A 57,671-nucleotide genomic window follows, 5' to 3' on the forward strand; every position below is an offset into this window, starting at 1 on the left:
CAGCACATTTTACATTCCTGCCGTAAACATCATGGGAGAAAAGGCGCTGAATGACGCGGTTGAACAAATCGAAAGCCTTGGTTTTAAACAGGCGCTGATCGTGACAGATCCTGGTATGACCAAGCTTGGCGTGACCGCAGAAGTCAAAGCGTTACTGCAAGAGCATGGCGTAGAAAGCTTGGTGTACGATGGCGTACAACCTAACCCAACGGTAGAAAACGTTAATGCGGGCTTAGCTGTGCTGCAAACTCACCAATGTGATTGTGTGGTTTCTCTCGGAGGTGGTTCGGCTCACGATTGCGCTAAAGGTATTGCGTTGGTTGCCACCAACGGCGGCCACATTAGCGACTATGAAGGGGTGGACGTTTCTAAAAAACCTCAACTGCCCCTGATCAGCATTAATACCACCGCAGGCACAGCGTCTGAGATGACGCGTTTCTGTATTATCACCGACCAAGAACGTCATATCAAAATGGCCATTGTTGACCGCAACGTGACACCTATTTTGTCTGTCAACGATCCACGATTAATGGCCGGTATGCCAGCGGCACTCACCGCTGCAACAGGCATGGACGCACTCACACACGCCATTGAAGCTTACGTATCGACAGCGGCCGACCCAATCACTGACGCTTGTGCGATTAAGGCGATCGAGCTTATCCGCGACAATCTATACGAAGCCGTTCACAACGGCAGTAATATGCAGGCTCGCACACAAATGGCTTACGCTCAATTTTTGGCTGGCATGGCATTTAATAACGCATCGTTGGGTTACGTACATGCTATGGCCCATCAATTAGGTGGCTTCTACGATTTGCCACACGGTGTTTGTAATGCGGTGTTATTGCCCCATGTACAACGCTATAACAGCCAAGTGGCCGCGCCGCGTCTAAAAGATGTCGGCAAAGCATTGGGCGTCGATGTACATGGCTTGAGTGATAAAGACGGTGCCGACGCCGCCATTGCCGCCATCGTTAAGCTATCTCAAAGCGTGAATATCCCGTCTGGCTTACAAGAACTGGGGGCAAAAGAAGCAGACTTCGCCACCTTAGCCAGCAACGCTATGAAAGACGCTTGTGGATTTACTAACCCAATCCAACCAAGCCACGATGACGTAATGGCTATTTTTAAAGCGGCTATGTGACATCTAGCACTGTTGTTAATGTATCCTACACATCAGTTACCGTAAAAAAGCCTTATCGATCGCACATCGATAAGGCTTTTTTACATAACGCATTTAGTCTATTAGAAGTTCTAGCTCAACCAGTGATAGATCACGAAATCACCACCCTAAAAACATAGAAAATTGCCGGTGTCAGAAGCTAAGCCAATGTAGTTTTGCACGATTTGATTTTACTCTACCTTACTTATCACCGATAATTCTGCAATAACATCTGGTCAGCCAGCTGCACACACATCTCCTATTCAACGGACACCCAATTCAATGGAAATCAAAGTTAATTTTCTCGACAATCTACGACTTGAAGCCAAGTTTGACGATTTTACAGTGATCACCGACCAGCCAATTCGCTACAAAGGTGATGGTTCTGCGCCCAGTCCATTTGATTATTTTTTAGCATCTTCCGCGTTGTGTGCAGCGTATTTTGTCAAGGTCTACTGCAAAGCACGTGACATCTCAACGGATAATATTCGTTTGTCACAAAATAACATTGTGGACCCAGAAGACCGCTACAACCAGATTTTCCAAATTCAAGTCGAATTACCAGACGACATTTCTGATAAAGATCGCGAAGGCATTTTGCGCTCTATTGATCGTTGTACCGTAAAAAAAGTGGTGCAGACTGGGCCACAGTTTAAAATTGAAACCGTAGACAACCTAGACGCAGACGCTAACGCTATGTTGATGGGCAACGTCGACGCTACGGCAAGCACGGTGATTCTTGGTAAAGACTTACCACTTGAACAAACCATTGCCAATATGACCGCCATGCTCGCCGACCTCGGCATGAAGATTGAAATCTCCTCATGGCGCAACATAGTGCCAAATGTTTGGTCTTTGCATATTCGTGACGCCGCATCGCCTATGTGCTTTACCAATGGCAAAGGCGCCTCCAAAGAAAGCGCCCTGTGTTCCGCTCTGGGTGAGTTCATCGAGCGTTTGAACAACAACTTTTTCTACAATGATCAGTTCTTTGGCACCGAGATAGCCAACAGCGAATTCGTGCATTACCCCAATGAAAAGTGGTTTGCCCTCACCAAAGACGATTCCTTGCCAGAAGGCATCTTGGATGACTATTGCTTAGACATATACAATCCAGACGACGAGTTACGTGGTTCCCACTTGATAGACACCAACTCAGGCAATAAAAAACGCGGTATTTGCGCCATTCCCTATACACGCAAGTCCGATGGCGAAACGGTGTACTTCCCGTCGAATCTTATCGAAAACCTGTTTCTAAGTAACGGCATGAGCGCGGGGAATAACCAACAAGAAGCGCAAGTTCAATGCTTGTCAGAAATTTTAGAACGCGCCGTTAAACGCCAAATCATTGAAGACGAAATTGTCTTGCCTGATGTGCCTATGGCTGTGTTAGAAAAATACCCGAGCATCCTTGCGGGCATCAAAGAATTGGAAGAACAAGGCTTTCCCATTGTGGTAAAAGACGCCTCGCTTGGTGGCCAATTCCCTGTGATGAATGTCACCCTGATGAATCCAAAAACGGGCGGCGTGTTTGCCTCATTTGGCGCCCATCCAAGCTTGGAAGTGGCCTTAGAACGCAGCCTCACGGAATTATTACAAGGACGCAGCTTTGAAGGCTTAAACGATATACCCAAGCCGACATTTAACAGCATGGCCGTGACCGAGCCAGAAAACTTTGTCGAGCATTTTATTGACTCAACAGGCGTCATTTCTTGGCGCTTCTTTAGCAGCAAACACGACTACGACTTCTATGAATGGGACTTTTCTGGCACCAGCCAAGAAGAGGCTGACGCCCTATTTGGCATCTTAGAAGACCTAGGCAAAGAAGTGTATGTGGCCGAACTTAGTGACTTAGGTGCCTCGGCATGTCGGATTCTGGTGCCCGATTATTCCGAAGTCTACCCAGTAGAAGACCTAGTGTGGGACAACACCAACAAAGCGCTGGATTATCGCGAAGACATTTTAAACCTGCATATACTCAGTGATAAACAGCTCGCTAAATTGGTGAATCGTCTTGAAGAAAGCCAACTGGACAACTACACAGACATTGCCACCTTGATTGGCATCGTATTCGATGACAATACCGTCTGGGGGCAGCTGACCATCATGGAGCTGAAAATCCTCATCTATTTGGCGCTTGGTGAACACGAAGAAGCACTCGAACTGGTTGGCGAATTTCTACAGTTTAACGACAACACCGCAAAACGCGGTCTCTTCTATCAAGCGATGAACTGCGTATTGGAAGTCACCCTAGATGAAGACCTAGAACTGGACGACTTTATCCATAACTTTACTCGTATGTTCGGCAAAGAGGTAATGGAAAACGTCGTGGGTTCCGTCACCGGCGAGGTACGTTTTTACGGTTTGAGCAAAACCAGCATGCAACTCGAAGGCATTGAACCGCATTTACGTCTCATCGAAAGCTATAAAAAACTGCATCAAGCCCGACAGGCCAACGCAGCCAAATAACACCACGAATAGAAAGGGCCTGTTGGAAGCCAACACCCTTTCGATTAAGCCAAGCCGTTAACTGGTATTTTTAGCCCCTCTGGTTTATGATTTTTATATCAAAAACTGAGGGGCTCGATATGGTCTATCGTCTTATAAATAGTTCGGCCATACTGCTATTTGTCATGCTATTCCTGTCTGGCTGCGCCATGTCAGGGCTAGATGCCCAAACTCGCCAATACGTCGCCATCTACCAACTGGGTGAGCCCTTTAAAGATGCCACAGACGCTCAAGCCGTAAAGATCATTAATACAACAAGCAACTCAGAGCAAATCACTTTAGGTGGTATCATTGGTCTCTGGGATCAACGACCCGCCTTACTGGACGCTGCGCTATCAAAAGGGTTTCAACCCAACCAACCGATACCTAATCGTCTGTTTATTAGCTACCCACAAAGCGACTTCACCAAACCGTCCCCCTTGTCTGCCGCCTACGCTTTAATGCCATTGCCACCGATAGGATCGACGATTGATAATCGTGCCCAAATCACCCCTGCCATGTTGGTACGCGACATGACATCGTTTGAACGCTTGGTAACCGCTGGCGCAGACTACAACCCAACAACACTGAACATCGCTTTAAAAATGGCCACCATCTACGGTGAAAGCCCTCAACTGGCAGAGCATTTATTGGCGATGGGTGGAAATTTGCAGGCCGACTTGAACACCGACATTCCTCCCCTCATTATTTCACTTGCCAGCCAAGGAAAGCCACAAATGATGCAATGGCTATTGGCACAAGGGACCGATCCTAACAGCCGTTTTAGCACACCGGCGCATCGTCGCTATTACAATCTAGCCGGAGGACCACCATTTTACAGCTATTTATTGGACGCCACGCCTCTCTATTTTTTACCAACCTACACACCAGATGACAGCAGCCGACAACGTGCCATAGAAATGGCGAAAGTACTCATCGATGCTGGTGCGAATGTTAATACCACAGCCACCTTCAGCTATAGTATACAGAATGATCAGCCCATCGCTGGCTGGACGCCCTTACACACCTATCACATGCACTTAAACCAAACCTATGGCAACCCTGAGCTAGTCAACTTTCTGATTGCTAAGGGCGCCAACCCACAAGCACTAACCAGCACAGCGCAAACGCCAGCACAAGTGACTGGGTTAATGGAACGAACCCAACAGCAAATTGTTGCTTTAGACGATCAACGTCGCCGTCAACAAGAACAACAAACCGCCCAAGCAAAACAGCAAGAACAAAACGATTCAGGCAATGTCTTTGGTAAAGTGATTGCCATCACCGGACTGACCGCAGTGGGTGCAGCCGCCAGCAATACTGGCGTCGACTCAAGTTCCGTGGTAGACATTGTCGGCGGTGGCATTGCCGATATAATGACTGATGGACGTGCTGGCGGTATTCAGCAAGCGCAGCAACGCCAGCAGACGCAAGCAAATACCGCCACACAAAATAACACCGCACCTTCACTCAAACCAGTAGCCAACTTCCAAACAGAAACCTATCGAGTCAGCTGCCCCTCAGGCGTAAGCAACGACATCCCCTTACGCTACAAAACCCAACAGTGCCGCACCGCGATGATAGACTTTGCCACCGCGTATTCTTGCAATGACTACCAACGATTCGAACAAGTGCATGCCGCCTGTGACCAAGCATGCGGATCAGTGAACTGCCTACAGGAGTAGATAGAAAAAGGAAAGATTGCATTCAAGGGGTCCATTCAAGGGGTCAGTGTCGTTGATTTCTGTACTCTTTTGATTTCCTATCTCCTCCATGCTTTGCTGTTTTACCAGCAACACCGACTCGATGTTCAAACTGTTCAATAAACTTCTTACTTCCTAATACCCAAGATTTATTGGCTGCTAGACGAATAGCTTCTATATCCATATCGGGAATATCTGTTTGAAACAGCTTTCGATACGCACTTTCTCGCATCTCAGTAGTTTTGCCAAGTGCGACATAACAGTCGTGCGGCGTCAGCATTTGAATCTCTACTCCCGCCGCATTATGAGGATAGCTCGACCATGGATAATCCGCCGCGTGTTCTACCATTCCTGCCCTCACGGGGTTCAGCTCAATATAGCGATAAACTGTTAACAAATATCGATCTGTATCGACAAGCGTCGACTTGTAACGCCCTTCCCAAAGAGTGCCTGTGCGCGAATAAGTATAGTTAAAATACTGAACATAACGACGGCCAATCGATTGCATCATGCGACTAACAGACTTTTCTGTTGAGGGAGTCGCCAGAATATGGACATGATTTGTCATAAGAACAAAAGCATGAATCGACACACCATATTGTGCAGCCGCTTCACGCATGAAATACAGGTATGCCTTATAGTCAGAATCATCACGAAAACACGCATCGCGATTATTTCCGCGTTGAATAATATGTAATGGGCAATCGGGCAAATATAGTCGCGGTCGTCGAGCCATCGTTTCCTCCTTGAAACACGCGAAACCTATATCTTAATAAAATTTATTAACGATGCGCAAATATCAGAAACGGTTATTTTTTTAAGAATCAACGACCCTGCCCCCTTGACTCCTAATCGCTTCTTGTGCATAGGAACGAATACCTTTGGATGGTGATTTATAGGAGGTTATTATAAACAAGCGGGGGTTTTAAGAAGGATTGTTGTCGTGTTTTTTGTCTGGTTTTTCAGGTATTTTTTAGCGTGCTTTCTAAGATGCTTCAAAGCGTTATGCCATCTTGATACACGGATTGGGCAAGATAGATTGTATGGTAAAAAAGCAGCGCAGGCGCACCATCCTCATGGTTATAAAAACCGTTTAAAACCAGATTGGGTAAAACAAGAAATTATACGAGCTAAGGCGATGAATCCTAGTCTGAGTTGCCGTTTACTCGCCGAGGTGTTTAATAACCGTTATGCCCATGCGGCAGAGTCGGTGAGTAAAAGTTATGTGGCTAACATCTTGAAACTTAATCACTATGAGATGCTGATATTAAGAAAAACGATGAAGTCTCGTCCGGTGCACACCATTGCATTTAATAAAGCCTGGGGAATGGATTTACCCTTTGTGAACCAGCAACCAGTATTGGGACTGATTGAACACCACAGCCGAAGAGTTATGATGTTGAAAACCCTCACAAATAAAAGCAGCCTGTCGATATTACGGGCGTTATTAGAGGTTTTAGATCATCACCCCAAACCTAGGTTTTTGAGAACCGATAACGAAATCTGTTTCAACTCAAAATTAATTCGCTTTGGATTGTGGTTTTTGGGCATCAAAAAACAAACCACAGAAAAGCACTGCCCGTGGCAAAACGGAAGAATCGAGCGATTCTTTGGCACATTGAAACACCACCTACGACAATTACCCAGTTCATTTAAAAGCGAGGAAGAACTGCCTTATCTGCTGCAAAATTTCCAGTGGTGGTACAACAACATTCGGCTGCATCAGAACCTGAATTATCAAACACCAGAATCGACTTATCAGAACGCCTTATCATCCATCAACCTGAAGCCGGACAAGGAAAAAAGAAAAAATAGCGGCTAGCTAGAAACCTATTTACCCTAAAATAACTGTCCACACGTTTGGAGAAGCAGCCACATAATTTGAGCGGAAAACAGATTAATTATTAATCAACATTTATTTTCGAGCTGATTTTTTTTGAAAATAATCGTAAGAAATGAATAAACAAACAGCCGATTTCAGGGAGGTTTTTCTGAAAACGGCTGGATTTAAAACAGAAAATGTCTATGGACAGTGTGGACAGGACACCATTGGCATTGACGTAGTGACCATCGGTGTCTTGTGTGACAGCTTGTAGCGTGCCTGTGGCCGCGCCCATGGACAAGGTGTTGTTCGCTGTGAGAGTGGCGCCTTGTAATGCGATGTTGCTGCCAGAGGTTAGGCTGATGTTAGCGCCGGCAAGCTCACTGGTCACGGCGGTTTGTTTGATCGAGCCTTGGTCTTTGGCTTCATTCAAGGGGTCAGCATTCAAGGGGTCAGTGAGCATTCAAGGGGTCAGTGTCGTTGATTTCTGTACTCTTTTGATTTCCTATCTCCTCCATGCTTTGCTGTTTTACCAGCAACACCGACTCGATGTTCAAACTGTTCAATAAACTTCCTACAACCCAAGATTTATTGGCTGCTAGACGATCAATGACTCTGCTCCCTTGAACCCTCTCGCCACTGCGCAGGTCGCTTTGGCGTTTTTGATTTTATTTAAGATAAGCTCTGGCTCTGTACCCGTTGCCATTTGAGCCGCTAACAGCGCGGCAGATTCGGCGACGCCGTAGACGCCGACGGTGTTGAAGATGTAGTCAGATTTGGTGCTGAGCAGTGGTTCAATGGGGGCTAGTTGTTGGGCGCTGTAGGTGTTGAAGTCCCAGTGATATTTGGCTGCGAGGGCGATGAGGTTGGTCTCGTCGGCTTTGATGTCGATGCTGTTTAAAGAGTGGATTTGGTTTGGCGTTAAGCCTTTTTGCGCTAGAGCGTCGAGCATGAGGCTTTCGAGAAATTCCAGAGGGCAATGGCGTTCGCAGCCCATTCCCAAGGTATAAATAGGGTTCAGGTAAGGTTTCGCTGTGGTCATCACCAGCTGTGCGCCAAGGGAGTTTGCCACTTGTGCGCCCCACTCGTTTGCACCACCTTCGTGACCCGATAACAACGGAATGACAAACTTACCTTCCTCGTCCAATACCAACACTGGCGGGTCTTGATACTTGTCTTGCAGCACGGGCGCGAGGGTGCGCATGACAATGCCTGTGGCGCAAATAAATACCAGCCAGTCACCGTTTTTAAAGGCTGTTTGAACAAATTCGGCAAAGGGTTTTGGCTTGTAGTTGACGACCGCATCGGACCAATGATTGTGCTGACTATTAGACAAAAGCGCGTTCGCCAGACGTTCGCCTGCGGGCGTTAATGCAATAAAGCGTATCACCTTGTGCCTCGCTCGCTTTTGGTCACCACGAACAAGGAAAAATACGGCCCCGCTTTGTCTTCCAAGGTGGATACATCGCGCACAATACGTTCGTTTTCACGGCCAATATATTCTAGGTATTTCGCGTCTTGCATGCGGTTGGTTTTACGCAACGCCATGAGAATACGCGGACGCGCACGCCCAGCTTTCATGATCACCACACTGTCGTGCTGTGCTAAGGCCGTATCAATTTGCTCAGCGGTATGGCGCCCACTGACGACGGCAAAAGATTCTTTTAGCACGGTTAACGGATGATTCAAGGCGGACGATGCGGCGTTGATAGATGACACACCGGGCACGACTTGGCATTGGAAATGGCCTTCTAGGCGCTCTAGTAAATACGCAAAAGAACCAAAAAACAACGGGTCGCCTTCACACAAGAAGACCACATCCTTGCCCTGTAATAACTCATTGGCAATGGCTTTTGCGCCATTGTCGTAGGCTTCGTTCGCCAATGATCGATCCGTCGACATGGGCATCACAATGGCTATTTCATTTTGTGCATGGGTCACGCCAGCAAAGGCTTCGCTGGCGATGGTTTTGGCCTGAGAGCCGCCTTCGTCGTTAGCAAGATAACTCACCACACTGGCGCGCTGAATCAGGCGCAAGGCTTTTAAGGTGATCAATTCTGGATCACCGGGGCCGACGCCCACACCAATGAATCGGCCTGTTTTTTGCGATACTTCCAAGGCACTCATTGTGTGTTTTCCTTATGATTGCTATTGACGGCCGATGTGGTGGACGTCATTTTTCTAAAATAATAAAGCATGACTGGTAAACTGGGGCGAAATAATCGCTGTCCTGCCAATCGTTCGCCTTTGGCAATGGACACTTGCAAGCTTTGTTCGTCTGCATCTTGCGCGTCGTCACGCTGTTTGGCGAATTGCATAATTTGGTATTTTGTTTCTTCGGTGACGGCGCTGACCATCAAACTGCCGCCAACAGGCAACACATCCCACACTTGAGCCATCAGAGCTCTCAACTCGCCATCGCTGCCGCCAATAAATACTTTATTGGGTTTGCCGTGTTGTGCGTTGTTACCAGCAAGCAAATTGCCAGCGAGTAAATCCACCAGCGCATCCGGTGCTCGCCCTGCGATAATAGACAAGTTCTGCACCACACCAAAACGCGCTTGGTTGGCTGTTAAACAAGCCAAACGATCTGGGTGATGTTCAATGGCAATGATCTGACTGCGCGGATGCCAATAGGCCATTTCCACACTCACGCCACCGCAACCCGCACCAATGTCCCACACCGTATCGCCTTGCTCGATATTCATGTAAGACAAAATCGCCAAGCGCACTTCCCGCTTGGTAATCATGCCTTTGCCATCGCCCTTATCTGTCACAAAAGACGTATCTGGAATACCAACCGCGCTAGGATAAAGTGAGGCTTGCCGGCTGGTTTTTAGCACGATGACATTAAGCGGATCACATTCTATTTCGGTATCTAATAAAAACTTAGCAACAAAAGTACGGACTTGTTCTTGCGCATAACCCAAGGCTTCACACACGGTAATCTCGCTTTGATCCAGCCCTGCTTTCATGCACTCTTCGGCGATATGTTTCGGCTGGCTTTGTTGATCGGTCAGCAATACTAAGGTTTTATTCGACTGCAAATGACGACGCAAAGACACCAACGGACGACCGTGTAAGCTCACCACTTGCACGTCTTGCAAGGACAAACCAAGACGATGACACGCCATTTGAATACTCGATACATTCGGGTAAAAGCGCAAAGACTCAAGAGAAAAAGTGCGCATTAACCAAGCGCCAATGCCGTAATATAAAGGATCGCCAGAGGCCAAGACGACCACTTGTTCTGCGCCGTCAGATTGCCAAGCGGCAAACGCGTCTTTCAACATGCTGAGTTTGGGCAGATCTTCACGACGAGCCAGATGAGAATAGTGTGTAATGGTTTCGTGCTGACGTGGGGCACCTAAAACAACATCATTCACCGACAAGCTCGCCAAGACAGCTTGCGCCGCATCATCCAAATGCGCCACTTGATTAACGCCCAAACCGATAACATGGATTGGCATTTGTGTGTGTTTCATAAACCGACTTCCATTCAATGCTCCCCGCACCAAGGGACGAGGTATCTGTGCTTCATTAGAATATCGCAGCCTGCTGCTCCCCCTGCTAAGGGGGAGGCTGGGAGGGGGTCAAAAAACTAACAACCCCACCCTAGCTCATGGAATGCATTAATAATACTCGCCAATATTACAGCGCAGCAACGCATTACAGCTGGCCGAGGTGACCGCACTGCCGCCCATGCGCCCAAGCAAGGTGATGCATTCAATACCGAGCTTTTCGTGTGCCTGCCAAAGCGCTTCTTTCGATTCCGCCGCACCGACAAACCCCACCGGCATGCCAATAATCAAAGCCGGTTTTGGCGCACCCTGTTCGATCATTTCCAATAAGCGAAACAAGGCGGTTGGCGCGTTACCGATCAATACCACGCTGCCAGCAAGGTCATTTTGCCACAAACTCAACGCGGCCATAGAACGGGTTTCACCTTTGCTTTTCGCTAGTTCTGCTGTGCGTGCATCGTTCAAAAAGCACAATGGCTCTCGGGTTATCATGCGTTTGGTGACACCTTGTTTGACCATTTCCACGTCGCACAAAATCGCACCATGATTGGCTAACGCTTCACGTCCGGCTTGAGTGGCATTGGCGCTGAATCGCACTTGCTCAGCCACGTCTGGCAAACCCAAACTGTGCACCACGCGCATCACTACTTGCTGCTGATCTTGGCTCAGGCCAGACAAATCCGTTAACTCACGGATCTGACGAAAGCTGTCGTTCTCAATGGCTTGAGGGTTATTTTCGTATTGATAGTTGTATTGATAGTCGTCTGAAGGCGTCACTGTTGGCTGCTTTTGTGTTGATGCTTAAAATGGGTAGAAGCCTTGCCCCAAGCCGCTAGACAAGCTTGCAGACATTCTTCTGTGTCATTGAATTCACGCTCGGCTTCTGGCAAGGGGGGTCGAGCATGCAATAAAACGGGAATGGATAATTCGCGCGCGGCTTCCAGCTTTGAATAGGTCGCCGCACCGCCGCTGTTTTTACTGACGATGACGTCGATGCCATGATCCACTAATAATTGCCGCTCGTCTTCTAAGGCAAACGGCCCGATGGCTTTTATCCAGTCTATGTTATCGGGTAAAGAAAACTTGGGTTCAACCGCTGTTCGCCAAACAATGCGTTCGACACTGGGCCATTGCATAATGCGTTCAAGCAAGGATTCACTCATTTGCCCAGCGCTTAACAATGGCCGACTACAGCCCGCTAACTGAGCCAATAAATCGACTTCGTCCTGATAATCTTGCCAGTTATCGCCCTCTTCTTGTTGCCAAGCGGGACGATGAAAACGCCAGCAAGGAATGCCGACTTCTTTGGCTGCTATTACGGCTTTACTGCTCATGGTTTGCGCGTAAGGATGGGTCACATCTAATATCGCGCCAATGTTATGGTCTGTTAAATACTGAGCCAAACCACCAAATTGGGTAAATCCGCCGACCACCAATTGGCAGTCCACCTTGGGCACGCGAACCAACCCCGCCAAGCTGTAAATGACGCTTAAACCTTCTTTGTGTAATGCGTCAGCCAAGTGGCGTGCATCGGCAGTACCGCCTAATAATAAAATCTTCATGGCTCGTGCCTCTTTTTCCTAGTGGAATCCAACGCTTTGCCAACAAATTGGCCTTTGCGGTCAATCGCCCAGACTTCCAGTTCTATATGGACAGGAATGTATTTTCTGGCAAAGTCTAAGGCTTGCTGGCAAATAGCATCAGCCAGTGGCAAACCTTCTGACATGGCAAATGACAAGGCCTCTACACTGGTATTGGCGTTTGCCATGCGTTCTTGTAAGGTGTCATCGGCGCCCAAACTGGCGGCCAATTGTGCCAAGGCACCAAGGTCGATGCTGGATGCTCGACTGTTTAAATCCATATGATGCTGAGCCAACTTACTGATTTTACCAAAGCCCCCACAAATACTTAACTTAGTCAGTTGAGCGGGTGCGGTGGCTTCGACTTTTTTAATGTGCTTTAACACAGCGCCGACGAAGTCACCCATTTCGATCAAAGCCATGTCATCCAGCTGATAATGGCTTTTTATCGCGTCCTCACTGGCGTTACCGGTCGTGGCCGCAATGTGTGTCAATTGATTCGCTCGCGCTACATCGATGCCTTGATGAATGGAAGCAATGTAAGCCGCACAGGAAAAAGGCCGTACTATGCCTGTGGTGCCTAAAATCGATAAGCCGCCTACAATCCCTAAACGTGGATTCATGGTTTTTTGGGCGATTTGTTCCCCATTGACCACACCAACGGACACATCGAAGCCGCCAACATATTGGTAGGTTTGCGCAAAGCCTTCTAAGTGTTCGGTCATCATCTTACGCGGCACGGGATTGATCGCGGGCTCGCCCACATCAAGCAGCAGTCCGGTTCGGGTCACTGTGCCAACGCCTTGCGCCGCATGAAAACGCACACCTTGCTCTGACGATAATCTCAGTTCGACAAACAAGGTCGCGCCATGAGTCGCGTCTGGGTCGTCTCCGGCGTCTTTGATGGTGGCGGTTTTGATGCCACCGTCTATTTTTTGGTATTCAATAATAGGCAAATCAACCACTTTGCCTTTGGGTAGAGTGACACTCACGCTGGCCTCTTGTTGTTGCGCAAAAAGTGCTTGTGCGGCGGCAACACAACAGGCTGTCGCGCACGTTCCAGTGGTTAAACCCGTACGCAGCGGCGCGGGGGATTCTGCACTTTCTGGCCACATGACTCGCTAGTCCTGCGGATTCGCTAAAAAGAGCTTAGCGGTCGCATCAAGGTTAGACGGGAAAAACAGATGCAAGTAACTGGCGGTTAAACCTTTCTGCTGATAAATCGCTTCCCCTGGGGCTGGGTGTCTTTGCCGACGACCATAGCCGACCGGTTCAGGCGTATTGGCGCTGCGAGATCTATGGTGAGCGTGCCCGCGAATGTCCCCTTGCGGCGTCACGGCCGTTTGCATACCTTGGCAACCACGTTTCCCCCGCATCGCACCTTGGCCTGCTAAAATTCCCAACATAGGGTATTCGTTTTCCTCTAAATCTGTGAGCGTCTCTAAGCTATAAAGCATGCCACCACATTCCGCCAAGATACCTTTGCCTGCCTGATAAAAATCTTGAATAGCTTGACGCATGACGGTGTTTTCAGACAGGGTTTTGCTGTGCAACTCAGGATAACCACCCGGCAACCAAAGGGCATCAGCCTTAGGCAAAGCTTGATCATGCAAGGGCGAGAAAAACACCAGTTCCGCGCCTAAACTTTTTAGTGCAATTAGGTTAGCATCATAGATAAAGCTGAAGGCCGCGTCTTTTGCCACCGCGATGGTTTTGCCTAGCAAGTGTTGCTCGATGGTTTGTTCAGCGTCTACTTGGTTTGCAGGGTAAAAAGGCACCGCATTTGGCAAACTTAACAAACCGCTATCTTGCGTTTCTTGTAACCATTCCACAGCGGCTTCAAAGCGAATTTCTAGTTCATCTTTCACTTCGTCCGCTTGCACCAAACCCAAGTGGCGTTCAGGTAGGGTAATCTCGTCATCACGCTTTAACGTCGCAAGCAAAGGCAGGCTTGCAGGCAGTGCATCGCGAATCAGTTCTGCGTGACGTTCGCTGCCGCATCGGTTAGCAATCAAGCCGGCCACTTGCACGTCATCACGAAAATTTGCCAAGCCTGTCGCAACGGCGGCGGCGGTTTGCGCCATGCCTTTAACGTCCATGACAATCGCCATGGGAATACCAAAACGCGCTGCCAAATCGGCACTAGAGGGTTCGCCATCAAACATGCCCATGGCGCCTTCGACCAAGATCAAATCCGCTATTTGTGCCGCTTGGTACAGTTTGTCTTGGCAGTAGTATTCCCCTGCCATCCAGATATCAAGCTGTTCAACTGGCTGTTTAGACGCCTGCGCTAAAATTTGTGGATCAAGGTAATCTGGGCCCGTTTTGAAGACGCGAACCACTTTGCCCTGATTGGTAAAATAACGTGCCAAGGCCGCGGTAATGGTGGTTTTCCCTTGATTCGATGAGGGCGCTGTCAAAAATAACGCCGAACAATGAACGACAGAAGTGGTCATAAAACAGTCTCTAAAAGTGTCTAACAGTTCTCTAATAAAGAACTCAATAATACGTATTGCGCACCCAAATGCTGGGCAATATCCTGACCTCGACCACGCTTAACTGGCGCATTTTCAGTATCGATCAATACCGTATTGCCCTGTAAAACAAGATCTGACACATCCGCTTGAGTGCGGCCATCGGTCAATATATAAGTTTGGCTTTTTAAACCCGTCGTTGCCTTGTGTTGTTTGGCCAAATACTGACTGGCATTTTCTATGGCAACGCGAAACGGAGTACCGCCACCCGCACCCAAATCCTCTAATAAATCGGCAATCTCTTTGGGAGCACGAACTTTGGGCAAAATCGACGCCACACCGTCTTGCCCAAAACCTAAAATAGCCATTTGCTCTCGAGCCAAGTAGGCATGATGGGCAATGTCTAAAATCACCCCCTTGGCGTGAGCAAACACGCCTTGGCTCAAGGTTGACGCCGACGTATCTAACAACACCAAGTGCAAAACGGCCTGCCCTGTTTTAGCCGGTTTATGAATCAGCTCTTTCGGCGGCCAAGCTTGTGGCTGACTGATAATACTACGAAACCAGTCAATGCCATCGGCTGACGAACGCTCAACAGGGTGCGCAACATCAGGACGATAACCACTCAGCTGCTTGCCTTTGCGCTTTCCCGGCGTCATCTCATCAATACAAGCAAGCGTTGAGCTTTGTCCGTTTGACTCGATTTGCACCCCCACGTTTATCGGCGCACTACTCGCAAGCGCGTGCGGCTCCATACTTCCCCATTCACCAGAATCATTGTGCTCATTTGTCTGATTACCTTGAGCGCTTTCTTGATCTTGTGGTTGATTGCCTTTGTTTTGTGAAGGCGAACGTGAATGATCAGGACGGCGAGATGGCGGAGGACTTGGCGGCGGTGACTGATTCTGTGTTTTAACTTGGCGTCTATGTCTCAATACCAACTCTTCCACGGCTTGAATATCGTCCAAGACGACGACTTTTGCACCACGCCACGCCGCGTGTGTCATCGCTGCTCGAATCCAAACAATGTCGCCACGCACGCCATCAATATTGGCTAAATGACAACGCCTTGCTACTTCCAAACGCAACTCGTCAGAGCAACGCACCTGCTCTAAGGCGTGTCTTGCTAGGCGAATGCTGTTTTTTAAATTACGCTGCTTATACTTAAAAGCGTCACAAAATGCCTGAGGGTCTTGGTCATACTCATCGCGCAAACGTACGATCTGTACACGCTCTTCAAGACTGTATTGATTGCTCAAGGCCACCATTAAGCCAAAGCGGTCTTTTAGCTGTGGACGCAATTCACCTTCGTCAGGGTTCATGGTACCCACTAATAAAAAACGCGCTGCGTGTTCATGACTAATACCATCACGTTCAATACGATTCACACCACTGGCCGATACATCCAAAAGTTGATCGACCAAATGATCCGCCAGCAGATTCACTTCGTCCACATACAACACGCCGCCATGGGCTTTGCTCAACAATCCGGGCTTAAAAGCGACCTGTTTGTCTTGCAAAACTTGCTCTAAATCCAGCGCGCCAAGCAAACGATCTTCACTGGTCCCCAGTGGTAAAGTCGCAAAAGGGGCTAAATGTTCGCTGTCTAGCGATGGCATGACCCCAGACAAACCGCGAGCCAAGGTAGACTTTGCCGATCCTCGTGGACCGCTAATCAAAACACCACCAATGTGTGGGTTAATCGCACACAAAATCAACGCCAGTTTAAGCGGCTCTTGCCCTGCTACTGCGGTAAAAGGAAAGTCACTGGAGGCTAAACGGGTCATGGAACTACCTGTTGCGGTTCGTTAAGGTCAAAAAGAAAAATTACCCTCTATTGTAGGCGTTTTCCCTATGATTTGTCTTGTCTGACCTTATCCATGTATTGGCTTGACGTCAAACCGAAAGGTTTCAATATGACTTGAACGAAACGCATGAGTGATGACGACACTATAATGGAGACTATTTGTCTGAATGGACGATTGATGGATCTGAGTATTGCGTAACCAAGGTCTCCACTCGCCCCAAATCAAATTGTTCAATGGCCGAGCGAATTACCTTTTGGTGCGTCATGGGCAATAAAGCACATAAGGCATCAAAAGCGTCTTCCGTTGCTTGCATATTCCCGCTTTGCGCCGCAAGCAATAATGGCTGCCAGTCCTCTGCCGTTATTAGCCGCAATGACAAAGGAGCAACCTCACTTGCGTTTTCTTGATTCGATTCGTCTAAACCTCCGCCATTCAACATCGCTTTGGAATCCAAAAAGGGTACAAAGCGCACGTCTAGGTGCGTCACTAATGCCTTGTAAATGAATTCTATTTGATACGGTTTCGCAATCACTTGCCAGAAACCTTCATCCAGCAACGCCTGCTGCTCATGCACCAAGGTCGATGCTGTTATAGCAATAACAGGTATCTTTCGCTGCTGATCTTCTTGCTGAATCACTTTTAATAGATCAATACCGGTTTTATTTGGCATCCGGATGTCTGTCATGACCAAGTCTGGCGGATTCGCTCTAAACGCTTTGATTGCCTGCTCGCCGTCCGCCGCTTCCACAATCTGGCACCCTGCTTTCTCCAATAAAGACACCAAAATATCCCGCGACCAATCATCGTCTTCAGCCACCAAAACTCGAATCGGCTCATTCAATCGCATGTTTAAAAACGCGCTTTGTTCGTCGACACCCTCTAGGTCATTTTTACTGACTTTTGCCAAAGGCAAATCCACCATGATCTGAGTACCGACACCTTCACTGCTTTTTACGGATAATGAACCTTGCATCAGTTTCACCAAGGTTGTCGATAACGCCAATCCAAGCCCCGTTCCACCGGAGGCCTCACCCGCTTTCCCTTGAACAAAAGGCGTAAACAAATGCTCCATTAATTCATTTTCGATGCCAGGACCGGTGTCTTCGATAATGATATGAATGCGTTCTTCTTGTATTCGTGCGATGATTTTAATATAACCTTGCGAGGTAAATTTAACGGCATTGCCCAATAAATTGGTGATAATTTGCTGAAATTTGATCGGATCCATCCACACAAGCTGCTGGTCATCAACGTCACATTGCACAATAAGATCCAGCCCCTTGGCTTGAGCCTGCCCCTGAAACAATCTGCCAATTTGGCTAATTTCACGACACAGGTTGATTTTCTGCTCATGCAAAACAAGCCGACCGGACTCAATGCGAGCAATGTCTAGAATGTCATTTATCAGCGCGAGTAAACGCTCACCTGCGCTCGCAATCGATAAAAATCGTGTGCGTGACACACCGGTTAATTGATTGTCTTCGCTAATCAGTTGGGCATAGCCAATAATGGCGTTTAAAGGCGTGCGAATTTCGTGACTCATGTTTGCCAAAAAATGGCTCTTGGCTTGGTTGGCTTGCTCCGCGGCTTCTTTTGCTTGCTCCAACTGCAAAGAGACCTGTTTCTGCTCGGTGATGTCACTCATGATGTCGCCAAACGAAATCGGCTTACCGTCTTCATCACGCAATAAGAAATACGTTTCGTAAGTCGAAAAAATGCGACCTTCTAGACTTTTGGCCTGCAACTCTCCTTGCCAGACACCATGCTCTTTTACATAAGGAATCACCGTTTCTTTGAGAAACTTTTGACTCACCTCTGGGTAGAATTCAAGATAATTCAAGGATTGTAGAAACGCATCATTCGCTTCTTCTTTCACCCCCAAAAGAGTACGTATCTTTTCATTAAAATAGGAAATTTTTCCATCTAACGTCGCCATAGCAAAACCTTGTGCGGAATTGTCGGCAAAGCTTTTGAATAATTTCAGTTGATTGATCAGCAGGTGGCGCTCGGTAATGTCTGTGGCAATACCTAAAGTCCCACGGAAGTGAATTGACGGCTCGATAACCGGTACTCGATAGACTTCAAATAAACGAGGTGCGCTGCCGTCGCTGGGATATCCCCACGTTTGCTCATGTAAGGTAAAACCGGTTTTTAACGCTTCATCATCTCGACGTTGATAATACGGCCCCTTACCATCAAAATTTAAGTCTAAATCGGTTTTTCCCTTAATGTCATCCACGGACAGCCGATTAAAATCAAGAAAGGCTTGGTTACAATCCAAATAACGCCCCTTCTCATCTTTAGACCAAACAATGTCAGGAATATTATTGAGCAAAGACGATAATGTTAATTCTCGACGTCTCGCTTCTTCCCGCGCCAGAATTAATGCATTTTCCGTTTCAACAAGATGACCAATTTCCTCAAAAATCCCCGCCACACTTAGCGCTCTATTGTGACTGTCTCTACGCGTTACGCTGCCGCGCATTTTTATCCAAAAACATTCATCTTGGTGGTTTCGAATTTGCAACCGCGTGGATTTAGGGACAAGATGAGCTTCTTTCTCTAATAATGCGTCTTTCCATAAATGGAACGTGCTTTGGTTTTCTGGCGACAAAAAGGCCAACCAGTCGTCAAGATGTTTCGGGGTTCGGCTTTCTTCAAACCCCAACTGCATAAAAAATTCGGAGGAAGCATACAAGCGGCCAGTTTCGGGAAACCATTCCCACACGCCGGCGTTAGTGGCTAAAATAGCTCGAGAATATCGACGTTGCAGCAATTTAAAGCGCAGTAGAAAAGCCAGTTGTAACGCCACCAGCACCAGCACAGTCGCGAAAAACACAACAATTAAAGCTTTGAAAATCATAGGCAACTCGATATCCATGTACAGAATCCCCTAACCTTTCATCGTGATTTATAGGCTGACTTTTTGCCCTAAAGCTTTTCCGGTTTATGAAAAAAGTAGCCTTGCCCCCATTCAACACCCAACAATTGCAATGCATCGACTATTTTTTGGTTTTCGACAAACTCAGCCACCACAGGCTTATTCAGCATTTTAGCTAATTTAACAATCGAATCGACCATCCCGTGGTGGATTTTATTAATGTGCATATCTTTAATAAACATGCCGTCTATTTTGATCAAATCAAAAGGCAAATCCATCAAATAAGCAAACGACGAAAACCCTGTACCAAAGTCGTCTAAGGCAATACTGCAGCCATGCTCATGCAATACAGACATAAAGCGTCTCGCATCCGCAAAGTTATTGAGCGCCTCCGTTTCGGTAATTTCAAAACAAAACTTATGGCCATCTAATTGATAGCGCTTTAATTCTTGTACGATGAATTCTGCAAAGTCGACTTGGCGTACCGACAAAGCAGAGACGTTCAAAGCAACCTGATCAATCGACTCCCACAAACTAGGTTGTTCATATAACTGGCGCATGGTGTGGCTAATCACCCAACGGTCTATCTTTGACACTATGCCAAAACGCTCAGCGGCTCGAATGAAGTCATTTGGGTAAATTAGCCCGCCGTTTTCTTCATCTTTAAGTCTAACCAATATCTCAATTTTCTTTTTGGGCTCATCTTGTATTAAAGAACACACCTGCTGAAAATGCACTTCAAATAGGTCTTTTTCAAGACCATCAATAATGCGCAGCCCCCAGTTTAAATTACCGCGATGTTCTTCATAAGCAAGGTCTTGGGCATTTTTCACAATGCGGGAACGAACACCCGATTTTTTGCTGGAATAACACACTTCATCGGCTAACATCACCACCTGTTCAAACGACACCATATCCAAAGTAATCGGGATCGCTACTTGAGTCGCACTCATTCGAAAGTGACGCTCATCCCAGGCAAAGGAGAAGTCCTTGATGCCTTGCTGCAATAAGCGAAAAAAAGACTCCACCGCTTGACTGCCCCCCTTGCTCATTACTATCGCAAACTTATCACCACTTAAGCGTGCGCAAAAATCACGCTGAGGATCGGTAAGTTCACTTATCAAAGAGGCCAATTGATGTAATAACTCATCACCAGCAATGCAACCGCAAGAGTCGTTAATCAGGCGAAACTCATTAATATCAATAAGAATAAAATACGGCGTATATTGAGAGGTCTTGGCTTGAATGCCGGATATAAAATAGGAAACACGTTCATCTAAGGCGTCACGGTTATAAAGCTGCGTAACAAAGTCGTGTTGCGCTAGGTATTTTAGTCGATCTTGCATGTATCGTCTTTCGTTGACTTCTTTACGCAAGTTTCGATTGACTAGGTTTAAATCTGCCGTACGTTCTCGTACCTTTTCTTCCAGTGACGACGTTAATTCTTTTAGTTCATTGACCAATTGAAACTTTTCCAATTGATGCAAAACTCTGGAGCGCACTTCTTCGATACGAATCGGCTTACTAATGTAATCGTTACCGCCCGCCTCAAAGCCTCGGCTGATATCATCAGCTAAGGCTGTTACAAAAATAACAGGCACATCTTTATGCAAAGGGTGAACTCGAATTCGACGGCACGTTTCAAACCCATCGATTCCCCCCATCATAACATCCAATAAAATAAGGCATGGTTGTGTTCTTTCTAACAGCTCTAATGCTCGCTCACCCGAATTCGCGACGACAATCTGGCAATCCAGTGCATCCATCACGTCCTTTAGAACGCGTAAATTTTCTGGTACATCATCGACAATTAACACTGTTGGGGGGTGCTTCATACCTATCCATGCCTTTTTCTTTAATTTGACAATGACCTAATGAGCGCTCTGCCTCAATCGTCAACCAGAGAAAAGACCTCTTAATTAACGTCATTAGAATGCCATAATTAACCAATTAAACAACGCCCCAAATATTAACCCTGTTTCTTACAAAATATCCATCTCGTTAGCAATATAAAAAACACCCAACAGACTACATCGGCTTTTTTTGACAAAATGCTTCCCTTTAAAAGGCCCATTTGGCGCAAAAACAAAGCCGCTTGCACCACAACAAGACCTTTTTAAAAAAATGAGGACCAACGAGATTTTTTAAGGCTTACTTTCTACCACGACTATTTGCGCCCATTTAGGTGGGCGATGATAACGCCCTACAACCGAGCTTAGTAATAGAAATGCCAGCAAAGAGTAGATCAAATGACCGATATCAAGAAACGCAATAGCAGCAACCAAAACAAGGATGTCGGCAACGAGGGTCGTTCTACTGGCGTGAATCGCAAAGCGTCGCTCCAAGTAAACGGATAAAATATTCAGCCCACCTAAAGACGCATTGTGGCGAAACAAAATAATCAATCCAAATCCAACCAACAGGCCGCCTAACGCACCGGATAACGCCGGATGAATGGACAAATACACATACTCCTTCATCAACTCAGTCAATATTGACAACAGGCTAACGCTCACGAACGTTCGCATCGTAAAAGCTCGACCGAGTGTGTACCAAGCCAATATATAAAAGGGAAGATTGAGTAAAAAAAACAACTGACCAAAAGACAAATCCGTCAATCTTAACAAGATCATACCAACACCAGCCGTGCCACTTATCAGCAAACCAGACGAGTTGAGTATATGCAAACCTAGGGCAACCAAAAGACAGCCCTCTAAAATAGAAAGCCAACGGTGGGTAGTTTTCATAAAAAGTCCTTAACAAGAGCGATATTAACTTTTGGTTAATAAAAAAGGGTTGTAAAGTTACTTCTTGTGGAAGCAAATAACACAGACCAAATACAGACTGAGTTTCTCACTCAAAATCGAAGCATATTTCATACCATAAAAGTAAAATAAACAATCAATTGTCTGGATTTTTTTCATCGCTTCTCCTATTTACAACGTACATAGCGAATAGCACTACTCATCAAAATAGAAACAGAGCTACAATTACCTAATGAGAATAACACTTAGACAATTACAAATATTTGAAGCCGTTGTACATACGGGCTCCGTTACGGCGGCGGCTGAATTGGTTTCTATTAGCCAGCCCGCGGCGAGCCAAGCTCTCAGAGAACTTGAAGCGTTGTTGGGACGGCCACTTTTTCGTCGCCACGGTAAACGCCTACAAATCACCCCTCAAGCGAGACACCTGCTGCCGCAAGCGCGCGCCGTGCTCAGCCAGATAGAACAAATCGAAAGCATGGGCAACGAAGATGAATTAAGTGGCTCACTGCATCTGGCCGCCAGCGTCAGTGTTGGCAATTATTTGCTGCCCAAACAAATGTCCCTTTTCAAGCGACAACACCCTAATATTCGTTTTAATCTGGACATAGGCAATACCCAAAGTGTGATTCAGCAATTGCTCACTGGCAAAGCTGAAGTAGGCTTTATTGAAGGCTACTGCCAACATGCCGAGCTGATGACACAAGTATGGCTGAAAGATGAACTGGTGGTGTTTGGCTCTACAGAAGAAGATCGTCCTGAACATCTTTCTTGGGAGGACTTAAAACAAGCCAGCTGGGTGATGCGCGAGTCAGGCTCCGGCACGCGTAATATTTTGGAGCAAGCCACCGCCGCTGAAATCCCTCAACTGAATGTAGTATTATCTTTGGCGCACATGGAAGCCGTAAAACAAGCCGTTATTCATCAAATGGGCTTAGGGTGCTTATCTCGAATGGCAATTTCACAGGAACTCAACGCTGGACTTATTCGCCTTTATCAAACCCCACTGGAGCTCAACCGGAACTTATTGATTGTGACGCCAAAAAATACCGCCTTAACACAAAATGCGCAGCGCTTTATTGATCTATGCTGTGCCGCCCCAATTTTGTCGACACTCTGAGAATGATAAGCAGGCCGTTTTTATATCAGTATGATGCTTGCTTATCTCTCTTTATTTATCTCTATAAACAAACATTACGAGTGACATAACAAGTATGAACATTAATAAAATCGACCTTAATCTTCTTATTTATCTCGATGTCTTGCTCAGAGAATGCAATGTCACACGCTCTGCAAATAAGCTAAACATTACCCAACCTGCGATGAGCAATGGATTAAAACGTTTACGCGATTTATTAAATGACCCGTTGCTCGTTCGTACCAGTGAGGGTATGAAGCCCACCGAAAAAGCATTACGCTTACAACCGATTGTACGCAAAGTCTTGCTTGAGCTAGAAGAAGCTTTGCAACCTGAAGCTGATTTTAACGAGAGCACCAGTACACGGGTGTTCAGAATTATGGCCAGTGATTACGCAGCCTCAACGGTCATTCCACGACTGTTAAACCGCCTACGGGAATACGCACCGGGCATTACCCTAGACATTATGACGCCAAGCGATGTGACCTTTCACGATGTGGAAGCGGGTAAAATTGATATGGCGATCAACCGTTTTGAAGAACTTCCCCAATCGTTCCATCAAAAAAGTGTCTGGTTCGACACCTTTGTCTGCATGATGAGTTCAAAAAATCCCGTCAAAGATCATTTCGACATTGACGCTTACCTACAGGCACAGCATATCTGGGTGAGCAAAACAGGCTTTGGTGTTGGTGTCGGCATGGATCCCACCGATGTCCAAAAGCTGGGGTGGGTTGATGAGGCTCTACAAGCACTGAATCATAAACGCAGCATTCGTGTATTTACCCGAAGCTACCATACCGCCATGCATTTGGCGCTGGAACAAGATCTGATTGCCACACTGCCCAGAAAAGTCGCCATGGTAAACCGAAAAAATCCAGACCTCGTGATATTGGAGCCACCTTTCAAAATCCCTAAAATTGAATTAAAAATGATCTGGAGCCCATTGCTGCATCACGATGCCAGCCATATTTGGTTCAGACGACAGGTCATTGATGTCGCCAATGAGCTAAAAGAACAAAGTAAACAATAACGTATCGACGAAGGTTAGCATTATGTTTCAGGTGTCTCATATTCATCATATCGCCATTATTTGCTCTAACTATGAGGTTTCAAAGCATTTCTATACGCAAATTCTTGGCTTTCCCATTATTAATGAAACCTACCGAGAAGCTCGCCAGTCCTATAAATTAGATTTGGTCATTACAGACAACCAACAAATTGAACTTTTTTCCTTTCCTTCACCACCAGCGCGCCCCTCTCGACCAGAAGCACAAGGCTTAAGACACCTTGCCTTTGCCGTAAAAGATCTGGAAGCCTGCATTCACCACTTAAACAGCCAAGACGTGCCCACAGAAGATATTCGCCTGGATGAACTAACAGGCAAGCGATTTACGTTTTTCGCCGATCCTGATGGTTTGCCGCTCGAACTTTACGAAGAATAAAATCCGCTCATAAAAAAAACGCACGCTACAGAAAGTAGCGTGCGTTTTTAAAATGCAAGACGTGTCTTTTACAAAGACTTAGCACTTTCTGCAAGGTAAGCAGCAACACCTTCAGGGGAAGTTGTCATGCCTTTGTCGCCTTTGTTCCAGCCAGCTGGGCAAACTTGACCGTGCTCTTCGAAGAACTGAAGTGCATCCACAACACGAACCAATTCATCCATGTTACGGCCAATTGGCTCATCGTTTACCACTTGTGAACGAACGATACCTTTCTGGTCAATCACAAAAGAGGCACGCATCGCAACGCCAGCTGGGTAGTAAGAATCGCCACCTTCAGACTCGATACCGTAAGCTTTGGCAATCGCATGATCCATATCAGCCGCTAGCGTGTATTCAACAGCACCGATACCACCTTGCTCAACCGGCGTATTACGCCAAGCATTGTGAGTAAAGTGAGAGTCGATAGACACACCAATAACTTCTACGCCCATTTCACGGAATTTATCCATACGATGAGACATGGCAATGATTTCTGAAGGACATACGAACGTGAAGTCTAACGGATAGAAAAACACAATCGCATATTTGCCCTTGATCGTTTCAGCTAAGTTGAAAGAATCAACGATTTGACCATCTGCCAATACGGCTGGAACAGTGAAATCTGGGGCTTTTTTACCAACTAAAATAGACATCTTTATACGTCTCCTTTTTATTGCTTAATTTATAAGGCTAGTGTTTAACGCGATACTGTCACTTAGATCCCTAAGTGACCCAAAAACTTATTCTTCGGAAGACCCAACAGCCTCTTTGATTAAAGCCTGCAGTTCGCCATTAGCGGCCATCTCAACGATGATATCACAACCACCAATCAACTCACCTTTAACCCAAAGCTGAGGGAATGTCGGCCAATTCGCAAACTTTGGTAGTTCTGCACGAATGTCTGGGTTTTCCAAGATATTCACAAACGCAAAACGCTCGCCACAAGACATTAATGCCTGTACCGCCTGTGATGAAAAACCACATTGAGGGGCACGAGGATTGCCTTTCATGTATAGCAAAATATCGTTCGTGCTAATTTGCTCTTTAATTGTTTCGATTGTATTACTCATGCTAAAAACCTCACTGCGCTGCGGTCAATTGATCAGGAAAAGGCTCTGCTTGTTCCCTCACTTAATCAAAGACGATTAAAATCATTAAACTTGGCTCAGTTTATGGGGGCTAGTGGTATATTTACAACCCCAAGAAGACGCTTTCCTTTGTACTTTCTCTTGTTAATTACCCTTTACTCGCCTACCTGAGTGTATTAAATTGGTCGATTCCCTTTTTCAAAAGACTATCAAGGAGTCCTAGCGTGTCGCCCAGACATTTTCTTACTCTGAAGGATCTATCTTCCGACGAGTTAAAACAGTTACTATTGAGAGCTTCTGAGCTTAAGAAAATCCATCATGAAGGCACTCTATTTCAACCGCTAAAAAATCGAGTTTTGGCGATGATATTTGAAAAATCCTCGACGCGAACTCGAGTGTCTTTTGAAGCTGGCATGGCTCAATTTGGTGGTCACGCGTTGTTTCTTTCTTCTCGTGACACCCAACTTGGTCGCGGTGAACCCGTTGAAGATAGCGCACGCGTCATTTCAAGCATGGTCGACGCCGTGATGATACGAACCTTTGACCATAAAACCGTTGAAACTTTTGCGAAATATTCCTCTGTGCCAGTTATCAATGCACTGACGGATGATTATCACCCATGCCAGCTACTCGCAGACATGCAAACTTACCAAGAGCATCGCGGTTCAATTGAAGGCAAAAAAGTCGTCTGGGTCGGTGATGGCAATAATATGTGCAACTCCTACATTAATGCGGCGGTTTTGCTGGATTTCCAGTTAGTGGTGGCCTGCCCTGTGGGTTATGAACCGAATGCGGATTTGGTGGCACAACACAGCGACCGGGTAAAAGTTCTGCATGATGCCCACGAAGCCGCAACAGGTGCGGATTTAATTGTCACCGATGTTTTCGCATCGATGGGACAAGAAGATGAACAAGAACAGCGCTTAAAGGATTTTGCAGGCTTCCAAGTCAATTCTGCACTGATGGCCAAAGCAAATAAGGGCGCACTCTTTATGCATTGCCTTCCTGCTCACCGCGGCGAAGAAGTATCAGCAGATGTGATTGATCACCCAGATAGTGTGGTCTGGGATGAAGCTGAAAATCGTCTCCATGCACAAAAAGCACTACTTGAATTTTTGTTGTGCCAATAACAAAATAGGCTCGCTCGCCCTCCCGTTGGCGAGCTTTTTTTGAACTCAAAGATTGAAAAAAACTCATCAACAGCGAATCACTATGAGCATTATTGAAGTTAGGCATTTAAAAACACTGACCGCACTCAGAGAAACAGGCAGCTTAGTGGAAGCCGCTGAACGCGTTCACTTAACACAGTCCGCGCTTTCCCATCAACTCAAAGATCTTGAAGAAAAATTAGGCTGTCCGCTGTTTATTCGCAAAACCAAGCCCGTTCGCTTTACCAGTGCGGGACTGCGTTTACTGCAACTGGCCGACGATGTGTTGCTTTCTTTCCGCTCAGCACAGCGTGATATTCAGCGTTTTGCAGAGGGCGAAAGTGGCCGCCTACACATTGCTATCGAATGCCATAGCTGTTACGAATGGTTAATGCCTACTATTGACCATTTCCGTGAACATTGGCCAGATGTGGAACTCGATCTTTCCACTGCCTTTGGTTTTATGCCCTTGCCTGCCCTTGCCCGCGGCGATTTAGATTTAGTGGTCACCTCTGACCCCCAAGATATTCCTAATATTGAATACATTCCGTTATTTCAATATGAATCTCAGGTTGCCCTATCTCGACACCATCCACTGGCAAAAAAAGACTTTTTAAAACCAGAAGACTTTGAAAAAGAAACCTTGATTACCTATCCGGTAGAAACCGAACGACTGGACATCTTCAAACACTTCTTAAACCCAGCAGACGTATCACCAGCCAAAATCCGTCACAGTGAACTAACCTTAATGATGATGCAGTTAGTCGCCAGTGGACGCGGTGTATGTTGTTTGCCAAACTGGGCCTTAACAGAGTACACCAATCGACAATACGTGATTACAAAGTCATTAGGAGAAGAAGGGATTTGGTGCAAACTCTACTTGGCAATAAGAAAAGATCAGCGCGAGAATGCTTACATGGAAGATCTCATCTCCACGGCATCAAAGACTTGCTTTAAAAACTTAAAAGGAATTCTAGCGCCCGAACTGTAGGCCAGGATGAATCAGCATCAGGACAAGGTCTTCTGATGCTGATTACGCGACCAAATCAAACTAAACTTAGCCCCACCAGACTCACTCGCGTCGATCAGTACCGCACCGCCATGCCAGAAGGCAATACGCTGAACGATTGCCAGACCTAACCCATACCCACCAGACGCTCGTGTACGGCTGTTATCTAAACGCTGAAAAGGAATAAAGACTTTATCTCTGTCTTCAAACGCAATACCAGGACCATCGTCTTCAATGTCTAACTGCCAACGCTCTTCATCTTGCGAGAAAGTGATCACAATCTTACTGTTAGCGTACTTTGAAGCATTTAAAATGAGGTTCTGTAGGGCTCGGCTTAAATGATGCTCATCGGCCAAAACGAGATCATTTTCATCAATATGCACTTCAACATTTAAATGCTGAAGTAACAAATGATTATGCTGCAAAATATTGTCAACGAGTTGAGCAATACAAAGCTCTTTAAAGTTCAGCGCTAATGATCCGCCTTCTAATTTTCCGTACGTTAAGACTTCATCCACTAATGTATTTAGCTCTTCAACGTCTCCTTCCAAGGCCTCAATGGTTTTAGCGACATCGTCGTCCACTTCATCCTTCATGACCTCTAAACCAAAGCGTAAACGTGCAATAGGCGTTCTCAGCTCATGAGAAATGGCATTGATCATTTCTCGCTGCACTTTCAGCAATCGCTGTATATGAGAGGACATAGAATCAAAAGAATACGCCAACTCTTTCAAGGTACCGCTGCTATCAGGAATGCCTTTTGGTAAGCCGCTTCGACCGCGAGCAATTTGGCGAGTAATGCTTTCAAAGGTTTTGCGCTTAAAATCCAACGAAACCAGTTCACGCCAAATCAACAGCAGCATGATGGTGATACCAACCCCCACAACAAGAACCACAACCAATGTCAGCGAAAGGCTATCGCTATAAGCAACAGACAAATACACTGGTTCATCGGCGAATTTATCTTGCCACACAAAGCCGTACTCACTGTATGCCCCATGAACTAACGCCACACCAGTCACAGAATCCGACGCACCAGTAGAGATTTTTTTCATCACAAGACAAGGCATACCTTCTATCAGATCTATTTTATCTTGATAGCTGATCTGATCGGTCTGCAAAAAAAACTTCACCAGAGACTCCAGCTGAAACAGCTGGTTACCTTGTGCCGCACGCCCAATCAACATCGGAGCATCCGGTTCACCAAAGGTGAGCTGATAACTGCTATCTGGAAATTTGAGCCATGTTTTGTCAGTAATTAAGGAAGGAATGCTAGAAATTGGGGGCAATTCTTTGGACGTTAGCGTCCAATTGAACTGCGAATCTGGAAGTTTCTGGCTCACGCCTGACAGCAGCAGAGCCGAACTGAATTCCGCATCAACACACAGTAATTGCTCCGCTTTTGATGCACCAAAACGGATTTGCGTAAACTCCATGACTACATAGCAGCAAACAACAATAACGACACCACCAAAAACAAGGTGTCGGTACAAACGCCACATTTCAGCTTGCATGGTGCTTTATACTTCTTTTACGAATAAATAACCTTTGCTACGAATGGTTTTAATACGACGAGGATGTATAGGATCATCCCCTATTTTTGAACGTATGCGAGAAATCCTCACATCCACGGAACGATCTTGACCATCGTACTCAATGCCACGCAACTCACCAAAAATTTCTTCCCGACTCAGAATACGACCGGCATTACTGGATAATAACCACAATAAGTCAAATTCAGCACTGGTCAACTCCACTTCTTCTTCAAGCAACCACGCCTCACGACGCGAATTGTCAATCGTCAAAGGGCCAAAAGTAAGATTTTGCTCGGTTTTACTAAGATCAAGTGATAAATCGACATCTTGAGTACTGCGACGCAACAAAGATTGAACTCGAGCCAAAAGAACACGAGGTTTCGCAGGTTTTGAGACATAATCATCCGCACCAATCTCTAACCCTAAGATTTGATCGACATCATCACTGCGCGCCGTTAACATCAGAATCGGTCCCTTGTAGTCATTACGCACGCTTCTGCATACCGTAAAACCATCCGCGCCAGGCAACATCAAGTCAAGAATAACCAATGAAGGCTGCTCTGCGATAATGCGAGCAATCGCTTTGCGTCCATCTGGCTCAACGTCAACTTTAAAACCATTTTTCTGCAGATACTCCTGGGTTAGTAATGCTAACCGCTCGTCATCCTCAACAATCAAAATATTTTTGTTGTCGTCTACACTCATGGGCAATCCTCGTCCAATTATTATCACTTTGGGGTTAATGACTTTAAAATCAATTTACTAGAAGATCTGTAATTTGTCTAACTCTCTCGCGGTTGACACCGAAATCAGAATAGCCAACTCGGGAAGCAGAGCGAATATGCACAACACTGTCGCCCTCAGGAAAATACAATTCGACGTCATCAATGTACCCCACAAAAGGGCTTCTCACTTCAAAATGGACATACCCCAAAGTGCTACTGACAATACGAACCCTTCCTTTGCTCAACATAGAGGACTCAATCTTTAACTGAGTCGCCTTACGATCACTTGTGTAAATAATAGGCTCCACATAGTGGACCATATCGTCTGGTGACGCTTGGGTCGACACACAGTTAGGCGAAGTAGGGCAAGATTTCAAAAGACCGTCGGTTACACCAAGGTCTTCTGGCATTTTATTTCCTAGTTTAACGTAAATAAAAAAACCAACGATCACAATGACAATCAATGCAAATAACCAGCGAACCATGCCTCTACCACTCCTAACTGCTTTTTATATTAACGAAATGATCTCTTGCCTGGTTTTTTCGGCTTAAACTCAGGCTTATCACTGCTCTGCCAATCAAATCCTTTCGCCGCACGACGAGCGCCGCCTGCTGTCGCTTTATTCTTGTGGCGTTTTACTTCAAGCTGCTGCTGTTGAGTTTTAGGTTTTAACTCAGACAATTTCAGATCCACCATGGCACACAATGAGTTAACATCAGGTGCTTCCATTTCTACCCAACGGCCTACTTTTGCCTTAGATGGCAAGAAAACAGGACCAAAGCGTACACGTTTCAAACGGTTCACTTTCACACCTTGAGATTCCCATAGACGACGCACCTCACGGTTACGACCTTCCATCAGGCAGACATAGAACCAACGGTTAATGCCTTCACCGCCACCATCAACGATATCGGTAAACTTCGCAATACCATCGTCTAAGATCACACCTTTTTTAAGTGTGGCAAGATTCTCTTCTGTGACTTCTCCCATAACACGAACCAAATATTCACGGTCAATCTCAGTGGAAGGATGCATCAATCTGTTTGCCAATTCACCGTCTGTCGTGAACAACAGCAAGCCGGAGGTATTAATATCCAAACGACCTACAGCAATCCAACGTTCGCCTCGTAGCTTTGGCAGTTTATCAAATACCGTTGGGCGACCTTCAGGGTCTTTACGGGTACAGACTTCACCTTCAGGTTTGTTGTAAATAATAACACGGCGATTTTCACCCGCTTCTGTTGGTACAATCGCATAACCATCTATGGTAATAGTGTCTTTGGTACTCACGCGATCGCCTAATGTCGCCACCTCGCCATTCACCAATACACGTCCTTCACGAATGCGATTTTCCATCTCACGGCGTGAACCTTGACCCGCTCTTGCTAATACTTTTTGTAACTTTTCGTCCATTACGAACCTCTTAGAGGGAATGCTTCTCAGCAACCCAGTTTTGATAATTTAATTAACCATTTTTTGCATTATAATCCACACACCGTCAGCCTTGACAGCTGAATATTCAACAATTTATTGAAATGGCGCAGGATTACCAGCACCGACACGAATTACTTCGATATTATCCGCGTCCATCTTCACCACGGTCGTTGGTTCTAGCCCACAAAAACCGCCGTCAATCACTAAATCTAGCGCATGTTCGAGCGTATCGCGAATATCGTAAGGGTCGGTCATTGTATCGCTCTCCCCTGGCAAAATAAGAGACACACTCATAATTGGCTCACCCAGTTCTTCTAATAATGCCGCGACAATATTATTTTTAGGAATTCGAATACCAATGGTTTTTCTTTTCGGGTGTAAAAGTCGTCTTGGTACTTCCGAAGTCGCATTAAAAATAAAAGTGTAAGGCCCTGGGGTATTGTTTTTTAATAACCGATACAAGCGATTATCAAATCGAGCATAAGTTGAAATTTCAGAGAGATCACGACACACCAAGGTAAAGTTGTGCTTGTCGTCTAAACGGCGAATGGCACGAATCCGATCCTGCGCCGCTTTATCGCCTAAATGACAGCCAAGTGAGTAACCACAATCCGTTGGATAAGCAATAACGCCGCCGTTGCGAATAACCTCGGCGGCCTGTTTAATTAGGCGCGCTTGGGGGTTTTCTGGATGTATTTGAAAAAATTGACTCAACCTGTTCTCCACTAAAAAATTATCAAACTACTCGTCATAACGCCACCACGATCACTGACGCATACTATCATTATGTAACCACTCTAGAAGCGACTATACCAACATTAAACAACTCATTGCCCTATATCGATGACCAGGTTTGCCACACTAGATCCACTTCACCTTCATGTATTTGAGTGAATTTCCCCACCTGCATCCACGGTCCAAATGGTCCATGATAATCACTGCCGACGGAGGCTTTTAAGTCAAACTCTCTCGTCAAACGTTCAAGTAAACGGACACTGTCAGGACGCTCATTACCAGAGACAATCTCAATCCCTGTTCCGCCCCACTTTTTGAAGTCACTTAATAAACGCTTCAATTTCGTCACCGTCAATGGATAACGCTTGGGGTGGGCAAGTACCAGTGCCATATCTTCATCTGCCAATGCGCTTAACACTTGCTCCAGTTCTGGCCAAACATCGCGCAACTGCCCTAATTTTTTATTCCCCAAATAACGATCAAATGCTTTGTTAGCGTCTTTTACAAAGCATTTTTCCACCAGTAAAGAGGCAAAATGCGGCCGACCTAATTGGCTGTTCCCAGCCAGCGCGACCGCCTCGTCGAATAAATCCGGCAAACCTTGTTTCACCAATAAATCCGCAATCCGCCGAGCACGATCAAGACGTATTGCTTGGTTACCTTCGACAATAGACAACAATGCCGGATTATCAGCAGAAAAATTTAATGCCACCATATGCAAAGGAATGCCATTCCACTGGGTAGACAGCTCAACGCCATTAATAAAACTTAATCCATGCTCGGCAGCGCGAAGCCTTGCCTCGGGAAGACCATCTAGTGTGTCATGATCGGTTAAAGCGAACAGCGACACACTCTGCTCAACAGCTAAATCCACCAATTCGGCAGGAGAAAAGTGTCCATCCGAACAGGTGGAATGTGTATGTAAATCGACTTTTCGATATCTTGCTGCTTCAGGCATAGATTGACTGTTCTTTAATAGGAATGGTGTTTAGTATTGGAACAGCATACATACATTTTAGTATACATTCACCGGGTTTTTATATGAAAATACTATTTGACTTTCTTCCTATTATTATTTTCTTCATTACCTATAAAATGACAGGCAATATTATTATTGCCACTGCCATTTTAATTCCGGCTACCCTCATTCAAGTGGCTTTTACATGGTTCAAAAACCGTACCATAGAAAAAATGCACCTCGTGTCTTTGATATTGGTGGTTTTGCTAGGAGGAGCGACCGTTTTATTAGGAGATGGGGATTTTATTAAGTGGAAACCGACCATTGTAAACGGCCTTTTTGCTATTGCATTTTTAGGTAGCCAATTTATCGGAGAGAAAAATATTATCCAACGCATGATGGGCGATACATTAGAGCTTCCCTTTAAAGTATGGCGCACGCTAAACCTTGCCTGGGTCGGTTTTTTTATGATTTCTGGTGGCGCAAATTTATACGTTGCCTTTTCTTACAGCGAAGAGATTTGGGTCGACTTTAAACTCTTCGGTTTATTAGGAATGACTCTTGTGTTTATCATACTACAAGGTCTTTACTTATCATCACACTTACAAAATAAGGAATAACAATGCTTTACTCTATTATCGGTGACGATGTGGCCAATAGCCTTAACGCTCGCAAGCAAGCACGTCCAGCGCATTTGGCTCGTTTAGAAACACTGCAACACGAAGGACGCCTAGTGTTGGCCGGCCCCAATCCTGCTATTGACTCAGACAACCCTGGCGATGCAGGCTTTAGTGGCAGCGTTGTTGTTGCTGAATTTGCCAGCCTTGAAGAAGCAAAAGCGTGGGCGGACGCCGACCCTTACGTGGCGGCGGGCGTTTATGAAAAAGTGACAGTGAAGCCTTTTAAGCAAGTTTTTCCAAACGCCTAAAACCCCATCCTAACCCTCCCCTTCAAAGACACAGGGGAGGGAACAAAATCGTTCTTAGGCCTTTCCTCTGCTAAGCGCTGTGTGGGCTGGATTATTTTTTAACGTCGGAATGGCCAAGATCTCGCTCTGGATCTATCACATCTCGCATTCTTTGTTTTAATACTTTTGCCTCAGGAAAACCGTCTTCTTTTTTTCGACACCAAATCTCTTCACCGTTTACTCTGACTTTAAAAATCCCACCTTGAGTTGGTATCAAGGTGACACTTTTAATATCATCATCAAATGTCGTTAGCAGTTCTTGAGACAACCAAGCGGCGCGCAACATCCAACGACATAATGTACAATACTCAATCTCAACGGTTGCAGTTCGCATTTGCTTTCTCTCCGGTAAATTAACAAGGCGTCTTAACACGCCATAACACAACTCATACTATTGCTGACTCATTTAATAAGGAAGTAGCACCATGCGTAAATCTCTTATCACCAGTTTGGCTTTACTTGCACTTTGCTCACAGGTCAACGCCACTGAAGTCGATATCATTACTAATCAAGGTACCATTCGAGTCGATCTAGAAGACACCGCCGCTCCCAAAACCGTCGCGAATTTTCTACGCTACGTTGACGAAGGCTTTTATAATGGTACCATTTTTCATCGCGTGATTCGTGGCTTTATGATTCAAGGCGGCGGGTTCACCAGCGATTTAGAACGTAAAACGACGCATAAAGCCGTGGCTTATGAAGGCGATAATCAACTGGCCAACAATCGAGGCACATTAGCCATGGCGCGCACTCAAGATCCAAATAGCGCCACATCTCAGTTTTTTATTAATCAAGTTGATAATGCTTTTTTAAACCATGGTACTCGTGGTGCAGCCGGCTACACAGTATTTGGTAAAGTGATCTCAGGCATGGAAATAGTGGACGCTATTTCAGCCGTTCCAACATCCACCGTCGGACCTTACCAAGATGTCCCAACCTCCCCCGTGATTATCGAGAGCGTGACGCGTGTTAACTAGTTACCAACTCTCCCCTCCTGACATCCGTTGGGGAGACGATGGCGCGCCTCACTCAAGCCAGTTCGATGATGTGTACTTTGATAAAGAGTCTGGCCTCGAAGAAACGCGCCATGTATTTATAAACAATAATCACCTGAGTGATCGCTGGTCGTCCATGCAAAACAACACCTTTGTCATTGCTGAGACGGGCTTTGGCACAGGGCTGAATTTTTTATGTGCTTGGCAAGCATTTTTAAACAGCGCAACCGACGATAAACAGCTGCATTTTATTTCGGTGGAAAAGTTTCCAATGACAAAGGCCATGTTGGCCGATGCATTAAAAATGTGGCCTTCCATAGCGCATTTCAGTCAGCCATTAATTAACGCCTATCCTGACGTTTGTCATGGTTTTCATCGCATAGAGCTTGAGCAAGGTCGAGTCCAATTAACACTTTGGTTTGGTGAAGCTGAAGACGGTTTTGCAGCGCTAAATGCCGATGTAGATGCTTGGTTTCTAGATGGCTTCGCCCCCAGCAAAAATCCTGAAATGTGGTCTGACAACCTGTTTAAACATATCCATCGTCTTAGCCACCAAGGCACTACGTTCTCAACGTTCACCGCCGCTGGCATTGTGCGCAGAGGATTAAAAAATGTTGGCTTTGATGTCCGCAAAGTAAAGGGCTTTGGACAAAAAAGAGAAATGTCTGTCGGTGAACTCAATACCGCCACGGCACCATTGTCTGAACGCATGGCACAGGGTAAATCATGGTTCAATCTTCGCAGTGATAAGCGGTCAGAGGTCACTAAAGTATTAGTGGTTGGCAGTGGATTGGCTGGCGCCAATACCGCTTATGCACTGGCAAAACAAGGCATCAAAGTAGAAGTATGGGAACAAGATAACGTCATTGCGGACGGCGCCTCGGGCAACCCACAAGGCATGCTATACCCCAAACTAACAACACAAGACACCTATCTGAACCGCTTTTATCTCGCGGCTTATCTCTATGCGACCCGACTCTACAACAAACTGGATACGGTGGGCACTTTTTGGAATCAATGCGGCCTTATTCAAATTCCCAAAAATGACAAAGAAGCCGAGCGTTTTCAAAAATTGCTAGACCAGCAACTCTATCCACAAAGCATTTTACACGCCGCAACAAACAGAAAAGACAGCTTGTTATTACCCCTATCAGGCTGGGTAGCACCGAAAAAACTTTGTGAGACACTGTTATCTCACCCAAACATTCAGCTGCGGCTCAATACCAAACTGACACAATTGCAATACCTCGGTGAACAACAAGAAAATGGCACGGCAACGGGCTGGCAAGCCGCTTCAACCAGCCACTCCGATGTTTTCTCTCACGTTGTGTTATGCACAGCAAATGATAGCAAAGCCTTCAGCGAGCTTTCCCATTTGCCTATTTATGCGATCCGAGGGCAAGTGTCACAAATGAACGTCAAGGACGCTGTCAATGCGTGCCGACAAAAAGGCGAATCCGCCGAAAAAATCAACATTGACAAAGTGTTATGTGAATTTGGCTATGTTTCACCACCGCTCGAGGGCCTGATCCATTTTGGCTCGACTTATGACTTGAAAGATCAAGATACCGCTGTGCGAGAAGAGGGACACAATAGGAACCTTACTATTCTCGAAAATCTACTCGGATTAGAAAGCGATACATTTACAAGCAAAGATTGCGAAGGCAGAGTGTCGTTTCGTTGCGCCGTGCCTGATTACACTCCGATTGTCGGCCCGATACAATCGGCAGAGAGTTATCAGCAGCACTATTCTAGATTGAGCAAAAATGCCAAATGGAAATCTAACAAAGTCGCTGAGCCAAATAAGCAGCTATATGTCAATATTGGTCATGGTTCAAGGGGACTAATTTCTACCCCGCTGAGTGCTTGCTTTATTGCCAGCTTAATCACGAACACGCCCTCACCTTTAGAGCAAAACGTTAGCCATAAACTGCACCCAAGTCGTTTTATCATTCGCGACCTGAAACGCAGCCAAAATACATAGCGCTACCACTGCACGCCATTTCTATGCAAATTGAATTGGATGCAGTGGTCTCTTATGCGACCAGTCGGTTACGACTCAAAGAGCTCGCAGGCGCTTGGAATAAGTTCCACAAATCGGCTAGAGGTTTGTGGACGAAACACGTACTTGTTAAGCTCTGGCAACAATGTGCGCAACTTATCACTCAACTGCAGTAAGCTTGGGTTAATTGGCTCATAAGGATAAACATGATCCTGTAAGCTTAGCTTATGCAATTCATCAAGCTCGTCTTGCAGTATGCTTTTCATCGCAAAAAAGCGATCTTTTTGATTAATATCGTTGGTTTCCCAATAAGCATCAGAAAACGCAGCATTTAATTCATAAAAGATATGCAATGCATCAGCAACATTTTTTTTAGACATATTATCTCCATCTTTTTGAGCAATCTTCACATTGCCCCTTGTATTGTTTAACCCTAACCTTATAACCTACATTCTAAACGTGAATTGATATAGGTGAATACCCCTTGAGTACAACAATCCATCATGCCGTGACTTCTGACAATTTATGGCAATCTTTGCAAGCGGAAGCCAAAAAACTTGCACTAGACGAACCTATTTTAGCCAGTTATTTTAATACCACTATTTTACGCCATGATTCGTTGTGTTCCGCTTTAAGCTTTTTACTGGCTAGCAAGCTCGATAGCATATCAATTCCCGCTATGGTATTACGAGAAGTATTCGAAGAAGCCATGGCAGATACCCACTCTGGCATTGTACGATGCATCGAGCAAGATATTTTAGCCATAAAAGAACGTGATGCCGCGTGTGATACGTTTACCACCCCCTTACTGTTTTTTAAAGGCTTCCATGCATTACAAACCTATCGTGTCGCCAATTGGCTGTGGAAAAATAACCGCAAAAGCTTAGCCCTGTATTTACAAGGACAAATGTCCATGGTGTTCAGCGTCGACATTCACCCCGCTGCCACCATAGGCTGTGGCGTCATGCTAGACCACGCCACAGGTCTTGTGGTGGGTGAAACCTGTGTGATTGAGGACAACGTCTCTATTTTGCAATCCGTCACTTTAGGCGGCACAGGGAAAGAACATGGCGATCGTCACCCTAAAATACGTTCCGGTGTACTTATTGGTGCAGGCGCGAAAATTCTTGGCAATATTGAAGTCGGGGAAGGCGCGAAAATTGGGGCGGGTAGCGTCGTACTAGAACCGGTTGAACACCATACGACGGTTGCTGGCGTACCGGCGAAAATTGTAGGACGCAACACAGGTGAAGAGCCATCCAGAGTCATGGATCACAACATCAATCATTGTGTTCGAGATTGCGTGGAATAGTCAGATCAAAAATAACTACGATCTTAGAAGAGATCGTAGTTATTCAATTCACTTTTCGGAATCATCTTAATAGTTTCGCTTTCTGTATCAAACAGTAATACAGCGTTCCCATTTCGCAACGATCCTAACGCCTGTTCACGCTTCTGAGCCACAGATAAATCATAATCACCATAATCGGTGCCATCACGTGACACGATATCATCCAAAATCGTCTCTAAAGTGTCGGGAGCCAACGAATCGTAAGGTATTAAAGTGTCCAATTATATTGCTCCATGTTGACTCAGCAGGGCAATAACCCCAGCTTCATCAATGATTGGTACATTAAGGGATTGGGCTTTGGTGAGTTTCGAACCCGCTTTTTCACCGGCAACTAAGCAGTCTGTTTTCGCCGATACAGAACCACTGACTTTAGCACCTAATGCCTGCAATTTATCCTTTACTTGATCACGACTAAATTGACTTAAAGAACCGGTTACCACGTAGGTTTTGCCAGAAAGCGGCAATTCATCCGTTGACACTGGCTGCTTTTTCTCCCAGACAACCCCAGCCGCTAGCAGACCTTTGATAGTTTCTCGATTCAATTCTTGATCAAAAAACAGCCTAACGTGTTGCGCAACAATAGGACCCACATCCTCTACTTCTACCAAAGCATCTTGATCGGCCGCCATTAAATCCTCCAGCGCCGTGAAGTAAGTTGTTAAGGCGCGAGCCGTCGCTTCGCCTACCTCACGAATGCCTAACGAGTAAATAAAGCGGTTAAACTGTGTATTCTTTGCCGTCTCAATAGAGGCAAGCAGCTTCTCGACCGATTTCTGCCCCATGCGCTCCATCGCTAACAGAGTGTCTTTCTTCTCACTGAGAGTAAAAATATCCACCGGCGTTTTAACCAGTTCTTGATCCACCAGCTGCTCAATCAACTTATCGCCCAAACCATCAATGTCCATGGCTTTACGAGAAACAAAATGCTTTAGGGATTCTTTTAGCTGCGCCCCACACACTAAACCGCCAGTACAGCGAATCACAGCTTCGCCTGCCACTTGTTCTAAGTCGGAACCACACACAGGACATGTTTCTGGAAACACTACCTCTGTCGCGTCAGCGGAGCGCTTGTCTAACACGACCTGAACGACTTTAGGTATCACGTCGCCAGCGCGGTGAACAATCACATAATCGTTCACTTTGACACCCAAACGCGCTATCTCATCTTTATTGTGCAAGGTGGCATTAGAAACGGTTACACCGCCAACAAACACAGGCTCTAATCGTGCGACTGGGGTAATTGCCCCCGTGCGACCCACTTGAAAGTCCACACCGAGTACTCGGGTCATTTCCTCTTGCGCAGGAAACTTCCTAGCAATCGCCCAGCGTGGTGCACGGGCAATAAAACCTAACTGGTTCTGTAACGCTATTTGATCCACTTTGTAAACAATACCATCAATGTCGTATGACAAATCAGCACGCTTTTCGTTAAGCATCTCATAGTATTCAATACAGCCTTGCGCCCCTTCTGCTGTCGCCATCAGATCATTGGTACGAAAGCCCCACTCGTTCAACTGTAGCAACCCCTCGTAATGGCTTTTAGGCTGATCCCAACCTTCCACATAGCCAATCGAATAGGCACACATCACTAAAGGACGAGTCGCAGTAATCTTAGGGTCAAGCTGGCGTAAACTGCCTGCCGCCGCATTACGTGGGTTAACAAACGTCTTTTCACCCTGCTCTAACGCTAAAGCATTGAGCTTTTCAAAGCCGTCTTTTGGCATGTATATTTCACCACGAACTTCTAACACCGCAGGCGGCGTTTGCGTGCGTAACTTCAGTGGAACAGAATAAATCGTTTTAATATTCGAGGTAATGTCTTCACCAGACAAACCATCACCACGAGTCACACCTCGAACTAAACGGCCGTTTTCATAACGTAAACTAATCGCCAAACCATCTAATTTAGGCTCACAGCAATAGGTAATAGACGCCACTTTAAGCAGTTTACGAATACGCTGATCGAAATCTGACAAGGACTCATTGTCAAAAGCATTGTCCAAAGACAACATGGGCACAGTATGAGCGACATTGGCAAAACCGCTGTCGGGCTTTTCACCGACACGCTGAGTGGGAGAATCCGCTTGAATCCAATCTGGGTGTTTGGCCTCTATATCCTGAAGCTGACGATAATCACGGTCATATACTGCATCAGGAACGATGGGGTCGTCTTTTACATGATAAGCATAGCTGTAATCGTTAAGTTGCTGAATCAACTCCAGCATCTGCTGATGCGTCATGTTTGTCTCTTGGCTCATATATCAATTAACTCGATTTCTTTTAGCTTGTAGTAAATATTAACGGCAAAAAACAAGGCCCCTCGGGGCCTTGGTTTATCTTACTGCTTATTGCGCATTAACCGACGGCGCTCAAAATCACGTATTCGTTGTCGACAATGTGCGATGGTTTGATCACTCATTGGCGAGCGTCGTTCATCACGCAATTCACCACCTAGGTTACGCACCAAGGCTTGAGCGGTTTCCAGCATAAAATCGAACGCCTTCATACTATTCTTAGGTCCAGGTAACCCCATAAAGAAACTCACACCTGGACAATCACTTTCGCCCATAGTTTCTAAATTAAAGGTGCCTGGCTCAATGGCATTCGCCATACTAAACTGTACTCGACCACGATCGAATCCGTCTTCATGACGATGGAAGATATCCATTTCACCATAACGCATGCCGCAATTTAAAATAAGTTGAAGCAGCTCTATTCCAGAAAAACTTTGTCCTTCTGGAGCAAACACGTTAATCACGATGACTTCTTCAATCTCAACAATGCCTTTGTCTTGTTTATCCTCTATACCGTTAACATCATCAACCAAATGACTCGGTGTTATTTGATCGATATCGATTTCTGAATAGCTGCGCTCATAGTCCTCATCGCCATCATATTCGCTGCGATGATGTGTCTCTGGCGTATAGTCAAGATTGAGATCGTCGTGCTCATAAAAGCCGTCATCTGAGTAATTTTGCTCAGACACTGCGGAGTCCCCAAAATCACGTTCAGGCACTAACGACGCTAACTCATCAAGATGTAAGTCCTCTCCCCTATCCAATTCTGGACCCGAATCGACCTTATGAGGAACCTCGGTTAAAGGCGACTTAGCCGTTTTGCGAGCATTTTCAAACGCATTGGTAATAGGATCGGCAGCGGGTCGACTCACTCTAGACGACATTTTCCCGTATCCCATGGTGGCTCTTTGTCTAACCAATGCATCATTTGATTCATCGGCATCAGCATAACCACCTGTTTGAGCATGCTCTTGACCTTTTTTATATCGACGAAATCCATCTATGAGGATCACAACAATGATGACGACCCCAATCAAGATTAGCCATTCACGCAAGCTAAATTCCATTACACATTCCGAATAGCATCAATTAAAGTTGACTGTATTATCAAACGAAGCGCCTTAGGATTCAATTACAAGGCCACCTTGATTACGAAAATCTCTCTACTATTTACCAGTAGATTATGCTTTATACCGATAATTCGTCCTTTTGTCAGATCATTGTCATTAATATTTGATAATTTCACCACCAAATCCACTGTTTGCACTTGAGCCAACGTGGCTGTTGGCGTCATTGAATCTAGATTCGTTAACAAAATCGGTTGCTCCAAATCCTCAGGAAATACTCTTTGTATTGCCAACGGCATTTTCTGACCATTTAAAACCGCATAAACCAATAATACATCGTCCTGGTGCCACTCGAACTGAGCGGTATCCCATTCGACTTTTACGGCCAACTGATCCGTAATAATGGGCGCCACTTGCTGATAGTCAATACGCCCCAATTCTCTTGCCTTGTTAATGGCTGACAACAAGGCAAGACGCTCTCTAGAATGGGCGCTATAGCGGATCGCTTCTTGCCATGACAGTACGGCGCCTAGATAGTTTTGTTGAGCAAAGTCCGCCACACCTTTTAAATCCAGCGCAATCGCTTGGGTTGGATCTTGTTGCAAAATAGCACTAACCACGGTCTGCATTTTAGGCGAACTTTGGTTCCCATTCGCATAAAAAATCGCCTGCGCGTATTCCACCAATAAAGCCACACGCCCTTCGGCATTTTTGGGCAGTTTTTCTAATGCTGTTTCAAACGCTTCCACCGCCACAGCATATTGTTCAGCCCGCATATACTCCGTGGCTAAGTAATACCAATCTTCTGCTCTGTCATAACGCTCAGTGCGATATTGCAAGAAATCTGTGATTTTTTGCGGGCTCAGCCGCTGCATGTGCAAATCTTGTGTAAAAGACACTTCTTTCGCATAACCAATCCATTGATAGAGACTCACACTGCCGAGTACCGTCATTGCGGTCGCGCCAAGCATGACCCAACGGGCAAAGGTGACATTGGCCTGAAACAAAGGTTTTTTTCGACTGTCTATCGAGTTGGTTTCACTGTCAACATCAACTAACAGTTGCGCTGACTCGTCAGGGGTCAATCGCCCGGCCTCTTCCTCTTCTGCGATTTCTTTTCGACGCACCTCAAAAAATGACAACCGGCTTTTATCTTCTTCTGCAGAGTACTTACCCAAACCATGCGCAATCGAACTAAACAGATAAAACAGACTTAAGACAATCAGTATGATCATCACCAAATACGCGACTATCATAGAGCTCGACCTTGTCGTTTACGATTCGTCATCACCACAAAAATAAAAGCCAATAGCCCTATCCCTAACAGAATAAAGGGCCCATACCAAAGCAAAAAAGTAGCCGTTGAATGCTGCGGTCGATACAACACAAACTCACCATAACGGGCCACCATGTAATCCACTATTTCTTGATCTGTCTTGCCTTGCTCTATCATCTGGTAGACTTGTTCACGAAGATCCACCGCAATACCAGAGCCTGAATCAGCCAAATTTTGATTCTGACATTTTGGACAACGTAACTCTTCGACCAAACTTTGATAACGTGTTTTGTTCAACTCTGTACGAAACGTCATTTCTTCTTGAGCAACCGCAGATAAAGACAGCCACATTCCACAGAGCAAAAAAATCCCCTTGATACACCTCATTTCATATAGCCTTTAATGTCAGGCCAATTTTCGGCATTGACCACACCTTGATGTCGATAAACCACCACCCCAGAGCCATCCACCACAAAAGTCTCTGGCGCGCCTGTCACCCCCATATCCATACCAAAGCGCCCCATTTCATCCATTAATACGATTTGATAAGGGTTCCCTTTTTGTTCTAACCATTGCTCCGCAAGGTCTTTCTTATCTTTGTAATCGATACCAATAATTGTCACACCAGAATCGGCCAACGCCATTAAAAAAGGGTGTTCAACATGGCAGGCAGGACACCAAGTGCCCCAGAAATTAATCAAATAAGGCGCCGTCGGCAAATCCTGATGGGTATACACCTGATCGTCTTGCAATGATACCAAAGTAAAGGCAGGCACTTTTTTGCCAACCAAAACAGAAGGCATATATTGAGTGTCTTTACCAAGCTGCAAATAAAGCACCACGCCAAGTATCAAAAAAACCGCCAGAGGTATAAAAAATAACAGTTTACGCATGGTTAGCCTCGCGTCCGTTTTCGATAGCGTTTATCCAATGCGGCCAACAATCCACCCGCCATCATCATCAAACCACCAAGCCAAATCCAGCGTACAAAAGACTTCACGTAAATTCGTACGCCCCAGGCAGAGTCATCCAACCTTTCCCCTAAAGAAACATATAAATCACGCGTAAAACCCGCGTCCAGAGCCGCTTCCGTCATGACCTGCTGGCGGGTGGTAAAAAAGCGCTTTTCGGGGTGCAGCACGGCAACCACTTTATTCGCATAATAAGCGGTAAATTGCCCTTTGCTTGCCACATAATTTGGCCCTTTTACTTGCTCCATTTGGTCAAAGTGAAATTCATAACCTGCTACCCTTGCTCGGTCCCCAGGGGATAATCGCAACATAGATTCCTGACTGTTAACACTGACCAAAACAATGCCCACCAAGGTCACGACCATACCAAGATGCGCCAATAACATACCGTAGTAATTTCTTGGCAATTGTCGAGCACGGGGAATAATGCCTTTCGCTCCGGCAGAGACCTTACCAAACCAATCAGTGAAGGATAAACATACCCCCCAAAATGCCACCGCCAAACTGAGCCAAACGGTAAAACCAAACTCATAACAATAAACCACCAAACCAGCCGATAAAACAGCGACAACGGCAGCAACAGAACACACCTTAAAAATCACATTAAATGGCGTATGATGCCATTTAGAAAGAGGTCCAACCGCCATAAACACTATCAGCAACAACGCAATCGGCGTAAAAACACTATTAAAATACGGCGCACCAACAGAAATTTTTCCCAAGCCTAACGCATCAAAGATCAAGGGATATAAAGTCCCCAATAAAACCGTTAAGGTTAAAACCGTTAATAGGATGTTATTGAGCAGCAACCAGGCTTCTCGTCCTGTCGCACCAAAAGACACACTGGAACGCACCTCTGCCGCTCGGATGGCATACAACAACAAACTACCGCCAACAAACACCACAAGCAAAGCAAGAATAAACATGCCGCGCGTAGGATCTGCAGCAAAAGAATGCACCGAGGTGAGCACGCCGGAGCGAACCAAAAATGCCCCAAGCAAGGAGAGGCTAAACGTAAAAATCGCCAGCAAGACAGTCCAGCTTTTAAACACACCTCGTTTTTCTGTCACCGCAAGAGAATGCAACAAAGCCGTTCCCGCCAACCAAGGCATAAAAGAGGCGTTTTCCACAGGATCCCAAAACCACCAACCACCCCAGCCTAATTCGTAATAAGCCCACCAGCTGCCTAAGGTAATGCCCAGTGTCAGAAACGCCCACGCTGCGGCCGTCCAAGGTCTTACCCAACGCGCCCAAGATGCATTTAAATTCCCCGTAATCAAAGCCGCGACAGCAAAGGCAAAGGCCACAGAGAAACCGACATACCCCATATACAAAACAGGCGGATGCACAATCAGACCAAAATCTTGCAGCAGTGGATTCAGATCCCCGCCATCGGCGGGCACATCTGGCAATAAACGCGCAAAAGGCGAAGAGGTAAAGAGTAAAAAGGATAAAAAACCAACACAGATCATGCCTAACACAGACAAAACAACCGGACCGACATCTTCCGGTAAGGTTCGTACCTTTATCGCTACCGCGGAGCACCAGCCAGACAAAACCAGCACCCAAAGTAATAATGACCCTTCATGGCCGCCCCACAAAGCACTGAACTTATACCAAACGGGTAACTGGCTGTTCGAGTTCTGACTCACATACAGCACCGAAAAATCGTCCATCAAAAAAGACGCGCTCAAGATAACAAAGCTTACCAACACTAAAGCCGACATAATAAAAGTAAGCGGTTGCGCACTTTGCAATAAGAAACGATTGCCTTTCCGATAGCCAATTAAGGGCAAAAAAGCCAGCGACAGGGCAAAAAACAACGACAATATCAGTGAAAACTGACCAATCTCAGGAAACATATTCAGCCTAAATTAATAAGTAGATTGCGTGGACGCATGATTCTCATCCATCGAACTTTGGGCATTTTTCAATGCCTCTGATACTTCAGGAGGCATGTATTTCTCATCATGCTTTGCCAATACTTCGGTTGCTTCAAATACCCCCTCTTCGTTCAATCTCCCCAAAGCCACAATGCCCTGACCCTCTCGAAATAAGTCTGGCAGAATACCACGATACTCAATGGTCACTTTGTGCTGAAAATCGGTCACGTCAAACGCAACCGCCAAGGTATCAGAATGGCGTGTTACACTGCCTTTTACCACCATGCCACCTGCGCGAATATTGGTATTTCGCGGCGCTTCTCCCATCACGATCTGGGACGGAGAGAAGAATAAATTGATATTTTGTTGCAAGGCGTACATCACCAAACCCACCACTGCGCTCAGTATCAAGACAAGAACGGTGATGACGAGTAAGCGTTTTTTTCTAACCGGATGCATTAGCGAGACACGCTCCTTTTAAAACGTTTGCGTAAGGTGTCTTGTGTTTTTCGACGTGTCGACAACGTGCTCCAAACCAACCATGCTAACGCCAACGTACTGAAGCCATAAGCCGACCAAACATACACACCGTGGGTTCCCATCATCAAAAACGCTGACAGACTATCAAAGGCCATTCTCTGTTACCTCTTGCTTGACCCAACTGGACCTATGTTCACGTAGCAATATTTCTGACTGCATTCGCCACAGAACGAGCCCAGCTACAAAACAGTACAACCCAATGACAGAAAAGAGTAACGGCAACCACATTTCTGCAGGCATTTCAGGCTTTTTCGTCAAGGTAAAAGTCGGCCCTTGATGTAAGGTCTCTAACAACACCACGGAATACTTAATAATGGGTAAGTTAATCAGCCCCACAACGCTAAGAACAGCCGCGGCTTTGTTGGCTAATAGCACATCATCTATGGTATTTTGCAAAGCAATAATGCCCATATAAAGCAAAAACAACACCAACACAGAAGTCAGTCTAGCGTCCCAAACCCACCAAGTCCCCCAAGTAGGCTTGCCCCAAATGGCCCCAGACACCAAAGCAATCAATGCCATAATGGCACCAACTGGCGCCATTGCCTTGATGAAAATGGGTGACATTTTCATCTGCCAGACAAGAAAAACAACACCTGCAATCCCCATCGCCAAGTAACAAGATTGCGCCAACATCGCCACTGGCACATGAATGTAAATGATGCGAAAACTGTTGCCTTGCTGATAATCAGCGGGCGCAAAAGCCAGCCCCCACACTAAGCCAATTACAAGACACAAACAGCCAAAACAGAAAACAGGTAAAGCCCACGCTTTAGACCAAGAATAAAACCACTTTGGCGAACCCAATTTGTGAAACCATGCCCAGTTCATGCGTTCACACTCGCTTTGACTGCAATCGCCGTCATAAAAGGCGATATAACTAAAGACAACAAAGACATCGCCAACAACATCGCCAAGAAACCAGAGTACGGCAAACCTGCCTGCGCCGCTTTGACCGCTAACGTCGAGAAAATAATCACTGGCAAATAAAACGGCAATATTAGCAACATCACCAACATAGCACCTTGTTTTATCGACACCGTTAATGCTCCACCAATCACGCCAATGAAAAATAAGCTCGGCGAGCCAACCAACAAGGTGCCGATCAACGCCCAAAAACCGGAGCTTGGCAAGTACAGCATTTCCGCTAACAAAGGCATCGTGATAAGCAAGGGCAGCATAACCACCAACCATTGTGCGATGATTTTTAATACGATCAATAACGGTAAAGAAAGTCCGCTAACGACTAACTGCTCCAAAGAGCCGTCTCGATGATCTTCTTTGAATGTGCTTTCTAACGCCATTAAGACAGCCAATACCGTGGCACACCAGATAATACCAGCCGCTGCTGGGGCTAAAAATTCAGGTGACGAATTAACACCGATCGGAAATAGAACAACCACAATAATAAAAAACAACAGAGCATTGAAGACATCTTGTTTGCGACGCCACAACACCAAAAACTCAGCTTTTAAGAAAGAAGAATACGTCATGGCAACAACATCACGTCACGGGAAGCGAGGGACAGCAAATTCTGATGGCTTGTTAATATCACCATCCCACCAGCCAAAGCATGCTGTTGAATACGCTCTTCTAACAGCTCAACCCCTTTCACGTCCAAAGAAGCAAAGGGTTCGTCTAGCAGCCAAAGTGTTTTTTGGCTCAACCATAAACGCGCCAATGCAACACGACGAGTTTGTCCGGCAGAAAGCTTTTTAACCGGTGTATCCATGTAATCGATAAGCTCCAGCGATTTTAATGCCTCGTGTAAAACATTTGTGCAAACGTCAGGGCAATACCAACGAATATTTTCAGCCACACTGAGCCGTTGTTTAACACCAACCGAATGGCCAATATAGAGCGCATCTTGCTGCAATATGCTTCTGTCTAAGGTGACATCTTCGCCCGAATACGCTATCCGCCCCTCTTCAGGGGAAAGAGCGCCGACAATGACTTTTAACAAAGAACTCTTACCCGCCCCATTTTCCCCTAGGATTCGTACGACGTCACCAGACTGGACACTAAAAGAAAGCCCTTTACACAAGTCCCTTTCAGCACGTTCAATCCAAAGGTCTGATATGGTTAATGAAGCAAAAGATTGCAAAAGATATTTCCAATTCGGCCGATATGTAGGTAAAGGTTAACATTATTTGGTGACACGGTTTTTACTATAATACAGCTTAGCTATACTAAAGTGTTTAAACATTATATGAGAATCGTTTCTAAAAGCACAAATCAATCAGCTATGTAAATCAACAGGCAGGCTACATGATCTCTGACATCCAATCTATGCTTAATGCATCTTCAGGCAAGCAGAGCAGCGGGGCGAACAGCGGTAACAATGTATTAGGCAGTACGGGGACCATTGCGAAATTAAGCAGTGAAATCAAACTCATAGAAAATCTCAGCTTGATCAAGTTTCAAGGCAGTGAGTCGCTTAATTTTCAGGGAAAACCCGCACAATTATTACATGCAACCAGCGCACAACACCCCTTCACCCTTGTAAATACAGGCACTCCCATTGATGTTAACAACATTCAGAATGCCAAATTACATAAAAGCAACGGTCTGCAAGCCTCGCTAACGATGCCCCTCGATCCTCAAACAAGTAAGATAGCCACCAATAACCCAAACAGTCCACAGATCCGACAAGCTGATAACCTTATGCTGGCCTCACGCGTTGTCAACTTAACCGTGACAGCCGTGACGCCAAGTGCAACTGCTACTCAAGCCACAAGCCCAACACCACTTACGCCCTTTCAAGCAATCCCCTCTCAAGCGACACCACAGGTTCAGGCAAGTGTAACGTCACCATCAAACACAACGATTACCAGTCACACCTCACCTATATTAGCCACTGTCTCAGATGGTAACGCCGAGTTTACCATTGTGAGCCAAACACCGTTAAAAAAAGGCGATGTCGTTCGCGTTATGGTCGATGCCAATAACAATATGCAAGTGCTGCCAGCAAAAAATCATCCGACACCTAACTCCATTCAAGTTGAAGCACTTAAACACAGCCTACCGAAACAGTTATCTTTTGGGGATATGTCACAACTTGTCAAACAATTGCACACGCTAAACGAAACGTCGTCTGCTAACTTACCGCCACAGACACAACAAGCACTTAAGCAATTGATGCAAAATATGCCCGCGTTAGGAACATTAACCACCTCACCAGAAGCCATGAAACAGGCCATTCAGACCAGCGGCCTTTTTTCAGAGTCCTTGCTAGCGAATGATAGCAGGACACAAATACCTGCCGATTTTAAACTCAACCTCATGCAGCTAAAAGACGCCCAAGAAAACTCAGCAGCATTGCGTCTTACTGGTGTTCCAACCGAACACATTGCCAGTGCCATTGAGCGGATAACCACCAATCAATTACGGCACGTTTCAGAGCAAAATCAGATTAATACTCCAAGCTATCCATTGCACATAGAGTTGCCAATCAAAAACGGCCAAACACCCAGCTTTGTGCAAATGGAAATAGACAAAGACGCCGCAACAGAAGAACAAGCGAAACAAGATAGACGCTGGCTCGTGAAACTGAAATTTGATTTTGAAGAAACAGGACGTTTTGATGCAAGAGCCAGTGTTCAAGCAAACAAGGTAGGAATACTCTTTGCGGCAGAAGAGCCAGATACCGTACAAAAATTACGCCAGAATATCCCTAGTTTAAAACAGCAATTAAAAGACAAAGACATTGAAGTCGAGAGACTGGAGGCGTTCCAAGCAAAACTTGAAAAAGAAAAGAGCCATATTAACAACACACAATCTTTAATCGATGTGAGGACATAATGCAAAAAGCCGTCGCTCTAAAATATGACTTCAGCGCAGCGCCAACCGTGGTGGCAAAAGGGAATGGTTTGCTTGCAGAGAAAATAATGGCCGTCGCCAAAGAAAACGACGTTCTGCTGCACCAAAGTCCTGAGCTTGTTGAATTGCTCAGCACTTTGGAATTAGGCGAAGAAATACCAGAGTCGTTATATTTAGCCGTAGCAGAAGTCATCGCCTTTGCGCACAAAATCAGAGATCATCAGTGGTAATCTGAATTTCTTCGTGACTCTTGCTTCAAAAGGCTAATCAACTCAGCCTCTGCTCGAATCAGACCACACTTAGACACCAAGTCATCAATCGTTGCTCCCATTTCCAAAAGCTCCATGGCGCGATTGTAAGAAACACCGCCTTCTTTTGACAAAATTTCAGACTGTTTTTCCACCGCTAGATTTAGTTTTTTCTCAATAGCTACCAAGCGCCGTCCCATACCAATCGATCCCGATGCGAGCACCTGAACCTGTTTTTTTTGATTCAGCTCCGCTTCAGTATGCTGCTGCTTCATTCGCTTTACTTGCTTTGATAACCGAAAAGCCCACACGACAACAGCAATTAAGATCACAAACTGAAGCGTCAGGAGAAGGTTAAATAACCACTGAGATTCCATCTAGTACAACTACCTTAATACTCACATTGTGCCAACTTCAGACCACTCATCTTCCGATAGAAGCTTATCAAGATCTACTAGAATTAATAAGATATTGTTCTTATGACAAACCCCTTGAATAAACTTAGAGGATTCATCATTACCAACACTAGGAGAAGGCTCAATTTCAGACTGACGTAGATACACCACTTCTGACACCGCATCCACCAAAATACCAATCACATGACCCTCTACCTCAAGGATCATAATGCGTGTTGCATCTGTAATCTCACCAGAAGGTAAACCAAATCGCTGGCACGTATCTATCACCGTCACTACGGTGCCACGTAGGTGAATAATACCCAAGACAAAACTCGGCGCACCAGGCACTGGCGCAACCTCAGAATAGCGCAATACCTCTTTCACTTGCATGACATTCACACCATAAATTTCATGCTCTAGGCGAAATGTTACCCATTGCAACATAGGGTCGTCTGTATGATTTCCGCTTTTTAACGCTATGCTAGTCGCCATTATCTGTCTCCAAAGATCAAAAAATGATCAATAAAATTATTTTACTGCTCTTCTAAACCCATTATTTGGGTCATCTAACAATTCTATAAAACCTTGTACATCAAGTATGGCACACATATGGTCAATCACGGTACCTGCCAACCAAGGTCGTTTACTTCTATCACTTCGCCACTTGACTTGTGATGGCTCTAACGTGATTGCCTCAGCAACACGTTCACACGCCACCCCCCAATTAGAACGATCAAGCTGTATTACAAATTTAAAATTCTCTTTCATCTCACCCTGGTAATGATTAGGCATGACCCAAAGTGCGGTATCTACAGTTCTAAGATTAAATTCTCCCACATTTGCCACTCCCATAAACCAGTTGGGCTGCCCAAATATAGAAGTTAATTTATCCTTACTGCTTTGGAAAATGCCACCTAATTCAACCAAGGGCACCGCCATTTTTAATCCACCAACATAAAAAAGTAGGCATTCAAACCGACCTGTTGCCCAAGGCAAAGGGTCTGTCCTAGAAACCTTCTTCACAGGTTCTTGTTCTGGCTCTAATTCTAGCTCTGGCTGAGCAAGATGGGGTTCTTCAGCAGCGTCTGACAACCCATTCACTTGTGATGATATGGCTTCTTCGAAATCTTTGAACGATGCATCTAAAGACGAAAGCTCATCGTCACTTAACCCAAAACCTGAAACCTTTGACGCTTCCGTCGCTTCTGACTCATCAACATCTTCTGGCTCATCAGCATCGTCTAGCTCTTCTGACTCATCAATATCGTCTGTCTCTTCAGACGAGTCAAACTCTTCAGCCGTATTTTGATCTTCAATAACCGCTTGATCATCCGCTTGCTCAGTCGTTGCCTCTTGCAGCAAATCGTCAAGATAACGCTGTACTGCTATTTGCGGTCCAATAAGAGCCTGTTCTTTACTTTTTGTTTCTTTCATAAACTATTACTATCTCGCTGGGTTCAGCAAAGAATCCATTAGGCTAGCGTAAGCCTTTATTCCTCGTGCATTAGGATCCAATGCAGAAGGCGCTATACCTGCAGTACTCGCATCCCTTAATTTGGTATCTACAGGAATAACAGAGTGCCACACTAGCTCTTCATAAGTGTCTTTTAAGCTACGCAGGCTTTTATTGGATGCCTGAGTGCGTCGGTCAAACAAAGTGGGAACAATCAAAAATGGCACCGGCCTCTTTCTGGCTCGATTGATCATTGTGAGAGTTCTGACCATTCTCTCTAACCCTTTAATCGCCAAAAACTCAGTTTGTACTGGTATTACTAACTGTTGACAGGCCGCTAACGCATTAATCATTAACACGCCAAGGACTGGAGGGCTATCAATTAGCACATAATCATAATCGTCCCATAAAATCGCTAGGGTTTTTGAGACAACTAACCCCATCCCACCTTGTGCTTGTGCATGACGTTCTAACGTGGCTAAAGCCGTAGACGCAGGCAATAAGGATAAATTAGGATGACCTGTCTCAAGAATCAAAGAGGCGGGCAAATCTGCTGGAATCTTGTTGGGTGTTTGAAAAAGATTATAGGCACTCTTTTCTATAGAGTCTGGATCAAAACGAAAATAACTGGTCAAAGATCCATGAGGATCTAAATCAATCATCAACACTCGATGGCCTGCGTCCGCTAACAATCCTGCCAAGGACACTACTGTGGTCGTTTTTCCAACGCCGCCTTTTTGATTCGCCACTGCCCAAATGTGCACTCTGACTCCCCTGCTACCCTATGCTATTATTTTGCTTACGAATTCCTTGCAATCATATACAGTAATACGCTATTGAAACAAGTAATCATGTAGATTATCCGCCTCACGCTTACTAATTCGCAAAATAACTCGACGATTTTGTTGACGAGCAAAATCATTGGTATTTCTTACCTTAGGATGCTCACTTGAAAAACCAATTGGCGCGATCATTTTTGGATCTACCCCCCTGTAAACTAATTCATCTACGACAGAAGAAGATCGCAAACTCGACAAATGCCAATTCGAAGCTAGACGTCTTGAATTAACGGGTAAATCATCGGTATTGCCCTCTACTAGTATGACTGATGGATAGGCTTTTAAAACATTGGCCACTAAGATAAGCAAAGCAACCGCTTCATTCGTTAAGTCGTATTCTCCTTGCCCAAACAGCAAGCCAGATTTTAACTCTAAGCTTACCCAGTCGGCAGATTCACTAACGGAAATTTGGCCTGAAGCATGCAAACCAGAAAACTGCTTCTCCACCACCTGACTTAAAAGCGCATAAACCGCCGAGGACGTATTTTCTTCAATCGTTGGTAGCGCAGCTGGAATCGGTTTAGCCTCAATTACCTCAATATCTTTAGGCTCCCCAACAATAGGCTCGCCAATATTAATGGGCTTTACTGACTTTTGTACGGCATCAAACACGCCTTGAAGTGTCTCTTTTAGGCGCTGTTCGTCCCCTGAGTTTTTCAATGATATGGAATATAACGCAACAAAAAAGGCAAACAATAAAGTAATAAAATCGGCATACGATAGTATCCAACGGTCTCGACCTTGCGCACTGGAAGTGGACGATTTAACCGCCACTCGACGACGCCTTGATGGTCGAACAGGAGTGTCACTCATAGGTGTTAAGCTCAAGCTCAAGTCGATAAGGGTGTTTGCCTATCGCAATGCCGCAGATGCCATCGATCAGCAACTGGTGATATAACAGTTCTTTTTCGATATAGCCGGTCAGCTTTTTGGCAATAGGAAAAACAACCAAGTTAGCAAATCCTTGCCCATAAAGTGTCGACACAAAGGCCACCGCAATGCCGTGTCCTAGGGCTTCAGGACTGTCTAAGTTTGCCATAGCTTGGATCAACCCCAATACAGATCCCATGATCCCTAACGTAGGAGCATAACCTCCGATCGACTCTATAAAAGATACGCTTTTCATGCGTTTATCATAAATACGCACGGCATCATCATTTAGTCGATCCGCTAACAGGTCAGGGTCTGTTCCATCGATTGCCATTTGCAGAGCGCGCGATGAGAAACGATTACCCATGGCATCAATATCAGACTCTAATGCCAATAAGGACAACCTTCTGGCTTTATGGGCAAGATTGTTTAAAGTCGCTCTAGCGGAATTAAAATTGTAAACGGGTGGGAAGAGACTCCATTTAATCAAAACAAGCGCTCGAGTCGCCTCTTGAATGCTGCTTTGAATTAATGAGGCCCCAATACTGCCAACAATGACTATAATGGCAGAGGGAAGATTGAGAAGGAGAATAACCTCTCCTCCTCCTAACCAATTAGCTAGAAATACAGAACTGAACGCAATGAGAAGACCAGCTAAGGTGATGAAATCCACTAACTGACCTCACGTGCAATACGTTCACCAATATGATCTAGATCTATGATTTCATCCGCCAAATTCGCCTTCTCTACAGCCATTGGCATGCCGTATATGACACAAGACTCTTCGCTTTGAATCCAAACTCTTGAACCAGAATTTTTCAGCATACGAGCCCCTTCACGACCATCTACGCCCATTCCTGTCATCACCACAGATAATACTTTACCCGGATAACATTTGGACGCAGAGCCAAACGTAACATCTACAGAAGGCTTATAATTAAGCCGTTCGTCACCATCCAGAATCCGAACACACCCACCATTACGGGGGTCAATCATCATCTGTTTGCCACCGGGTGCCAACAAAGCAACCCCCGCTTGCAAACGATCGCCATCTTGTGCTTCTTTTACCGTAATTTGACAAATATTATTAAGTCGTTCAGCAAAGGCACCAGTAAAGGCCGCAGGCATATGCTGAACCAACACCAAAGGAGCTGCAAAATCCTTAGGCAGTTTAGTCAATACAGCCTGAAGCGCCATAGGACCTCCTGTAGAGGTTCCGATCGCCACCAAACTCACTCGCTTTCTGACTCGAGGTATGATGACACCACGATCAGTAACAATTGGCTTGGGCGCCTCCCTAGGCGCTAGAGCAGCCACTGGTCCTCTGTTCCCCGAAAAACGGGTTCTAGCAACCAGTAACACTCTCTCAACCAAGGCCCGCTTAACGACCGCAGAATCGCGTGAAATATCTTCGAAATTCTTTGGCATGAAGTCAACCGCGCCAGCCTCTAGAGCGTCCAAAGTGACTTTGGCGCCCTCATGAGTCAACGAGGAAAACATCAACACCGGTGTCGGTTTGAGTTTCATTATGTTAGCTACGGCTGCGATGCCGTCTAGGACAGGCATCTCATAATCCATGGTAACCACATCAGGCGATAAAGATTGCACTTTATCTATCGCCTCTCTTCCATTATTTGCAGTACCGACAACGGTTAATCTGGGATCCGCTTCGAATATCTCAACTAAACGACGTCGAAAGAAACCAGAATCATCAACAACCAGCACCTTAACAGGCATATCACATCCCCTAAATGAAAAAGCTACTACCTAGACGCATAACACTTGAGCATACTAGGGACATCCAGAATCAATGCAATACGACCATCACCGGTAATCGTTGCGCCTGCCATACCAGCAGTACCTTGCAACATTTTTCCTAATGGCTTTATAACAACTTCTTCTTGGCCAACTAATTGATCAACAACAAACCCTACTTCACTCATGCCAACCTGAACAACAACGACGTGAGCTTCGGAAGGTAAATTATCTCGGCTACTTCCTTTAATCAACCAACTCTTAAGATGGAAAATAGGCAGAGTTTTACCTCTAATAACAACGACTTGCTGACCATCTACGACGTTGGTTTTTTTCAAATTAAGGTGGAATATTTCATTCACACTGACCAACGGGAACGCAAATGCCTGATCAGACAAGGTCACCATCAAGGTAGGCATAATCGCCAACGTTAAAGGCACTTTGATAATAAAGCGAGAGCCTTGACCAAGTACCGACTTAATGTCTAACGTGCCATTAAGCTGAGATATTTTGGTTTTCACCACGTCCATCCCAACACCACGTCCGGACACATCGGTTATCTCTACTTTTGTAGAGAAGCCTGGCGCAAAGATCAAATTAAACGCTTCTTCGTCAGACAATCTTTCTGCTGCGTCAGCTTCCATCAATCCTTTTTCAACCGCTTTTCTACGCAATAAACTCGGATCCATACCGGCGCCATCGTCTTCGATAGACAACAGAATATGATCACCTTCTTGCTCAGCAGATAAAATAACGGTCCCCATTCGAGGCTTGCCACTTGCCTCACGCACATCTGGCGCTTCAACACCATGATCTACTGAGTTTCGCACCAAGTGAACCAAAGGATCCGCTAACGCTTCAACCAAGTTTTTGTCTAGATCTGTTTCTTCACCACGAAGCACGAGGTTAACCTCTTTCTTCATACTCCGAGCAAGATCTCGAACCACTCGTGGGAAGCGACCAAATACCTTTTTGATCGGTTGCATACGCGTCTTCATTACCGCATTTTGCAAATCGCCCGTCACTACATCTAAATTGGCAACGGCTTTGCCCATCGATTCGTCTTCACTTTGAAGCCCCAATCGAACAAGTCGGTTACGAACCAACACCAGCTCACCCACCATGTTCATGATATCGTCTAAACGCTTAGTATCAACACGAACGGTGGCTTCTTGAGTAACGGGGGAATTAGCCGTTTTCTCTTTTACACCATCCATTTCTGAATCATGTGGATCAGACATTTTAGGTTCAGGTTTAGCTGCTGGCTTAGGCTCAACTTTCGCTTTTGGCTTAGGCGCTGGCGCTGATTTTGCCTCAGCCTTGGGCGCAGATGAGGCAGATTTTGTTGCCTTATCTTTGCTTTGCAGGCTGTCTAAAAGGGATTCAAACTCATCTTCCGTGATCAAGTCTGACTCAGCACCAGCCGACTCGTCCTTAACAGATTTATCTGTCGTGGATTTCGGTTTCTCTGCTTTATCAGTACTC

59 protein-coding genes (2 of these 59 cut by a window edge) are annotated in these 57,671 nt (G+C 45.6%); 16 read left to right on the forward strand and 43 right to left on the reverse strand.

Annotated elements, in window-relative coordinates; genetic code table 11:
• The 3 genes from yiaY to DK187_RS00295 all read left to right on the forward strand — a co-directional run.
• Nucleotides 1-1,144: the 3' portion of an L-threonine dehydrogenase gene (yiaY, locus tag DK187_RS00285; RefSeq protein WP_111605329.1), read on the forward strand. 5 nt of this gene lie to the left of the window's left edge; only the last 1,144 of its 1,149 coding nucleotides appear in the window; the start codon falls outside the window, past its left edge; its stop codon occupies nucleotides 1,142-1,144.
• A 300-nt stretch (nucleotides 1,145-1,444) separates the two neighbouring features.
• Entirely contained in the window at nucleotides 1,445-3,631 is a 2,187-nt protein-coding gene (locus tag DK187_RS00290) for an OsmC domain/YcaO domain-containing protein (RefSeq protein WP_111605330.1), read from the forward strand.
• Nucleotides 3,632-3,750: 119 nt separating this feature from the next.
• Nucleotides 3,751-5,334 carry an ankyrin repeat domain-containing protein gene (locus DK187_RS00295; RefSeq protein ID WP_162623459.1) on the forward strand — a complete coding sequence of 528 codons (1,584 nt, stop codon included), beginning with the start codon at nucleotides 3,751-3,753 and terminating at the stop codon, nucleotides 5,332-5,334.
• 43 nt (nucleotides 5,335-5,377) lie between these two features.
• Here the strand turns inward: DK187_RS00295 and DK187_RS00300 are convergent, their stop codons facing one another.
• Complete coding sequence (locus DK187_RS00300) at nucleotides 5,378-6,088, reverse strand: transposase (protein WP_111605332.1); 711 nt, start codon at nucleotides 6,086-6,088, stop codon at nucleotides 5,378-5,380.
• A 303-nt stretch (nucleotides 6,089-6,391) separates the two neighbouring features.
• Here DK187_RS00300 and DK187_RS00305 point away from each other — a divergent pair, with 303 nt between their 5' ends.
• Nucleotides 6,392-7,174, forward strand: a complete 783-nt coding sequence (locus DK187_RS00305) for an integrase core domain-containing protein (RefSeq protein ID WP_111605333.1) — start codon at nucleotides 6,392-6,394, stop codon at nucleotides 7,172-7,174.
• Between the two features lie 82 nt (nucleotides 7,175-7,256).
• Here the strand turns inward: DK187_RS00305 and DK187_RS00310 are convergent, their stop codons facing one another.
• The 12 genes from DK187_RS00310 to DK187_RS00365 form a co-directional block, all read right to left on the reverse strand.
• Nucleotides 7,257-7,637 carry a hypothetical protein gene (locus DK187_RS00310; RefSeq protein ID WP_111605334.1) on the reverse strand — a complete coding sequence of 127 codons (381 nt, stop codon included), beginning with the start codon at nucleotides 7,635-7,637 and terminating at the stop codon, nucleotides 7,257-7,259.
• 135 nt (nucleotides 7,638-7,772) lie between these two features.
• Entirely contained in the window at nucleotides 7,773-8,564 is a 792-nt protein-coding gene (locus DK187_RS00315) for a cobalamin biosynthesis protein (RefSeq protein WP_111605335.1), read from the reverse strand.
• On the reverse strand, nucleotides 8,561-9,301 hold the full coding sequence (gene cobI / locus DK187_RS00320) for a precorrin-2 C(20)-methyltransferase (RefSeq protein WP_111605336.1): 741 nt from the start codon (nucleotides 9,299-9,301) through the stop codon (nucleotides 8,561-8,563). Before cobI ends, DK187_RS00315 begins: the two co-directional genes overlap by 4 nt.
• Entirely contained in the window at nucleotides 9,298-10,659 is a 1,362-nt protein-coding gene (gene cbiE / locus DK187_RS00325; protein WP_223232214.1) for a precorrin-6y C5,15-methyltransferase (decarboxylating) subunit CbiE, read from the reverse strand. The genes cobI and cbiE overlap by 4 nt, the downstream gene beginning before the upstream one ends.
• A gap of 147 nt (nucleotides 10,660-10,806) precedes the next feature.
• A complete protein-coding gene (locus tag DK187_RS00330) occupies nucleotides 10,807-11,472 on the reverse strand; it encodes a precorrin-8X methylmutase (RefSeq protein WP_111605337.1) in 666 nt (221 codons plus the stop codon).
• A complete protein-coding gene (locus tag DK187_RS00335) occupies nucleotides 11,469-12,257 on the reverse strand; it encodes a precorrin-6A/cobalt-precorrin-6A reductase (RefSeq protein WP_111605338.1) in 789 nt (262 codons plus the stop codon). Before DK187_RS00335 ends, DK187_RS00330 begins: the two co-directional genes overlap by 4 nt.
• Nucleotides 12,254-13,390 (reverse strand): cobalt-precorrin-5B (C(1))-methyltransferase, encoded by a 1,137-nt coding sequence (locus tag DK187_RS00340; protein ID WP_111605339.1) that lies wholly within the window; start codon nucleotides 13,388-13,390, stop codon nucleotides 12,254-12,256. Before DK187_RS00340 ends, DK187_RS00335 begins: the two co-directional genes overlap by 4 nt.
• A 6-nt stretch (nucleotides 13,391-13,396) precedes the next feature.
• Nucleotides 13,397-14,731 carry a cobyrinic acid a,c-diamide synthase CobB gene (locus DK187_RS00345; protein ID WP_111605340.1) on the reverse strand — a complete coding sequence of 445 codons (1,335 nt, stop codon included), beginning with the start codon at nucleotides 14,729-14,731 and terminating at the stop codon, nucleotides 13,397-13,399.
• 20 nt (nucleotides 14,732-14,751) lie between these two features.
• Nucleotides 14,752-16,536 (reverse strand): ATP-binding protein, encoded by a 1,785-nt coding sequence (locus DK187_RS00350; RefSeq protein ID WP_111605341.1) that lies wholly within the window; start codon nucleotides 16,534-16,536, stop codon nucleotides 14,752-14,754.
• A gap of 175 nt (nucleotides 16,537-16,711) precedes the next feature.
• Nucleotides 16,712-19,438: a hybrid sensor histidine kinase/response regulator gene (locus DK187_RS00355; protein ID WP_111605342.1), complete on the reverse strand. Its 2,727-nt coding sequence runs from the start codon at nucleotides 19,436-19,438 to the stop codon at nucleotides 16,712-16,714.
• A 50-nt stretch (nucleotides 19,439-19,488) separates the two neighbouring features.
• Nucleotides 19,489-21,273: an EAL domain-containing response regulator gene (locus tag DK187_RS00360; RefSeq protein ID WP_111605343.1), complete on the reverse strand. Its 1,785-nt coding sequence runs from the start codon at nucleotides 21,271-21,273 to the stop codon at nucleotides 19,489-19,491.
• Nucleotides 21,274-21,582: 309 nt separating this feature from the next.
• Nucleotides 21,583-22,185: a DUF6198 family protein gene (locus DK187_RS00365; protein WP_111605344.1), complete on the reverse strand. Its 603-nt coding sequence runs from the start codon at nucleotides 22,183-22,185 to the stop codon at nucleotides 21,583-21,585.
• 250 nt (nucleotides 22,186-22,435) lie between these two features.
• On the opposite strand from DK187_RS00365, the gene DK187_RS00370 reads away from it, so the two are divergent.
• The 3 genes from DK187_RS00370 (at nucleotide 22,436) to gloA2 (ending at nucleotide 24,783) form a co-directional block, all read left to right on the forward strand.
• Nucleotides 22,436-23,323 carry a LysR substrate-binding domain-containing protein gene (locus tag DK187_RS00370; protein ID WP_111605345.1) on the forward strand — a complete coding sequence of 296 codons (888 nt, stop codon included), beginning with the start codon at nucleotides 22,436-22,438 and terminating at the stop codon, nucleotides 23,321-23,323.
• A gap of 94 nt (nucleotides 23,324-23,417) precedes the next feature.
• On the forward strand, nucleotides 23,418-24,371 hold the full coding sequence (locus DK187_RS00375; protein WP_111605346.1) for a LysR family transcriptional regulator: 954 nt from the start codon (nucleotides 23,418-23,420) through the stop codon (nucleotides 24,369-24,371).
• 22 nt (nucleotides 24,372-24,393) lie between these two features.
• A complete protein-coding gene (gene gloA2, locus DK187_RS00380; protein ID WP_111605347.1) occupies nucleotides 24,394-24,783 on the forward strand; it encodes an SMU1112c/YaeR family gloxylase I-like metalloprotein in 390 nt (129 codons plus the stop codon).
• Between the two features lie 68 nt (nucleotides 24,784-24,851).
• Here gloA2 and DK187_RS00385 read toward each other — a convergent pair whose 3' ends face one another.
• Together DK187_RS00385 and grxD are read right to left on the reverse strand one after the other, a co-directional pair.
• Nucleotides 24,852-25,475, reverse strand: coding sequence for a peroxiredoxin (locus DK187_RS00385; RefSeq protein WP_111605348.1), 624 nt, complete (start codon nucleotides 25,473-25,475; stop codon nucleotides 24,852-24,854).
• 87 nt (nucleotides 25,476-25,562) lie between these two features.
• A complete protein-coding gene (gene grxD, locus DK187_RS00390; RefSeq protein ID WP_111605349.1) occupies nucleotides 25,563-25,892 on the reverse strand; it encodes a Grx4 family monothiol glutaredoxin in 330 nt (109 codons plus the stop codon).
• 242 nt (nucleotides 25,893-26,134) lie between these two features.
• Between grxD and argF the strand changes: the two genes are divergently transcribed.
• Nucleotides 26,135-27,040: an ornithine carbamoyltransferase gene (argF, locus tag DK187_RS00395; protein ID WP_111605350.1), complete on the forward strand. Its 906-nt coding sequence runs from the start codon at nucleotides 26,135-26,137 to the stop codon at nucleotides 27,038-27,040.
• Nucleotides 27,041-27,122: 82 nt separating this feature from the next.
• Nucleotides 27,123-28,049 (forward strand): LysR family transcriptional regulator, encoded by a 927-nt coding sequence (locus DK187_RS00400; protein WP_269808138.1) that lies wholly within the window; start codon nucleotides 27,123-27,125, stop codon nucleotides 28,047-28,049.
• Nucleotides 28,050-28,066: 17 nt separating this feature from the next.
• Here DK187_RS00400 and DK187_RS00405 read toward each other — a convergent pair whose 3' ends face one another.
• The 6 genes from DK187_RS00405 to DK187_RS00430 form a co-directional block, all read right to left on the reverse strand.
• Nucleotides 28,067-29,581 (reverse strand): ATP-binding protein, encoded by a 1,515-nt coding sequence (locus DK187_RS00405; protein ID WP_111605351.1) that lies wholly within the window; start codon nucleotides 29,579-29,581, stop codon nucleotides 28,067-28,069.
• 6 nt (nucleotides 29,582-29,587) lie between these two features.
• The gene (locus DK187_RS00410) at nucleotides 29,588-30,307 is read right to left on the reverse strand and encodes a response regulator (protein WP_111605352.1); all 720 of its coding nucleotides are present in this window, start codon (nucleotides 30,305-30,307) and stop codon (nucleotides 29,588-29,590) included.
• Nucleotides 30,308-30,356: 49 nt separating this feature from the next.
• On the reverse strand, nucleotides 30,357-30,812 hold the full coding sequence (locus DK187_RS00415; RefSeq protein WP_111605353.1) for a DUF1499 domain-containing protein: 456 nt from the start codon (nucleotides 30,810-30,812) through the stop codon (nucleotides 30,357-30,359).
• Between the two features lie 29 nt (nucleotides 30,813-30,841).
• Nucleotides 30,842-31,741, reverse strand: coding sequence for a 23S rRNA pseudouridine(2605) synthase RluB (gene rluB / locus DK187_RS00420; RefSeq protein ID WP_111605354.1), 900 nt, complete (start codon nucleotides 31,739-31,741; stop codon nucleotides 30,842-30,844).
• A 114-nt stretch (nucleotides 31,742-31,855) separates the two neighbouring features.
• Nucleotides 31,856-32,476, reverse strand: a complete 621-nt coding sequence (locus DK187_RS00425; protein WP_111605355.1) for an L-threonylcarbamoyladenylate synthase — start codon at nucleotides 32,474-32,476, stop codon at nucleotides 31,856-31,858.
• 121 nt (nucleotides 32,477-32,597) lie between these two features.
• On the reverse strand, nucleotides 32,598-33,455 hold the full coding sequence (locus DK187_RS00430; protein WP_111605356.1) for a PHP domain-containing protein: 858 nt from the start codon (nucleotides 33,453-33,455) through the stop codon (nucleotides 32,598-32,600).
• An 83-nt stretch (nucleotides 33,456-33,538) separates the two neighbouring features.
• On the opposite strand from DK187_RS00430, the gene DK187_RS00435 reads away from it, so the two are divergent.
• Nucleotides 33,539-34,075, forward strand: coding sequence for a septation protein A (locus DK187_RS00435; RefSeq protein WP_111605357.1), 537 nt, complete (start codon nucleotides 33,539-33,541; stop codon nucleotides 34,073-34,075).
• A gap of 2 nt (nucleotides 34,076-34,077) precedes the next feature.
• A complete protein-coding gene (locus DK187_RS00440) occupies nucleotides 34,078-34,383 on the forward strand; it encodes a YciI family protein (protein WP_111605358.1) in 306 nt (101 codons plus the stop codon).
• 91 nt (nucleotides 34,384-34,474) lie between these two features.
• Here the strand turns inward: DK187_RS00440 and DK187_RS00445 are convergent, their stop codons facing one another.
• Nucleotides 34,475-34,756 (reverse strand): Rdx family protein, encoded by a 282-nt coding sequence (locus tag DK187_RS00445; protein WP_111605359.1) that lies wholly within the window; start codon nucleotides 34,754-34,756, stop codon nucleotides 34,475-34,477.
• Nucleotides 34,757-34,847: 91 nt separating this feature from the next.
• Between DK187_RS00445 and DK187_RS00450 the strand changes: the two genes are divergently transcribed.
• Entirely contained in the window at nucleotides 34,848-35,399 is a 552-nt protein-coding gene (locus DK187_RS00450) for a peptidylprolyl isomerase (RefSeq protein ID WP_111605360.1), read from the forward strand.
• The gene (gene mnmC, locus DK187_RS00455) at nucleotides 35,389-37,401 is read left to right on the forward strand and encodes a bifunctional tRNA (5-methylaminomethyl-2-thiouridine)(34)-methyltransferase MnmC2/FAD-dependent 5-carboxymethylaminomethyl-2-thiouridine(34) oxidoreductase MnmC1 (RefSeq protein ID WP_111605361.1); all 2,013 of its coding nucleotides are present in this window, start codon (nucleotides 35,389-35,391) and stop codon (nucleotides 37,399-37,401) included. Before DK187_RS00450 ends, mnmC begins: the two co-directional genes overlap by 11 nt.
• A gap of 68 nt (nucleotides 37,402-37,469) precedes the next feature.
• Here the strand turns inward: mnmC and DK187_RS00460 are convergent, their stop codons facing one another.
• Nucleotides 37,470-37,799 carry a hypothetical protein gene (locus tag DK187_RS00460; RefSeq protein ID WP_111605493.1) on the reverse strand — a complete coding sequence of 110 codons (330 nt, stop codon included), beginning with the start codon at nucleotides 37,797-37,799 and terminating at the stop codon, nucleotides 37,470-37,472.
• A 116-nt stretch (nucleotides 37,800-37,915) separates the two neighbouring features.
• Between DK187_RS00460 and cysE the strand changes: the two genes are divergently transcribed.
• The gene (gene cysE, locus DK187_RS00465; RefSeq protein WP_111605494.1) at nucleotides 37,916-38,731 is read left to right on the forward strand and encodes a serine O-acetyltransferase; all 816 of its coding nucleotides are present in this window, start codon (nucleotides 37,916-37,918) and stop codon (nucleotides 38,729-38,731) included.
• A gap of 23 nt (nucleotides 38,732-38,754) precedes the next feature.
• Here the strand turns inward: cysE and DK187_RS00470 are convergent, their stop codons facing one another.
• From DK187_RS00470 to ccmA, 12 genes are all read right to left on the reverse strand, one after another.
• Nucleotides 38,755-38,991 (reverse strand): YheU family protein, encoded by a 237-nt coding sequence (locus tag DK187_RS00470; RefSeq protein ID WP_111605362.1) that lies wholly within the window; start codon nucleotides 38,989-38,991, stop codon nucleotides 38,755-38,757.
• A complete protein-coding gene (ligA, locus tag DK187_RS00475; protein ID WP_111605363.1) occupies nucleotides 38,992-41,010 on the reverse strand; it encodes an NAD-dependent DNA ligase LigA in 2,019 nt (672 codons plus the stop codon).
• A gap of 98 nt (nucleotides 41,011-41,108) precedes the next feature.
• Nucleotides 41,109-42,134, reverse strand: coding sequence for a cell division protein ZipA (gene zipA / locus DK187_RS00480; RefSeq protein ID WP_111605364.1), 1,026 nt, complete (start codon nucleotides 42,132-42,134; stop codon nucleotides 41,109-41,111).
• Nucleotides 42,135-42,199: 65 nt separating this feature from the next.
• A complete protein-coding gene (locus DK187_RS00485; RefSeq protein ID WP_223232215.1) occupies nucleotides 42,200-43,390 on the reverse strand; it encodes a tetratricopeptide repeat protein in 1,191 nt (396 codons plus the stop codon).
• Complete coding sequence (locus tag DK187_RS00490; RefSeq protein ID WP_223232216.1) at nucleotides 43,387-43,773, reverse strand: cytochrome c-type biogenesis protein; 387 nt, start codon at nucleotides 43,771-43,773, stop codon at nucleotides 43,387-43,389. The genes DK187_RS00485 and DK187_RS00490 overlap by 4 nt, the downstream gene beginning before the upstream one ends.
• A gap of 20 nt (nucleotides 43,774-43,793) precedes the next feature.
• Nucleotides 43,794-44,303: a DsbE family thiol:disulfide interchange protein gene (locus DK187_RS00495; protein ID WP_111605366.1), complete on the reverse strand. Its 510-nt coding sequence runs from the start codon at nucleotides 44,301-44,303 to the stop codon at nucleotides 43,794-43,796.
• A 2-nt stretch (nucleotides 44,304-44,305) separates the two neighbouring features.
• On the reverse strand, nucleotides 44,306-46,243 hold the full coding sequence (locus tag DK187_RS00500; protein WP_111605367.1) for a heme lyase CcmF/NrfE family subunit: 1,938 nt from the start codon (nucleotides 46,241-46,243) through the stop codon (nucleotides 44,306-44,308).
• A gap of 12 nt (nucleotides 46,244-46,255) precedes the next feature.
• Nucleotides 46,256-46,723, reverse strand: coding sequence for a cytochrome c maturation protein CcmE (ccmE, locus tag DK187_RS00505; RefSeq protein ID WP_111605368.1), 468 nt, complete (start codon nucleotides 46,721-46,723; stop codon nucleotides 46,256-46,258).
• The gene (ccmD, locus tag DK187_RS00510) at nucleotides 46,723-46,899 is read right to left on the reverse strand and encodes a heme exporter protein CcmD (RefSeq protein WP_111605369.1); all 177 of its coding nucleotides are present in this window, start codon (nucleotides 46,897-46,899) and stop codon (nucleotides 46,723-46,725) included. The genes ccmE and ccmD overlap by 1 nt, the downstream gene beginning before the upstream one ends.
• Complete coding sequence (locus tag DK187_RS00515) at nucleotides 46,889-47,635, reverse strand: heme ABC transporter permease (protein ID WP_111605370.1); 747 nt, start codon at nucleotides 47,633-47,635, stop codon at nucleotides 46,889-46,891. Before DK187_RS00515 ends, ccmD begins: the two co-directional genes overlap by 11 nt.
• Nucleotides 47,632-48,297 carry a heme exporter protein CcmB gene (gene ccmB, locus DK187_RS00520; protein ID WP_111605371.1) on the reverse strand — a complete coding sequence of 222 codons (666 nt, stop codon included), beginning with the start codon at nucleotides 48,295-48,297 and terminating at the stop codon, nucleotides 47,632-47,634. Before ccmB ends, DK187_RS00515 begins: the two co-directional genes overlap by 4 nt.
• Nucleotides 48,294-48,908 carry a cytochrome c biogenesis heme-transporting ATPase CcmA gene (gene ccmA / locus DK187_RS00525; RefSeq protein ID WP_111605372.1) on the reverse strand — a complete coding sequence of 205 codons (615 nt, stop codon included), beginning with the start codon at nucleotides 48,906-48,908 and terminating at the stop codon, nucleotides 48,294-48,296. The genes ccmB and ccmA overlap by 4 nt, the downstream gene beginning before the upstream one ends.
• A 164-nt stretch (nucleotides 48,909-49,072) precedes the next feature.
• Here ccmA and fliK point away from each other — a divergent pair, with 164 nt between their 5' ends.
• Both fliK and DK187_RS00535 read left to right on the forward strand, forming a co-directional pair.
• The gene (gene fliK, locus DK187_RS00530; protein ID WP_111605373.1) at nucleotides 49,073-50,605 is read left to right on the forward strand and encodes a flagellar hook-length control protein FliK; all 1,533 of its coding nucleotides are present in this window, start codon (nucleotides 49,073-49,075) and stop codon (nucleotides 50,603-50,605) included.
• Nucleotides 50,605-50,853, forward strand: coding sequence for an EscU/YscU/HrcU family type III secretion system export apparatus switch protein (locus DK187_RS00535; RefSeq protein WP_111605374.1), 249 nt, complete (start codon nucleotides 50,605-50,607; stop codon nucleotides 50,851-50,853). The genes fliK and DK187_RS00535 overlap by 1 nt, the downstream gene beginning before the upstream one ends.
• On the opposite strand, the gene DK187_RS00540 is transcribed toward DK187_RS00535, so the two are convergent.
• The 8 genes from DK187_RS00540 to DK187_RS00575 all read right to left on the reverse strand — a co-directional run.
• Nucleotides 50,844-51,248 (reverse strand): DUF2802 domain-containing protein, encoded by a 405-nt coding sequence (locus DK187_RS00540; RefSeq protein ID WP_111605375.1) that lies wholly within the window; start codon nucleotides 51,246-51,248, stop codon nucleotides 50,844-50,846. The two genes, DK187_RS00535 and DK187_RS00540, sit on opposite strands and share 10 nt — an antisense overlap.
• Nucleotides 51,249-51,269: 21 nt before the next feature.
• On the reverse strand, nucleotides 51,270-51,761 hold the full coding sequence (locus tag DK187_RS00545; protein WP_111605376.1) for a chemotaxis protein CheW: 492 nt from the start codon (nucleotides 51,759-51,761) through the stop codon (nucleotides 51,270-51,272).
• Between the two features lie 36 nt (nucleotides 51,762-51,797).
• Nucleotides 51,798-52,703: a chemotaxis protein CheW gene (locus DK187_RS00550; protein WP_111605377.1), complete on the reverse strand. Its 906-nt coding sequence runs from the start codon at nucleotides 52,701-52,703 to the stop codon at nucleotides 51,798-51,800.
• 9 nt (nucleotides 52,704-52,712) lie between these two features.
• A complete protein-coding gene (locus DK187_RS00555; RefSeq protein ID WP_111605378.1) occupies nucleotides 52,713-53,486 on the reverse strand; it encodes a ParA family protein in 774 nt (257 codons plus the stop codon).
• A 69-nt stretch (nucleotides 53,487-53,555) separates the two neighbouring features.
• The gene (locus DK187_RS00560; protein ID WP_111605379.1) at nucleotides 53,556-54,374 is read right to left on the reverse strand and encodes an OmpA family protein; all 819 of its coding nucleotides are present in this window, start codon (nucleotides 54,372-54,374) and stop codon (nucleotides 53,556-53,558) included.
• Entirely contained in the window at nucleotides 54,367-55,104 is a 738-nt protein-coding gene (locus DK187_RS00565) for a flagellar motor protein (RefSeq protein WP_111605380.1), read from the reverse strand. Before DK187_RS00565 ends, DK187_RS00560 begins: the two co-directional genes overlap by 8 nt.
• On the reverse strand, nucleotides 55,104-56,168 hold the full coding sequence (locus DK187_RS00570; RefSeq protein ID WP_111605381.1) for a protein-glutamate methylesterase/protein-glutamine glutaminase: 1,065 nt from the start codon (nucleotides 56,166-56,168) through the stop codon (nucleotides 55,104-55,106). The genes DK187_RS00565 and DK187_RS00570 overlap by 1 nt, the downstream gene beginning before the upstream one ends.
• A 26-nt stretch (nucleotides 56,169-56,194) precedes the next feature.
• Nucleotides 56,195-57,671, reverse strand: the 3' portion of a protein-coding gene (locus DK187_RS00575; RefSeq protein ID WP_111605382.1) for a chemotaxis protein CheA. The gene runs 809 nt beyond the window's last position; the window shows 1,477 of its 2,286 coding nt (coding positions 810-2,286); its start codon lies beyond the right edge, outside the window; it ends in the stop codon at nucleotides 56,195-56,197.

This window comes from Marinomonas arctica (genome assembly GCF_003259225.1).
Lineage (GTDB): Bacteria > Pseudomonadota > Gammaproteobacteria > Pseudomonadales > Marinomonadaceae > Marinomonas > Marinomonas arctica.

What these genes read in the sequence shown, in the direction of transcription:
- DK187_RS00290 (WP_111605330.1), top strand. Translation starts at nt 1,445, where the DNA reads ATGGAAATCAAAGTTAATTTTCTCGACAATCTACGACTTGAAGCCAAG.
- DK187_RS00295 (WP_162623459.1), top strand. Translation starts at nt 3,751, where the DNA reads ATGGTCTATCGTCTTATAAATAGTTCGGCCATACTGCTATTTGTCATG.
- DK187_RS00300 (WP_111605332.1), bottom strand. Translation starts at nt 6,088, where the DNA reads ATGGCTCGACGACCGCGACTATATTTGCCCGATTGCCCATTACATATT.
- DK187_RS00310 (WP_111605334.1), bottom strand. Translation starts at nt 7,637, where the DNA reads ATGCTCACTGACCCCTTGAATGCTGACCCCTTGAATGAAGCCAAAGAC.
- cobI (WP_111605336.1), bottom strand. Translation starts at nt 9,301, where the DNA reads ATGAGTGCCTTGGAAGTATCGCAAAAAACAGGCCGATTCATTGGTGTG.
- cbiE (WP_223232214.1), bottom strand. Translation starts at nt 10,659, where the DNA reads ATGAAACACACACAAATGCCAATCCATGTTATCGGTTTGGGCGTTAAT.
- DK187_RS00335 (WP_111605338.1), bottom strand. Translation starts at nt 12,257, where the DNA reads ATGAAGATTTTATTATTAGGCGGTACTGCCGATGCACGCCACTTGGCT.
- DK187_RS00340 (WP_111605339.1), bottom strand. Translation starts at nt 13,390, where the DNA reads ATGTGGCCAGAAAGTGCAGAATCCCCCGCGCCGCTGCGTACGGGTTTA.
- DK187_RS00345 (WP_111605340.1), bottom strand. Translation starts at nt 14,731, where the DNA reads ATGACCACTTCTGTCGTTCATTGTTCGGCGTTATTTTTGACAGCGCCC.
- DK187_RS00350 (WP_111605341.1), bottom strand. Translation starts at nt 16,536, where the DNA reads ATGACCCGTTTAGCCTCCAGTGACTTTCCTTTTACCGCAGTAGCAGGG.
- DK187_RS00355 (WP_111605342.1), bottom strand. Translation starts at nt 19,438, where the DNA reads ATGGATATCGAGTTGCCTATGATTTTCAAAGCTTTAATTGTTGTGTTT.
- DK187_RS00360 (WP_111605343.1), bottom strand. Translation starts at nt 21,273, where the DNA reads ATGAAGCACCCCCCAACAGTGTTAATTGTCGATGATGTACCAGAAAAT.
- DK187_RS00365 (WP_111605344.1), bottom strand. Translation starts at nt 22,185, where the DNA reads ATGAAAACTACCCACCGTTGGCTTTCTATTTTAGAGGGCTGTCTTTTG.
- DK187_RS00370 (WP_111605345.1), top strand. Translation starts at nt 22,436, where the DNA reads ATGAGAATAACACTTAGACAATTACAAATATTTGAAGCCGTTGTACAT.
- DK187_RS00375 (WP_111605346.1), top strand. Translation starts at nt 23,418, where the DNA reads ATGAACATTAATAAAATCGACCTTAATCTTCTTATTTATCTCGATGTC.
- gloA2 (WP_111605347.1), top strand. Translation starts at nt 24,394, where the DNA reads ATGTTTCAGGTGTCTCATATTCATCATATCGCCATTATTTGCTCTAAC.
- DK187_RS00385 (WP_111605348.1), bottom strand. Translation starts at nt 25,475, where the DNA reads ATGTCTATTTTAGTTGGTAAAAAAGCCCCAGATTTCACTGTTCCAGCC.
- grxD (WP_111605349.1), bottom strand. Translation starts at nt 25,892, where the DNA reads ATGAGTAATACAATCGAAACAATTAAAGAGCAAATTAGCACGAACGAT.
- DK187_RS00400 (WP_269808138.1), top strand. Translation starts at nt 27,123, where the DNA reads ATGAGCATTATTGAAGTTAGGCATTTAAAAACACTGACCGCACTCAGA.
- DK187_RS00405 (WP_111605351.1), bottom strand. Translation starts at nt 29,581, where the DNA reads ATGCAAGCTGAAATGTGGCGTTTGTACCGACACCTTGTTTTTGGTGGT.
- DK187_RS00410 (WP_111605352.1), bottom strand. Translation starts at nt 30,307, where the DNA reads ATGAGTGTAGACGACAACAAAAATATTTTGATTGTTGAGGATGACGAG.
- DK187_RS00415 (WP_111605353.1), bottom strand. Translation starts at nt 30,812, where the DNA reads ATGGTTCGCTGGTTATTTGCATTGATTGTCATTGTGATCGTTGGTTTT.
- rluB (WP_111605354.1), bottom strand. Translation starts at nt 31,741, where the DNA reads ATGGACGAAAAGTTACAAAAAGTATTAGCAAGAGCGGGTCAAGGTTCA.
- DK187_RS00430 (WP_111605356.1), bottom strand. Translation starts at nt 33,455, where the DNA reads ATGCCTGAAGCAGCAAGATATCGAAAAGTCGATTTACATACACATTCC.
- DK187_RS00435 (WP_111605357.1), top strand. Translation starts at nt 33,539, where the DNA reads ATGAAAATACTATTTGACTTTCTTCCTATTATTATTTTCTTCATTACC.
- DK187_RS00440 (WP_111605358.1), top strand. Translation starts at nt 34,078, where the DNA reads ATGCTTTACTCTATTATCGGTGACGATGTGGCCAATAGCCTTAACGCT.
- DK187_RS00445 (WP_111605359.1), bottom strand. Translation starts at nt 34,756, where the DNA reads ATGCGAACTGCAACCGTTGAGATTGAGTATTGTACATTATGTCGTTGG.
- DK187_RS00450 (WP_111605360.1), top strand. Translation starts at nt 34,848, where the DNA reads ATGCGTAAATCTCTTATCACCAGTTTGGCTTTACTTGCACTTTGCTCA.
- DK187_RS00460 (WP_111605493.1), bottom strand. Translation starts at nt 37,799, where the DNA reads ATGTCTAAAAAAAATGTTGCTGATGCATTGCATATCTTTTATGAATTA.
- ligA (WP_111605363.1), bottom strand. Translation starts at nt 41,010, where the DNA reads ATGACGCATCAGCAGATGCTGGAGTTGATTCAGCAACTTAACGATTAC.
- zipA (WP_111605364.1), bottom strand. Translation starts at nt 42,134, where the DNA reads ATGGAATTTAGCTTGCGTGAATGGCTAATCTTGATTGGGGTCGTCATC.
- DK187_RS00485 (WP_223232215.1), bottom strand. Translation starts at nt 43,390, where the DNA reads ATGATAGTCGCGTATTTGGTGATGATCATACTGATTGTCTTAAGTCTG.
- DK187_RS00495 (WP_111605366.1), bottom strand. Translation starts at nt 44,303, where the DNA reads ATGCGTAAACTGTTATTTTTTATACCTCTGGCGGTTTTTTTGATACTT.
- DK187_RS00500 (WP_111605367.1), bottom strand. Translation starts at nt 46,243, where the DNA reads ATGTTTCCTGAGATTGGTCAGTTTTCACTGATATTGTCGTTGTTTTTT.
- ccmE (WP_111605368.1), bottom strand. Translation starts at nt 46,723, where the DNA reads ATGCATCCGGTTAGAAAAAAACGCTTACTCGTCATCACCGTTCTTGTC.
- ccmD (WP_111605369.1), bottom strand. Translation starts at nt 46,899, where the DNA reads ATGGCCTTTGATAGTCTGTCAGCGTTTTTGATGATGGGAACCCACGGT.
- DK187_RS00515 (WP_111605370.1), bottom strand. Translation starts at nt 47,635, where the DNA reads ATGAACTGGGCATGGTTTCACAAATTGGGTTCGCCAAAGTGGTTTTAT.
- ccmB (WP_111605371.1), bottom strand. Translation starts at nt 48,297, where the DNA reads ATGACGTATTCTTCTTTCTTAAAAGCTGAGTTTTTGGTGTTGTGGCGT.
- fliK (WP_111605373.1), top strand. Translation starts at nt 49,073, where the DNA reads ATGATCTCTGACATCCAATCTATGCTTAATGCATCTTCAGGCAAGCAG.
- DK187_RS00535 (WP_111605374.1), top strand. Translation starts at nt 50,605, where the DNA reads ATGCAAAAAGCCGTCGCTCTAAAATATGACTTCAGCGCAGCGCCAACC.
- DK187_RS00540 (WP_111605375.1), bottom strand. Translation starts at nt 51,248, where the DNA reads ATGGAATCTCAGTGGTTATTTAACCTTCTCCTGACGCTTCAGTTTGTG.
- DK187_RS00545 (WP_111605376.1), bottom strand. Translation starts at nt 51,761, where the DNA reads ATGGCGACTAGCATAGCGTTAAAAAGCGGAAATCATACAGACGACCCT.
- DK187_RS00550 (WP_111605377.1), bottom strand. Translation starts at nt 52,703, where the DNA reads ATGAAAGAAACAAAAAGTAAAGAACAGGCTCTTATTGGACCGCAAATA.
- DK187_RS00560 (WP_111605379.1), bottom strand. Translation starts at nt 54,374, where the DNA reads ATGAGTGACACTCCTGTTCGACCATCAAGGCGTCGTCGAGTGGCGGTT.
- DK187_RS00570 (WP_111605381.1), bottom strand. Translation starts at nt 56,168, where the DNA reads ATGCCTGTTAAGGTGCTGGTTGTTGATGATTCTGGTTTCTTTCGACGT.